Source organism: Bacillus sp. D48C (assembly GCF_053345735.1).
In genome coordinates, this window is record NZ_JBKFAQ010000011.1 from 57,672 (window position 1) to 115,342 (window position 57,671).

At 35.1% G+C, this 57,671-nt stretch carries 47 protein-coding genes (2 of these 47 cut by a window edge); 29 read left to right on the top strand and 18 right to left on the bottom strand.

Annotated features, from left to right (window positions below; all coding sequences use genetic code 11):
• A protein-coding gene (locus tag ACLBXA_RS22645) for a response regulator transcription factor (RefSeq protein ID WP_000238957.1) crosses the window boundary here: on the bottom strand, positions 1 to 414 show its 5' portion. It extends 258 nt beyond the left edge of the window; the window shows 414 of its 672 coding nt (coding positions 1–414); the start codon lies at positions 412 to 414; its stop codon lies off the left edge, out of view.
• A gap of 341 nt (positions 415 to 755) precedes the next feature.
• Complete coding sequence (locus tag ACLBXA_RS22650) at positions 756 to 2,111, bottom strand: RNA-guided endonuclease TnpB family protein (protein WP_000239357.1); 1,356 nt, start codon at positions 2,109 to 2,111, stop codon at positions 756 to 758.
• Positions 2,112 to 2,697: 586 nt separating this feature from the next.
• On the opposite strand from ACLBXA_RS22650, the gene ACLBXA_RS22655 reads away from it, so the two are divergent.
• The gene (locus ACLBXA_RS22655; RefSeq protein ID WP_001068392.1) at positions 2,698 to 2,820 is read left to right on the top strand and encodes a hypothetical protein; all 123 of its coding nucleotides are present in this window, start codon (positions 2,698 to 2,700) and stop codon (positions 2,818 to 2,820) included.
• Positions 2,821 to 3,259: 439 nt separating this feature from the next.
• On the opposite strand, the gene ACLBXA_RS22660 is transcribed toward ACLBXA_RS22655, so the two are convergent.
• Entirely contained in the window at positions 3,260 to 3,766 is a 507-nt protein-coding gene (locus ACLBXA_RS22660) for a GNAT family N-acetyltransferase (protein ID WP_000405874.1), read from the bottom strand.
• 227 nt (positions 3,767 to 3,993) lie between these two features.
• Positions 3,994 to 4,800 (bottom strand): formate dehydrogenase accessory sulfurtransferase FdhD, encoded by an 807-nt coding sequence (gene fdhD, locus ACLBXA_RS22665; RefSeq protein WP_000529230.1) that lies wholly within the window; start codon positions 4,798 to 4,800, stop codon positions 3,994 to 3,996.
• 300 nt (positions 4,801 to 5,100) lie between these two features.
• On the opposite strand from fdhD, the gene fdhF reads away from it, so the two are divergent.
• The 7 genes from fdhF (at position 5,101) to ACLBXA_RS22700 (ending at position 16,664) form a co-directional block, all read left to right on the top strand.
• The gene (gene fdhF, locus ACLBXA_RS22670) at positions 5,101 to 8,037 is read left to right on the top strand and encodes a formate dehydrogenase subunit alpha (RefSeq protein ID WP_447617524.1); all 2,937 of its coding nucleotides are present in this window, start codon (positions 5,101 to 5,103) and stop codon (positions 8,035 to 8,037) included.
• A 12-nt stretch (positions 8,038 to 8,049) separates the two neighbouring features.
• Positions 8,050 to 8,532, top strand: coding sequence for a DUF1641 domain-containing protein (locus tag ACLBXA_RS22675; RefSeq protein ID WP_001040538.1), 483 nt, complete (start codon positions 8,050 to 8,052; stop codon positions 8,530 to 8,532).
• A gap of 155 nt (positions 8,533 to 8,687) precedes the next feature.
• Positions 8,688 to 10,559, top strand: coding sequence for a glycerophosphodiester phosphodiesterase (locus ACLBXA_RS22680; RefSeq protein ID WP_001164710.1), 1,872 nt, complete (start codon positions 8,688 to 8,690; stop codon positions 10,557 to 10,559).
• A 369-nt stretch (positions 10,560 to 10,928) separates the two neighbouring features.
• On the top strand, positions 10,929 to 12,062 hold the full coding sequence (ald, locus tag ACLBXA_RS22685) for an alanine dehydrogenase (RefSeq protein ID WP_001219743.1): 1,134 nt from the start codon (positions 10,929 to 10,931) through the stop codon (positions 12,060 to 12,062).
• A gap of 103 nt (positions 12,063 to 12,165) precedes the next feature.
• On the top strand, positions 12,166 to 13,581 hold the full coding sequence (locus tag ACLBXA_RS22690) for an amino acid permease (RefSeq protein ID WP_001284899.1): 1,416 nt from the start codon (positions 12,166 to 12,168) through the stop codon (positions 13,579 to 13,581).
• Between the two features lie 315 nt (positions 13,582 to 13,896).
• Positions 13,897 to 14,274 (top strand): ArsR/SmtB family transcription factor, encoded by a 378-nt coding sequence (locus ACLBXA_RS22695; RefSeq protein WP_000918378.1) that lies wholly within the window; start codon positions 13,897 to 13,899, stop codon positions 14,272 to 14,274.
• 23 nt (positions 14,275 to 14,297) lie between these two features.
• Positions 14,298 to 16,664 carry a heavy metal translocating P-type ATPase gene (locus ACLBXA_RS22700; protein ID WP_000796565.1) on the top strand — a complete coding sequence of 789 codons (2,367 nt, stop codon included), beginning with the start codon at positions 14,298 to 14,300 and terminating at the stop codon, positions 16,662 to 16,664.
• Positions 16,665 to 16,867: 203 nt separating this feature from the next.
• Here ACLBXA_RS22700 and ACLBXA_RS22705 read toward each other — a convergent pair whose 3' ends face one another.
• Positions 16,868 to 18,331 (bottom strand): nicotinate phosphoribosyltransferase, encoded by a 1,464-nt coding sequence (locus ACLBXA_RS22705; protein ID WP_447617529.1) that lies wholly within the window; start codon positions 18,329 to 18,331, stop codon positions 16,868 to 16,870.
• A gap of 198 nt (positions 18,332 to 18,529) precedes the next feature.
• On the opposite strand from ACLBXA_RS22705, the gene ACLBXA_RS22710 reads away from it, so the two are divergent.
• The 3 genes from ACLBXA_RS22710 (at position 18,530) to ACLBXA_RS22720 (ending at position 21,801) form a co-directional block, all read left to right on the top strand.
• On the top strand, positions 18,530 to 19,789 hold the full coding sequence (locus ACLBXA_RS22710; protein ID WP_081143493.1) for a tetratricopeptide repeat protein: 1,260 nt from the start codon (positions 18,530 to 18,532) through the stop codon (positions 19,787 to 19,789).
• A gap of 14 nt (positions 19,790 to 19,803) precedes the next feature.
• Positions 19,804 to 19,932: an NprX family peptide pheromone gene (locus tag ACLBXA_RS22715; RefSeq protein WP_000713580.1), complete on the top strand. Its 129-nt coding sequence runs from the start codon at positions 19,804 to 19,806 to the stop codon at positions 19,930 to 19,932.
• 168 nt (positions 19,933 to 20,100) lie between these two features.
• Positions 20,101 to 21,801, top strand: a complete 1,701-nt coding sequence (locus ACLBXA_RS22720) for a M4 family metallopeptidase (protein ID WP_000730377.1) — start codon at positions 20,101 to 20,103, stop codon at positions 21,799 to 21,801.
• A 63-nt stretch (positions 21,802 to 21,864) separates the two neighbouring features.
• Here ACLBXA_RS22720 and ACLBXA_RS22725 read toward each other — a convergent pair whose 3' ends face one another.
• Positions 21,865 to 22,413 carry a TVP38/TMEM64 family protein gene (locus ACLBXA_RS22725; RefSeq protein WP_000852229.1) on the bottom strand — a complete coding sequence of 183 codons (549 nt, stop codon included), beginning with the start codon at positions 22,411 to 22,413 and terminating at the stop codon, positions 21,865 to 21,867.
• Positions 22,414 to 22,811: 398 nt separating this feature from the next.
• Between ACLBXA_RS22725 and ACLBXA_RS22730 the strand changes: the two genes are divergently transcribed.
• Complete coding sequence (locus ACLBXA_RS22730; protein WP_000822706.1) at positions 22,812 to 23,330, top strand: RNase A-like domain-containing lipoprotein; 519 nt, start codon at positions 22,812 to 22,814, stop codon at positions 23,328 to 23,330.
• 16 nt (positions 23,331 to 23,346) lie between these two features.
• Positions 23,347 to 23,619, top strand: coding sequence for a hypothetical protein (locus ACLBXA_RS22735; protein ID WP_000288803.1), 273 nt, complete (start codon positions 23,347 to 23,349; stop codon positions 23,617 to 23,619).
• Between the two features lie 42 nt (positions 23,620 to 23,661).
• On the opposite strand, the gene ACLBXA_RS22740 is transcribed toward ACLBXA_RS22735, so the two are convergent.
• From ACLBXA_RS22740 to ACLBXA_RS22750, 3 genes are all read right to left on the bottom strand, one after another.
• Positions 23,662 to 24,924, bottom strand: coding sequence for a VanW family protein (locus ACLBXA_RS22740; RefSeq protein WP_447617533.1), 1,263 nt, complete (start codon positions 24,922 to 24,924; stop codon positions 23,662 to 23,664).
• A gap of 234 nt (positions 24,925 to 25,158) precedes the next feature.
• Entirely contained in the window at positions 25,159 to 26,175 is a 1,017-nt protein-coding gene (locus ACLBXA_RS22745; protein ID WP_002083775.1) for an LCP family protein, read from the bottom strand.
• A 331-nt stretch (positions 26,176 to 26,506) separates the two neighbouring features.
• Positions 26,507 to 27,685 carry a NupC/NupG family nucleoside CNT transporter gene (locus tag ACLBXA_RS22750; protein ID WP_000668872.1) on the bottom strand — a complete coding sequence of 393 codons (1,179 nt, stop codon included), beginning with the start codon at positions 27,683 to 27,685 and terminating at the stop codon, positions 26,507 to 26,509.
• Positions 27,686 to 27,776: 91 nt separating this feature from the next.
• Between ACLBXA_RS22750 and gloA2 the strand changes: the two genes are divergently transcribed.
• From gloA2 to aspA, 3 genes are all read left to right on the top strand, one after another.
• The gene (gene gloA2 / locus ACLBXA_RS22755; protein WP_098505644.1) at positions 27,777 to 28,163 is read left to right on the top strand and encodes an SMU1112c/YaeR family gloxylase I-like metalloprotein; all 387 of its coding nucleotides are present in this window, start codon (positions 27,777 to 27,779) and stop codon (positions 28,161 to 28,163) included.
• 108 nt (positions 28,164 to 28,271) lie between these two features.
• Positions 28,272 to 29,570, top strand: coding sequence for a hemolysin family protein (locus ACLBXA_RS22760; protein ID WP_000353320.1), 1,299 nt, complete (start codon positions 28,272 to 28,274; stop codon positions 29,568 to 29,570).
• A gap of 173 nt (positions 29,571 to 29,743) precedes the next feature.
• Positions 29,744 to 31,177, top strand: a complete 1,434-nt coding sequence (gene aspA, locus ACLBXA_RS22765) for an aspartate ammonia-lyase (protein ID WP_447617537.1) — start codon at positions 29,744 to 29,746, stop codon at positions 31,175 to 31,177.
• Between the two features lie 39 nt (positions 31,178 to 31,216).
• On the opposite strand, the gene ACLBXA_RS22770 is transcribed toward aspA, so the two are convergent.
• Positions 31,217 to 32,836, bottom strand: a complete 1,620-nt coding sequence (locus ACLBXA_RS22770; protein WP_447617539.1) for an L-lactate permease — start codon at positions 32,834 to 32,836, stop codon at positions 31,217 to 31,219.
• 947 nt (positions 32,837 to 33,783) lie between these two features.
• Here ACLBXA_RS22770 and ACLBXA_RS22775 point away from each other — a divergent pair.
• Positions 33,784 to 34,071, top strand: a complete 288-nt coding sequence (locus tag ACLBXA_RS22775) for an ArsR/SmtB family transcription factor (RefSeq protein WP_001075219.1) — start codon at positions 33,784 to 33,786, stop codon at positions 34,069 to 34,071.
• 191 nt (positions 34,072 to 34,262) lie between these two features.
• Positions 34,263 to 34,442 (top strand): acid-soluble spore protein H, encoded by a 180-nt coding sequence (locus ACLBXA_RS22780; RefSeq protein ID WP_000382679.1) that lies wholly within the window; start codon positions 34,263 to 34,265, stop codon positions 34,440 to 34,442.
• 37 nt (positions 34,443 to 34,479) lie between these two features.
• Here the strand turns inward: ACLBXA_RS22780 and ACLBXA_RS22785 are convergent, their stop codons facing one another.
• Together ACLBXA_RS22785 and ACLBXA_RS22790 are read right to left on the bottom strand one after the other, a co-directional pair.
• Positions 34,480 to 35,829 (bottom strand): peptide MFS transporter, encoded by a 1,350-nt coding sequence (locus ACLBXA_RS22785; protein WP_000338303.1) that lies wholly within the window; start codon positions 35,827 to 35,829, stop codon positions 34,480 to 34,482.
• A gap of 380 nt (positions 35,830 to 36,209) precedes the next feature.
• On the bottom strand, positions 36,210 to 37,178 hold the full coding sequence (locus ACLBXA_RS22790) for an ABC transporter substrate-binding protein (protein WP_151524419.1): 969 nt from the start codon (positions 37,176 to 37,178) through the stop codon (positions 36,210 to 36,212).
• 172 nt (positions 37,179 to 37,350) lie between these two features.
• Here ACLBXA_RS22790 and ACLBXA_RS22795 point away from each other — a divergent pair, with 172 nt between their 5' ends.
• From ACLBXA_RS22795 to ACLBXA_RS22805, 3 genes are read left to right on the top strand one after another with little or no spacing between them, the layout of a single operon-like run.
• A complete protein-coding gene (locus tag ACLBXA_RS22795; protein ID WP_000925213.1) occupies positions 37,351 to 38,355 on the top strand; it encodes a FecCD family ABC transporter permease in 1,005 nt (334 codons plus the stop codon).
• Positions 38,352 to 39,410 carry a FecCD family ABC transporter permease gene (locus tag ACLBXA_RS22800; protein WP_000760052.1) on the top strand — a complete coding sequence of 353 codons (1,059 nt, stop codon included), beginning with the start codon at positions 38,352 to 38,354 and terminating at the stop codon, positions 39,408 to 39,410. The genes ACLBXA_RS22795 and ACLBXA_RS22800 overlap by 4 nt, the downstream gene beginning before the upstream one ends.
• Positions 39,411 to 39,422: 12 nt before the next feature.
• Positions 39,423 to 40,244 (top strand): ABC transporter ATP-binding protein, encoded by an 822-nt coding sequence (locus ACLBXA_RS22805; RefSeq protein ID WP_001167972.1) that lies wholly within the window; start codon positions 39,423 to 39,425, stop codon positions 40,242 to 40,244.
• 30 nt (positions 40,245 to 40,274) lie between these two features.
• Here ACLBXA_RS22805 and ACLBXA_RS22810 read toward each other — a convergent pair whose 3' ends face one another.
• Positions 40,275 to 41,006 (bottom strand): class I SAM-dependent DNA methyltransferase, encoded by a 732-nt coding sequence (locus ACLBXA_RS22810; RefSeq protein ID WP_000885973.1) that lies wholly within the window; start codon positions 41,004 to 41,006, stop codon positions 40,275 to 40,277.
• A gap of 213 nt (positions 41,007 to 41,219) precedes the next feature.
• On the opposite strand from ACLBXA_RS22810, the gene ACLBXA_RS22815 reads away from it, so the two are divergent.
• The 3 genes from ACLBXA_RS22815 to ACLBXA_RS22825 are packed head-to-tail and all read left to right on the top strand — an operon-like array spanning position 41,220 to position 43,902.
• Entirely contained in the window at positions 41,220 to 42,410 is a 1,191-nt protein-coding gene (locus ACLBXA_RS22815) for a glycine C-acetyltransferase (protein WP_000095903.1), read from the top strand.
• Between the two features lie 44 nt (positions 42,411 to 42,454).
• Positions 42,455 to 43,420: an L-threonine 3-dehydrogenase gene (locus ACLBXA_RS22820; RefSeq protein ID WP_000723120.1), complete on the top strand. Its 966-nt coding sequence runs from the start codon at positions 42,455 to 42,457 to the stop codon at positions 43,418 to 43,420.
• Positions 43,421 to 43,479: 59 nt separating this feature from the next.
• Positions 43,480 to 43,902, top strand: a complete 423-nt coding sequence (locus tag ACLBXA_RS22825; RefSeq protein ID WP_001189930.1) for an NUDIX hydrolase — start codon at positions 43,480 to 43,482, stop codon at positions 43,900 to 43,902.
• 37 nt (positions 43,903 to 43,939) lie between these two features.
• Here the strand turns inward: ACLBXA_RS22825 and ACLBXA_RS22830 are convergent, their stop codons facing one another.
• The 3 genes from ACLBXA_RS22830 to ACLBXA_RS22840 all read right to left on the bottom strand — a co-directional run bounded on the left by ACLBXA_RS22830 (position 43,940) and on the right by ACLBXA_RS22840 (position 48,377).
• Positions 43,940 to 45,823, bottom strand: a complete 1,884-nt coding sequence (locus tag ACLBXA_RS22830) for a vWA domain-containing protein (RefSeq protein WP_151524417.1) — start codon at positions 45,821 to 45,823, stop codon at positions 43,940 to 43,942.
• A 3-nt stretch (positions 45,824 to 45,826) separates the two neighbouring features.
• Entirely contained in the window at positions 45,827 to 46,720 is an 894-nt protein-coding gene (locus tag ACLBXA_RS22835) for an ATP-binding protein (RefSeq protein ID WP_000892989.1), read from the bottom strand.
• Between the two features lie 127 nt (positions 46,721 to 46,847).
• Entirely contained in the window at positions 46,848 to 48,377 is a 1,530-nt protein-coding gene (locus ACLBXA_RS22840) for a cardiolipin synthase (protein ID WP_000743027.1), read from the bottom strand.
• A 213-nt stretch (positions 48,378 to 48,590) separates the two neighbouring features.
• Here ACLBXA_RS22840 and ACLBXA_RS22845 point away from each other — a divergent pair, with 213 nt between their 5' ends.
• Both ACLBXA_RS22845 and ACLBXA_RS22850 read left to right on the top strand, forming a co-directional pair.
• Entirely contained in the window at positions 48,591 to 48,944 is a 354-nt protein-coding gene (locus tag ACLBXA_RS22845) for a hypothetical protein (RefSeq protein ID WP_001106404.1), read from the top strand.
• A 482-nt stretch (positions 48,945 to 49,426) separates the two neighbouring features.
• Entirely contained in the window at positions 49,427 to 51,130 is a 1,704-nt protein-coding gene (locus tag ACLBXA_RS22850; protein ID WP_000893348.1) for a putative bifunctional diguanylate cyclase/phosphodiesterase, read from the top strand.
• Between the two features lie 31 nt (positions 51,131 to 51,161).
• Here ACLBXA_RS22850 and ACLBXA_RS22855 read toward each other — a convergent pair whose 3' ends face one another.
• Positions 51,162 to 52,559: an amino acid permease gene (locus ACLBXA_RS22855; protein WP_000448446.1), complete on the bottom strand. Its 1,398-nt coding sequence runs from the start codon at positions 52,557 to 52,559 to the stop codon at positions 51,162 to 51,164.
• Between the two features lie 452 nt (positions 52,560 to 53,011).
• On the opposite strand from ACLBXA_RS22855, the gene treR reads away from it, so the two are divergent.
• From treR to treC, 3 genes are all read left to right on the top strand, one after another.
• Positions 53,012 to 53,722, top strand: a complete 711-nt coding sequence (gene treR / locus ACLBXA_RS22860; RefSeq protein WP_000987242.1) for a trehalose operon repressor — start codon at positions 53,012 to 53,014, stop codon at positions 53,720 to 53,722.
• A gap of 141 nt (positions 53,723 to 53,863) precedes the next feature.
• The gene (treP, locus tag ACLBXA_RS22865; RefSeq protein ID WP_000513939.1) at positions 53,864 to 55,291 is read left to right on the top strand and encodes a PTS system trehalose-specific EIIBC component; all 1,428 of its coding nucleotides are present in this window, start codon (positions 53,864 to 53,866) and stop codon (positions 55,289 to 55,291) included.
• Between the two features lie 13 nt (positions 55,292 to 55,304).
• Complete coding sequence (gene treC, locus ACLBXA_RS22870; protein ID WP_000656109.1) at positions 55,305 to 56,966, top strand: alpha,alpha-phosphotrehalase; 1,662 nt, start codon at positions 55,305 to 55,307, stop codon at positions 56,964 to 56,966.
• 32 nt (positions 56,967 to 56,998) lie between these two features.
• Here treC and ACLBXA_RS22875 read toward each other — a convergent pair whose 3' ends face one another.
• Positions 56,999 to 57,671, bottom strand: the 3' portion of a protein-coding gene (locus ACLBXA_RS22875) for a Ger(x)C family spore germination protein (protein ID WP_044783723.1). 452 nt of this gene lie beyond the right edge of the window; the window shows 673 of its 1,125 coding nt (coding positions 453–1,125); its start codon lies beyond the right edge, outside the window; its stop codon occupies positions 56,999 to 57,001.

Here is a 57,671-nt window from a genome sequence, read left to right on the forward strand (position 1 = left end):
AGTATGTTTCGTTTTATCCCACTCAATACCATTGAAACTAACAAAGCCATCTTTCTTTGTACGGCGTAATATAGCCTCGATTCGTGCGACTAATACATGCTCATCAAATGGTTTTGTAATATAATCATCTGCGCCCATCGTGAGGCCTTTCACCATATCGTAGTTTTGGTTGCGAGCTGTTAACATAATGATAGGAACGTTGGAAATTTGACGAATTTGATAGCAAGTATCCCATCCATCCATACTTGGCATCATAACATCTAATAAAATAATATCGAATTCTTTTTGTTCGATTAATTTTAGTGCTTCAAGGCCAGAGGTAGCTTTCATACAAAAATAGCCGCGAGGGCTTAAGAACAGATCTAATAATCGTAACATACGTTCTTCATCGTCTACTAATAAAATTTTTACCATAATCTTGTGCACCCCAAACTGTTCATTCTACTTGTATAGTTTACATGAAAATAGTCAACTACCCCCACTGAAATGAATCGTTTCAGTGGGGGCTTGAGTTTGAACGCTAGGTCTTTTCGTCCATCGCTAGACAGTTTGACGCTCTAGCATTCATGCCACCTTATGGTAACACCCCAAGTATGTTTTTGGTTGGTACTGGCAACGAATGATTGTTTTCCCACTTGCACCACCCTTTCGAAAAAGAGCAATTCTCCCTTGTGGAAGAAGCCACCACTCAGATGAATCTGGCGTGTGCTACAAGCCCCGACAAGTCGAGTACATATGGATGGTTGACGCACCCACTAAGCTATGCGCGAAGCAACAGCCTTACGTTTTTGCACTTCTAATAGAATCGGCGTTTTCACTTTAAGATTCTCTTTCAATTCTACCACTTTTGATTTGTGCAATGTATTCAGCGCACCATTAATATCAGCGTGGATACATGTTCCTGCTTTACTTTGGTACAGACCACGAGTCATTCGTTTGCCACTAAAGTGATAGTGTGTCCTATCATCCTTAGTCCAAACTGGAACCGGATCTTTATCAAGAAAACTAGCTTTTGAAGTATAGCTTTCTTCTTGTTTGAAAAACCGGATGCCTTCTTTTATACATTTATTCTCAATTGCCGCAATCAGTTTATGAAACGGGATTTGAACAAATTGTTGATTATTCTTTTTTCCCATATCTGATTTTTGTTTCCAACCAGCGTTATAACCTACTACAACCGTATCTACACTACATTCTTTCACTTTTTTAAACAACAAGCCTACAGTTTGTGAAATGTAACCATTTATTTGCCTTTCCCGTTTATGCCAAAGTGCAGCCATTTTGTTCGTTACAACTCGTTTTGAAATTCCGTTTTCAACATTTTTCTGTTGCAGACTACGTATCATTTTATTGAAGTATTGGTTAATGGCTTTTAGTTTTTTACCATCAATTAAAAATGTATCACCTGTATTGGTTACGCAACTTACTAATCTGTCTACACCTAAATCGCAACTCAAAGCGTTATTCGTAGTCGTGGATGTTTTCTTCATTTGAGAAACGTGCATCTCATATGTGTAATGCACCTCAAAGAACCGACCTTTTTGCTTCGGTACAAGCTCAATGTAGGAGATTTTTTTATGTCTTAAGTTTTTCGGTATACGTATTTTAATGGAACCGAATTTTTTTCTGAATGCAACACTCATCGGAATCAGCCAATACCCGTTATCATCCACTTTTGGCACTTGATAGATTTCAATGATTCGTTTGTCAGTTGAATGAGAATAATTCGGAAAATTAGGACGCCCTGTGAATGCTTCAGGATTTTTCTTCCACGTTTCCAATGCCTTAAAAAAGCTCTTCACTTCTGCATATAAGGCTCTACGAATAGCCTGCACAGAGTTTGATTGCACGCCCCAGTAGTTCATATCGGCTTGCATGGCGGTATCTACTTCTTTTACAGTAGCCATTTTATTATGGTTCAAATAACTTTGTTTCATCGTGTACAATCCAACATTTCGCAATGCTTTTGAACTATGTGACATGCGTTGCAGTAAGCGGAATTCTTTTGCAGTCAGACTAGCTCGTCCGATATTTTGTTTCTGCGTGAATCGTTGCATGTTTTCTCTTTTCTTTTGTTTGCGTAATACTTTCACTGCTTTCTTTTTAACCATTGTTTTCACCACCTTTCTCAGAGAGTTCATTAAAATTATTTCTTCCCTAAGATAATATTTGAAATGAAACGGAACAAAATGTGAATATAGTCTTCATCGTAATTCCTTTTGGCTCAAGTAACCGAATGATTATCATTATTCAATTTCGTTGTTTTACGATCTATACCCTCCTTATCTAAGAGTAGATTGTATCGTAAGACAAAAAGAAACAAAAAAGTTCAGCCTTATTGACTGACGGCAATTCATCTCCACCTGAATTGTTGGGTTTCACCCGTAACACAAATCAGATGGAGTCTTCTTGCCGAAAAGGATAAAAACTCTTTTTATGTGATTGAATGGAGGGCTGATTTTTTCGCTCAGAGTAATTGACATAAAAAATGCACTAGTTTTGCACAACTATTTTTTATAATAGAAAACGTAGCGACACAAAATACCCTATGTTGCGACATAACGTCATGTCATTTTATTTATAAAATGACAATTCCATTCTATTGTGTATGTGAGATAGAGAGGGTTTTCGTATTCACCTCGCATCGGATAAGAAAAATTTCCTATCTCACACTTTTTTTAAAAGGAGATCATACACATGAATCCAAAAGAAGAAATTTCAAAAAAAGAAAAGCAAGATCGTAATACGGTTGTCATGTGTGTTGCCGTATCTATGGTTATTATTATAAGTTGCGTAAATAAAATTTTAGGGATTTTATAAAATAAAAAAGCTGATTGCTTCTTAAGAAGCAATCAGCTTTTTTCATTATTAGGGGAGTATTCCTATATGATAAACCAAGGTAAAATTGCTAAACCAGAAGTTACAATTGCTGTAGTAAATATTAAAAGAACAGCTCGTTTGTTTTGTTTCATGTCACATTCTCCTCTACATATCAATTGAATGCTATACGTTCATTTTGTGATTGGTGCTTTACTAATTAAAGTTTCACTTTATATTTTTAGTATAATGAATGGTAAGGATTGGTACGATCGATAAAGGTGACATGAAGATTACATTGTTGTAATGCAAAAAAACATCTTTCTTATTAAGAAAGATGTTTTTGGAAAACTACCCCGTAAAAGCCCGATTGGTTCAGCTAATACTCAGTGGGGGATGGAAAAATCCCCCACTGAGTAAAGTTTCACTTTATATTGAAGTATTAATCATTTAAGAACAGAACCATATGTTCCTCGTCCCAATATTGACCGTTATGTTTTAATGAACGTTCTTGTACGCCGTAAGTTTGGAAACCTAATGATTCATATAATTTTTTGGCACCAGCGTTACCAACTACAACATCGAGCATAAGTTGTTCTACATGTAATTTATCGGCGTTTTCAATAATGGCTTTAATGAGAGCTCGTCCTGCTCCGAGACCACGTGCTTTTGGAGAAACAAAAACGGAGCCAATTTTTGCTTTATGTTCTTGTTTAATAAATGGTTTTGTTTCTAAAGTAGCGATACCAATTAAATCATTATCTTTGAAGACACCTAGAGTATACTTATCCGGATTGCTTAATCGTTTAGCCATAGCAGCTACAGGATCCTCATGTTTCAAAACATCTTCATAAGAAGAGCTAAAAGCTTCCGGATTTTTCGTTAAACCTTCCATACAAACTTTTAAATATATTTCTGCGTCCTCTGTTGTTAATAAGCGAATTTCCATAGTTGTAACCTCCCTGGTGGATTTCAAATAAATCCATTACTTTTATAAGATTGAGTATATGTTTTGTTAGTATTCTCTTTTAATTTGTAAAAGAATGAAAAGATATATGCTACAATGTTTTGTTTTAATTATGTAATGAAATTATATATTAACTTTGTTAACTATTCAAGTGTTTAATATGTTACATTTTTATAACTAAAATAAATCCTCGATTGAGGATTTATTTTTTAAACATTGGATTGATAGCCATCAATTCGTTTTGGATGTGTGTAAATATTACAAGATTCATTTCTAATAAACCCTACGACTGTAATGCCTAAATCATGGGCAAGTTGCAATGCCAGTTTTGTTGGAGCGGATTTAGATAGAACAATTTCACATCCGATTTTTGAAACTTTGAGTAAAATTTCGGATGAAATACGTCCGCTAAATGCGATGATTTTTCCTTTAATGGATATATCGTTACGCAAACAATGACCATATATTTTATCTAATGCATTATGTCTTCCAATATCCATTCTTGATAGGAGGATATTGTTTCGATCACATAGCGCGGTATTGTGAACACCGCCAGTTTGGCGAAATGTAGTAGAAGATTGTTGCAAGGTATTCATTAAATGAAAGCATTCTTCAGGAGTAATTTTTACATGTATATCATGTAAGTCTTTTGCTTTTGCTGCGTCGTTTACGAAAATAAAACCTTGTCTACCTTTTCCGCAGCAAGAAGTGATGTATCGTTTATTATATAAAGTTTGATAGAGCGGATTCACTTTTGATGATTTTACATGGACAATTCCGTTATCTTTTTGAACCCATAGTTCTTCAACATCTTTATAGGAAGAAATAATCCCCTCAGAAATTAAAAAACCAATTACCATATCTTCAATATAATTTGGTGTGCATACGACTGTTACATATTCTTCACCATTCAATTTAATAGTAATAGGAGATTCTGTGACAATCTCATCAAGTTGTTTTGAAAATGTACCAGATTGATAACGTACAATTGTATAAGTCTCTTGCGTAGGCCCCATATTTAATTCCCCTTTTATATGTATTTCTCTCCCACATTTATCATAAAACAATGGAAAAAATAAAAACACCTATTAACAAGAAGATCACAGATTATTTTGGTTATTATTGTATATGTACGATATAATAGAACTGTAGAATAGTGATATTTTCAAGCTTTCGTAGTTATACCTTATAACATCTAGAATCGACTTCATAAGAAAGTATTTGGGTAGAGCGTTTCAAAAATATGTACAGTAATGCGATTTTGAAAACGGATTCATAATTGTGTTGTACAGTTGGTTGTAAGGAGAGGGGAAACTATGGCAGAACAGACAGTCCGTGTAACCGTCGATGGTAAAGAATTTTCTGCATCAGGTGAAAAGACGATACTACAATTATTTAACGAGAGTAATTTGGAACATCCTCAAATTTGTCATGTACCAGAAATAGATCCAATTCAAACTTGTGATACGTGTATTGTAGAAGTAAATGGAAAGTTATTGCGTGCTTGTTCAACGAAATTAGAGAACGGTATGCATATCGAAAGACAGTCCCAGCGTGCAAAAGAGGCACAGACTGAGGCAATGGATCGAATATTAGAGAATCATCTATTGTATTGTACCGTTTGTGATAACAATAATGGTAACTGTAAAGTCCATAATACAGTACATATGATGGGAATTGAGGAACAGAAATATCCGTATGAGCCAAAAGTAAGTGCGTGTGAAGTGGATATGTCACATCCATTTTATCGATATGATCCAAATCAATGTATTGCTTGTGGGCAGTGTGTAGAAGTATGTCAAAACTTACAAGTGAATGAAACTATATCAATTGATTGGAGCTTAGACCGTCCACGTGTTATATGGGACAATGGTGTAAGTATAAATGACTCATCTTGTGTAAGTTGTGGGCAGTGTGTAACAGTATGTCCATGTAATGCGTTAATGGAAAAAACAATGCTGGGTGAAGCTGGATTCATGACAGGATTGAAACCGGATGTGTTAGATCCGATGATTGATTTTGTAAAGGATGTAGAGCCGGGATATAGTAGTATTTTAGCAGTTTCAGAAGTAGAGGCTGCGATGCGTAAGACGAAAGTGAATAAAACAAAAACAGTTTGTACATTTTGTGGTGTAGGTTGTTCATTTGAAGTATGGACGAAAGACCGCCACATTTTGAAAGTGCAGCCTGTTTCAGATGCGCCGGTTAACGGTATTTCCACATGTGTAAAAGGCAAATTTGGATGGGATTTTGTAAACAGTGAAGATCGTATTACAAAGCCATTAATTCGCCAAGGAGATATGTTTGTTGAAGCTTCATGGGAAGAGGCTCTGGAAGTTGTTGCATCCAATATGCAGCATATTAAATCAGAATATGGAAGTGATGCATTTGGGTTTATTTCTTCTTCGAAAGTAACGAATGAAGAAAATTATCTTATGCAAAAACTAGCCCGTCAAATATATGGAACGAATAATGTAGACAACTGTTCCCGTTATTGTCAATCTCCAGCAACAGACGGTTTATTTAAAACTGTCGGTATGGGCGGGGACGCTGGAACAGTGAAAGATATTGCGGAAGCAGGCCTTGTCATTATCGTTGGAGCAAATCCAACAGAAGGACATCCTGTACTTGCAACGCGTGTAAAACGTGCTCATAAATTACATGACCAAAAATTAATTGTGGCAGACCTTCGTAAACATGAAATGGCAGAGCGTGCGGATTTATTCATTCATCCGCGCCAAGGAACTGATTACGTATGGCTCGCTGGTATTACGAAATATATTATTGATCAAGATTGGCACGATAAAAAGTTCATAGCTGAAAATGTGAAGAATTTTGATGAATATAGCAAAATGGTAGAAAAGTATACGCTTGATTATACAGAAGAAATTACGGGGATTTCGAAAGAAAATCTGAAAGAAATGGCTCGTATGGTATATGAAGCAGATGGTACTTGTGTACTTTGGGGAATGGGTGTAACTCAAAATACTGGAGGAAGTACAACTTCAGCAGCAATTTCAAATCTATTGCTTGTTACGGGTAACTATCGTCGTCCTGGTGCAGGAGCATATCCATTACGCGGACATAATAACGTACAAGGCGCTTGTGATATGGCAACATTACCAAACTGGCTTCCAGGTTACCAAGCAGTTTCAGATGATGCGCTCCGTGCGAAATTTGAAAAAGCATACGGTACTACAATTCCGAAAGCACCAGGCTTAAATAATATTGCAATGTTACTGGCGGCAGATGAAGGGAAACTGCGTGGTATGTATGTTATGGGTGAAGAAATGGCTTTAGTAGATTCGAATGCCAACCATGTACAACATATTTTAGCGAATTTAGATTTCCTTGTTGTTCAAGATATGTTCTTATCGAAAACAGCTCGTTTTGCTGATGTTATTTTACCGGCAGCACCAAGCTTAGAAAAAGAGGGAACATTTACGAATACAGAGCGCCGTATTCAAAGATTATATGAAGTATTGAAGCCGCTTGGTGATTCAAAGCCAGACTGGTGGATTTTACAAAAAGTAGCTCGTGCACTTGGCGGGGACTGGAATTATGAAAGTCCAAGTGAAATCATGGATGAAATCGCATCGCTTGCACCTTTATATTCTCAGGCAACATACGATCGTTTAGAAGGATGGAATAGTTTATGTTGGGGTAGCCATGATGGCAGTGATACACCGCTATTATATGTGGACGGATTTAACTTCCCGGATAAACTAGCTCGTCTATCATTAGATGAATGGGTACCACCAGTTGTAGCACCAGATGAGTATGATTTACTTTTAAATAATGGTCGTATGTTAGAACATTTCCATGAAGGGAATATGACGAATAAATCGGCTGGTATTTTATCTAAAGTATCTGAAGTGTTCGTTGAAATCTCGCCTGAACTTGCCCTAGAGCGCAATGTGAAAGATGGTGGTCTTGTAGAATTAGCATCACCATTTGGGAAAATTAAAGTACAGGCACTTGTTACAGATCGTGTAACGGGGAAAGAGCTATATTTACCGATGCATGCAACGGTAAATGAAGAGGCAATCAATATTTTAACTGGAACGGCGACAGATCTTTATACATGTACACCAGCGTACAAACAAACGATGGTAAAGATGCGTGTACTACGTGAAAAAGGGAATCGTCCGTTACCATCTTCAAACCCGAGAGATAAAAAGCGTAATCCGCAAAACGGTGTTGAAATCGAGCAAAAATGGCAAAGAAAACAATACGTATCACTTGTGGACTAGGGGGCGGAGATAGTGGCGAAAGAAATTACTGTAATTAAAAAGAAAGTTGTAACAGAGGAAGAACAGAAACAGCAAGTAGCAGATGAACTTCTAAATGAGCTATCTAATAATCGTGAAGCAGTAGAAGAAACGATGCAGCTTTTAGCACAGTTGCAGAAGGCTGGTATATTAGATGCGGCAATTAGTTTACTTGCTGCGAAGGAAGATGTTTCAAAAATCGCTGTGGAGCAATTAAATCGTGAACCCGTTAAAAATGCGTTAAATAATATGATGGGGGCAGGAGAAGCGTTATCTTCAGTTGACCCAGAAATAACGAAGCAAATTACGTCAAGTTTAGTTACAGGATTGCAATTTGCAACAGATGAATTAAATTGTGGTAAAAAAACAAAAGTGATGGATTTCTTTAAAGTATTAAAAGATCCAGATATCAATAGAGCTATTACATTCGGTTTTAGCTTCTTGAAAGCATTTGGACAAGGGCTAGAGAAAAAATAGAATAAATGAAAAAGTGATGGGAAGTAGCCATCACTTTTTTCATTATATGTATAAGAGTGTTCATGTTAAGCGGAATATATTATTATTAAAAAGATGGATTAGAACTGGAAATATGGAATCCATCTCAAATACCGTTTTAGAATTTGGAGGAGTATATGCAACACCGTAAAAAACTATCTATACCAGGAGTAATGAGACATTCCTTTCAAACAGTTAAATTTGCTTTTTGGAATGTATTAACTTTTCAACTTGCTTATAAATTATTAGCAGCGATTGTGTTTGTTCCACTATTTGGAATCATTTTTAATAAATTATTGTATTTTGGTGGTTATGCAAATGCGACAAATGATGAATTATTAGCGTTTTTAAAGACGCCTTATGGCATCTTAGCAATCGTAATTTTGTCATTGTTAGCACTGTTTCTTATCTTTACAGAATTTGCGGTGCTTATTATTATTTCGTATTTCGCTCATAAAAGACAGAAGGTGAAATTACGTCCGATTTTATATAAAACGGTAACGTATTTACCTACTCTTTTCACATATTGCTTACCAGGATTTATTTTATATGCTGTCGTATTGTTGCCTCTTTTAAATATGGGATATGAAACGGCATTAATCCCGCAAATTCAAATTCCTAACTTCATTACAGGAGAACTGTTTAAGACAACGATGGGACAAGTTGGTTATTACACGTTCTTTGCTGTAGTCGCGTATATAAATCTTCGATGGATTTTCGTTCTACCTATTGTTGTTTTAGAGCAAAAATCATTTCGCGTGGCAGCACGTAAAAGTGCAACTTTAGTAAAGGAAAGCTTTTTTAAAGTACTGCTCTTTTTAGTAGGATTTTTTATTTCAATTGGAATTGTATATGTCGTATTTTTGGGAATATATTTATTGTGCCTATGGGGTGTTTATGAATTTACAAATCCGAAAGGAACATTTGCATTATTAGCAGAATCAACGATTTCTGTATTTTTAACGAGTACATTGTATTTATTTAGTTTTATCGTGACGCCATTTTATATTATGGCGATTACGCGATTATACTTACAAAAGGTACCGGTTGAAGATGTTTTATTAGAAGAAGGATTAGATTATTCGAAAACGAAAGCAGATAAATGTTTCTTCCAAAAACATCGTTGGAAATTTATTGGCGTATATATTGTGGGGATTATTACTGCTGGAATGGTTGTTGCCTTCATTGTAACGTTTATTTCAAATTCGTATAAAGAACCAATTATTATGGCGCACCGCGGGTATATATCAAAAGGCGTAGAAAATACGAAAGAAGCTGTGCAAGGTGCTATTGATGCAAAAGCAGACTACGCTGAAATAGATGTATTACAAACGAAAGACGGTGAACTAGCGGTTATACATGATTTGAAGCTGAAGCGTCTTGCCAATGCCAATGTGCATGTGTCAGATTTAACGATGGCTGAGTTAAGGCAGCTTACCCTTAGTCAAGATGGACTTTCAGGACAAATAAGTACACTTGATGAAATCATTAAGCTAGCAAATGGCAAAATCAAACTTAATATAGAAGTGAAGCTTCATGGGGGCGAAAAAGATTTTGTAAACAAAGTCTTAAAAACGATTAAAGATAATGAATTTGAGAAGCAATGTGTAATTCAAACGTTACACTATCCACTTATTAAAGAGTTTAAACGTGCAAATCCAGATATAAAAGTAGGGTATATATTGTATGCAAGTAGAGCTAACTTAAAGAATGTGAAGGCTGACTTTTACGTAGCAGAAGAATATATGTTAAATAAGAAATTAGTAAAAGAAGCAAGGAAGTTAAACAAACCAATTTACGTATGGACAGTAAATGATATGGAAAATTTAAAGGCATATTATAAGTTAAACGTAGATGGTATCATAACCGATTATCCTGAAGATGCACGTGAAACAATTAAGATGTTAAAAGAGCAAGAAGCGGAAGAAAGTGATCTGTTTGATAAAATTACTGAAACGACAGATGATTTATTTTCTAAGTTATTTATAAGTTACCCAGCTGCTAGCTAAATGCTAGCAGCTGTTTTTTTGTGAAAAGAATATATCTCTAAAGTATTGAGTAAAGTAATAACTGTATATGTATACGTTATCGCTTAGGTTTCTTACATTGTTACATTATTGTCAAATAATAAATGATTGCTGTTTATTTTGAAATAGTATAATAAAAATAGAGTGAAAGATAATGGAATGACACAAAACCCCTAATAGAATCAATGTTTTATATATTTACACTATTCTAAATATAAAAACTTTAGGAAAATGGTATGTTAGCGTTTTCATAACTTTTAAGTTATGCTAGAATAAGGACATAAGTTATTAATTATTACAAAAAGAAAAAAGAATCTCTTTTTTCTGTTAATTATAAGGGGGCATTTCATTATGCGTATTGGGGTACCAGCAGAAATTAAAAACAACGAAAACCGTGTGGCAATGACACCAGCAGGTGTTGTACATTTAATTCGTAACAATCACGAAGTATTCATTCAAAAGGGTGCAGGTTTAGGATCTGGTTTCACAGACGCTCAGTATGTTGAAGCGGGAGCAAAAATTGTTGATACAGCTGAAGAAGCTTGGAACATGGAAATGGTTATGAAAGTTAAGGAACCAATTGAAAGCGAATACAAACACTTCAGTGAAGGCTTAATCTTGTTCACATACTTACACTTAGCTCCAGAGCCAGAATTAACAAAAGCTTTAATCGAGAAAAAAGTTGTTTCTATCGCATATGAAACAGTACAATTAGAAAACCGTTCATTACCATTACTTGCACCTATGAGTGAAGTAGCTGGTCGTATGGCTGCACAAATTGGTGCACAATTCCTTGAGAAAAACAAAGGCGGTAAAGGTATCTTACTTGCAGGTGTTCCAGGGGTTAAACGTGGTAAAGTAACAATCATCGGTGGTGGACAAGCTGGTACAAATGCTGCTAAAATTGCAGTTGGACTAGGTGCGGATGTAACAATCATCGACTTAAGCGCAGAACGTCTTCGTCAATTAGATGACATTTTCGGAAACCAAGTAAAAACTTTAATGTCTAATCCTTACAATATTGCAGAAGCTGTTAAAGAGTCTGATCTTGTAATCGGTGCAGTATTAATCCCAGGTGCAAAAGCTCCAAAACTTGTAACAGAAGAAATGATTAAATCAATGGAACCAGGTTCTGTTGTTGTAGATATCGCGATTGACCAAGGTGGTATTTTCGAAACAACTGACCGTATTACAACTCATGATAACCCAACTTACGAAAAACACGGCGTTGTTCATTATGCAGTTGCAAACATGCCAGGTGCGGTTCCACGTACATCAACTCTTGCATTAACAAACGTAACAGTACCATATGCAGTACAAATTGCTAACAAAGGCTACAAAGAAGCTTGCCTAGGTAACTCTGCATTACTAAAAGGTATTAACACATTAGATGGCTATGTAACATTCGAAGCAGTTGCAGAAGCTCACGGTGTAGAGTACAAAGGTGCTAAAGAATTATTAGAAGCAAAGACAGTATCTTGCTAATAGAAGCATTATACAAAACAAAATCGAACAATATATAAAACAACATGATAAGAGCTAAGAGTGAAGATCTCTTAGCTCTTCTTGGCAAAAGGGGGCATACATCGTGGCCAACCTATTTAAAAAGAAATCCGTTACGCAATTGTTAGGGGAAAGTAAAAGTAAAACTTTGACGAAAACGCTAGGGGCATTTGACCTAACAATGCTAGGGATTGGTGCGATAATTGGTACAGGAGTTCTAGTATTAACTGGATTAGTAGCAGCAAGAGATGCTGGTCCAGCAGTTATTTTTTCATTTATGATTGCAGCAATTGTTTGTGGATTTGCAGCATTATGTTATGCAGAAGTTGCATCTACACTTCCTGTTTCAGGTAGTGTGTACACATATTCGTATGCAACAATTGGTGAGTTTGTTGCTCATTTAATGGGATGGACATTGTTATCCGTATATGTCGTAACGACTGCCGCAGTAGCTGGCGGATGGACGGGTTATTTCAATAATTTAGTGAGTGGGCTGGGACTTGAAATTCCGAAAGCGTTGCTAACGATTCCAGCGCAAGGTGGTATGGTAAACTTACCAGCAGTTATTGTTACGTTAGTGATAACTTGGTTATTATCACGCGGTACGAAAGAAAGTAAGCGTGTGAATAACATAATGGTATTAATTAAAATTGGTATTGTTGTTTTATTCATTGCAGTTGGTGTATTCTACGTGAAACCAGAAAACTGGATACCATTTGCACCTTACGGTTTAAGTGGAGTGTTCGCAGGGGGAGCAGCAGTATTCTTTGCTTTCTTAGGATTTGATGCATTAGCAACTTCTGCTGAAGAAGTAAAAAATCCGCAACGTGATCTACCAATTGGTATTATTGCTTCGTTAGTTATTTGTACAATTATTTATGTTGTAGTTTGTCTCGTTATGACAGGTATGGTTTCTTATAAGGAATTAGATGTACCTGAAGCTATGGCGTATGTGTTAGAAGTTGTAGGACAAGATAAAGTGGCTGGTGTAATTGCAATTGGAGCTGTAATTGGTATTATGGCTGTAATTTTCGCTTACATTTATGCGACAACACGTGTATTCTTCGCAATGAGCCGTGATGGTTTATTACCAAAATCTTTTGCGAAAATTAACAAGAAGACTGAAGCGCCAACATTTTCAGTTTGGTTAACAGGAATTGGTAGTGCTTTAATTGCTGGATTTATCGATTTAAAAGAATTGTCGAATTTAGCGAATATTGGAGCGTTATTAACATTCGCCATGGTTGGTGTAACTGTTATCATTCTTCGTAAAACGCATCCGAAATTACAACGTGGATTTATGGTACCACTTGTACCGATCTTACCGATTATTTCAATTGCATGTTGTCTATTCTTAATGGTAAATTTACCGTTAACAACATGGATATACTTTGGTATTTGGTTAGCAATTGGAGTAGTTGTATACTTTGTTTATTCGAAAAAACATAGTCATTTAAAAGACGATAGCAGTTCGCAGGATAATTTAGATCAAGCTAATTAAAGGGATATAACACAGTAAGCCTTGTGCGTCTAGGGAGCGCGCAAGGCTTTTTCTTTTGTTGAAATAAAGGGAACATATATTACTTTGTTGAATTTTTATGTCGGAATATGAAAAAAGGGGTGTGCGAATTGTACATCCTTTTTTGTATGAGAATATAGAGGATGCGGAAAATATGTATATGCCTTACTAAAATGTGAACGAAATGTTCATAAAAAAATTCAGATTTCATTGACACATATGAGCAGGTGCTCATATAATAAGAGTATAAAATATATGAATGATTGTTCATATGTTCAATTAAAGAGGTGAGCTATAATGGCTGGAAATAAAGTAGAAACACCACAAGAGACATGTTCTCAAACGATAATTCATGAAGAAGTTGTTGAGCAAGTAAAACAAACAATTCCAACTGATGAAAGTTTAAGTAAAGTAGCAGAACTATTTAAAGTATTAGGTGACCGTACACGTACGAGAATATTACATGCGCTATTTGAAGCTGAGATGTGCGTTTGTGATTTAGCTTATTTATTAGGAATGACACAATCATCTATTTCGCATCAGCTTCGTGTGTTAAAGCAAGCGAAACTTGTAAAGAATCGTAAAGAAGGAAAGGTTGTTTATTATTCGTTAGCTGATCAGCACGTAATTCATATCTTCGAGCAAGCGTTTGAGCACGTAAACGAAGAAGAATAAAAAGAACGCGAGGAGGGAGAACGATGGCTGAAGCATTAGTGAAAAAGAAATTGATGTTAGAAGGTTTAGATTGTGCGAACTGTGCAATGAAAATTGAAAAAGGTGTTGGGAATATAGAAGGAGTAAATTCTTGCTCTGTAAACTTCGCAACAAAGACAATGATCTTAGAAACAGCACAAAATAAAGAAAACGAAGTTGTTACGGAAGCAAAACAACTCGTTACAAAATTAGAACCGCATATTAAAGTGCAAGAAGAACAAAAAAATAAAATTGCTAAAGAAGTATTTATATTAGAAGGTTTAGATTGCGCGAACTGTGCAATGAAAATTGAAAATAAAGTTAAGGAAATGCCAGCTGTCTCAGAAGCAACTGTTGATTTCGTATCGAAGAAACTACGAGTAGAAGTTGCGAATAAAAGAGAACTAGAAGCGACTGTAGCAAATATAACAAATGTCGTTCAAAAGTTAGAGCCAGATGTGAAAGTTGTTCGTGAAGAGAAGAACGGTCATGACCACGGACATAGTCACGATCATGGTGAAGCAAATGTGAAAAAGATGGTAGGGAGATTAGTGGTTGGCGGAATTTTGACGGCAATTGCTGCATTAGCGGGCTTACCACAAATGGTAACAATTCCGTTATTCGTCCTTGCTTATTTATTAATAGGTGGAGATATCGTTTGGAGAGCGGTAAAAAACATAACTCGTGGCCAAGTATTTGATGAAAACTTCTTAATGGCAATTGCAACTGTAGGAGCTTTTGCAATTCAGCAATATTCAGAAGCTGTAGCAGTAATGCTATTTTATCAAGTAGGAGAACTATTCCAAAGCATTGCGGTAAACCGCTCTCGAAAATCAATTACTTCATTAATGGATATTCGTCCTGATTATGCGAATGTAAAGGTTGGAAATGAAACGAAACAAGTATCACCAGAAGATGTACAAATTGGCGATTATATTATCGTTAAGCCAGGTGAGAAAGTACCATTAGACGGAAAAGTAATTGAAGGAACATCAATGGTAGATACTTCAGCATTAACTGGTGAATCTGTACCACGTGAAGTTGAAGTTGGAAATGATGTATTAAGTGGCTTTGTGAACCAAAACGGTGTATTAACAATTGAAGTTACAAAAGAGTTTGGTGAATCAACTGTATCGAAAATTTTAGATTTAGTTCAAAATGCAAGCAGTAAAAAAGCACCAACAGAAAACTTTATTACGAAGTTTGCGCGTTACTACACTCCAGTTGTAGTTATTACAGCGGCGATCATGGCGTTTATTCCACCGCTTATTTTAGAAGGGGCTACATTCTCTGAGTGGATTTATAGAGCTTTAGTGTTCTTAGTAATCTCTTGTCCATGTGCGTTAGTTGTATCCATTCCTCTTGGATTCTTTGGAGGTATCGGTGGTGCATCTAAAAGTGGTGTGTTAGTAAAAGGTAGTAACTATTTAGAAGCTTTAAATGATGTAAAATATATTGTTTTTGACAAAACAGGAACATTAACAAAAGGTGTTTTCAAAGTTACAAAAATGGAACCGAGCGAAGGTACTACAAGCGAAGAGTTATTAGAGTATGCGGCATTTGCTGAAGTGTATTCTAACCATCCAATTGCCCAATCTATTCGAAAGGCATATGGAAAATCAATTGATGAAAAAATAATCGATGATTATAACGAAATTTCTGGTCACGGTACAGTCGTAAAAGTACAAGGAAAAGAAATTTTTGCAGGTAATGCAAAATTAATGAGAAAAGAAAATATTGAATTTAAACAACCAGAAACAGTAGGTACATTAGTTCACGTTGCTATAGATGGAAAATATGCAGGTTATATTGTTATTTCTGATGAGGTAAAAGAGGATTCGAAACAAGCGATTCAAAAGTTAAAAGAACTAGGTATTAAAAAGACAGTAATGTTAACTGGTGATGCAAAAACAGTTGGTGAAGCTGTCGGTAAAGAATTAGGCTTAGATGAAGTTCATGCGGAATTACTACCGCAACAAAAAGTAGAAGAGATTGAAAAAATTGATGCAGCGAAGCATGGAAAAGAAAAAATTGCCTTCGTTGGTGACGGTATTAACGATACACCAGTATTAGCCCGTGCAGACGTTGGTATTGCGATGGGTGGTTTAGGATCAGATGCAGCAATTGAAGCGGCAGACATCGTTATTATGACTGATGAGCCTTCAAAAATTGCGACAGCTGTAAAAATTGCAAAACGCACAAGAAGTATAGTGTGGCAAAATATCATCTTTGCTTTAGGTGTAAAAGGGATCGTTCTATTACTTGGTGCCTTTGGTATTGCAACAATGTGGGAAGCTGTTTTCTCAGATGTTGGTGTGACACTACTTGCAGTGTTAAATGCAATGCGTGTATTACGAGTGAAAGATTTATAAAAAAGAGGACGCAACCTGCGTCCTCTTTTTTATTGGTTATTTTGTTGAAATTGATTTAATAAAATAATATCAAATATTATTTTACTTTTAAATAATATGATATTAAAATTTACAAATAAAAAACATTCGTCGTATTATTTTAATATATTTTTTACAAATATCCATATAGTATTGAAAAAACAGAGAAGGAGAAACTTCTCTGTTTACTTTTGTATGTTTTTTTCAACTTGTTCTCGAACAGTTTGAATGTAATTCATTTTATGATCCCAACATTCTTGGCTTAAATCGACAGGATACTCTTCGGGATTTAAAGTTCGCATGTATTCTTCCCAAAATAGAGCGAGACTCTGTTCATTATATTGCTGAATATCTAATATACTTGGTAGTTCATATGTTCTTTCACCGTTAACGAAAATGTCTTTATGGAGTTCACGGGCTTCAAAGTTTGTTACGAATTTACTTATATATGTGTGAACTGGATGGAACATTTTTAAGCGCTCTTCTTTTCCAGGTTCTTCAGAATCTAACGCAATATAATCGCCTTCTGCATGATCGTTAACCCGATTGATAATACGATAAATTCGTTTCAGTCCTGGAGTGGTAATTTTTTCAGGATTAGATGAAATTTTAATCGTATCATTTAATTTTCCGTCAGTATCTTCAATCGCAACTAGTTTGTAAACAGCCCCTAATGCAGGTTGCTCAAAGGACGTAATTAATTTTGTCCCAACACCCCATACGTCAATTTTTGCCCCTTGAGATTTAAGGTGCATAATTGTGTATTCATCTAAATCGCTAGAAGCGATAATTTTTGTATTTGTAAACCCTGATTCATCTAGTAGTTTTCGTGCCTTTTTCGATAAATAAGCCATATCACCACTATCAAGACGTATACCATAGAAATCAATACGATCCCCAAATTCTTTTGCAACACGAATTGCATTTGGAACACCAGATTTCAATGTGTCATATGTATCAACGAGAAAGACGCACTTCTTATGAGTTTCAGCGTATTTCTTAAACGCGACGTATTCATCGCGATATGCTTGAACGAAAGAGTGAGCGTGTGTGCCAGCTACAGGGATCCCAAAGCGTTTCCCAGCACGAACATTGCTTGTAGAGGAGAAACCACCAATAAAGGCAGCACGCGTCCCCCAAAGGGCAGCGTCGAACTCGTGGGCACGTCTTGTGCCGAACTCTAAAAGCTCATCATTATTTGCAGCATGTTTCATACGGGCTGCTTTTGTTGCAATTAATGTTTGGTAATTCACAATATTTAAGAGAGCGGTTTCAATAATTTGTGCTTCACCCAGTGGTGCATCAACGCGTAATAAAGGCTCGTTATTAAATACAACTTCACCTTCTTGCATACTACGAATCGTCCCAGTGAATTTCATATTTTTTAAATAATGAAGGAATTCTTCTTCAAATTGTAATTCTGCTAAATAAGCGATATCGCTTTCAGTAAAGCTGAAATTTTCTATGTACTCTACAATTTTCTCAAGGCCAGCAAAAACAGCGTAGCCGTTCTCAAATGGAAGCTTTCGAAAGTATAAATCAAACACGGAACGGCGATTATGAATACCATCTTTCCAATATGTATAAGCCATGTTGATTTGATATAGGTCTGTATGTAAGGCATAACTATCGTCTTTATAATGAGTCATCGCGAGAACACCTCCATAATTTGGTTATAGTATACCAATTTTTCACCATTCGTAGCAAAGAAGAGATATTGAAGTGAAGTCAAGAGAGAAAAAAATGAAATTATGCATATTTTTTAGAAAATTTATATTTATCAATTTATATTTCTCCGAATTTTATGTATTATTAGAGTAATGGGGTAATGAGAATGGAGGAGGACAATGCAACAAACATTAGAAAAAATAGGCAAACAAGTCTTTTACAAACGGCTTCAGCAAAAAATGACACAAGAAGAATTATGTCAGGGCATTTGTTCTGTCTCATACTTAAGTAAGATTGAAAATGGAAAGATCGAAGCATCAGAAGAAATTCTACAATTGCTCTGCACAAGGTTAGAAATTGCCGTGACGGATTTGAGGGATGTAGAAGAAGATGTGAAGGGGAAGTTGGATGAATGGCTGAATGCACTAGTTCATTTGGACAAGCCACAAGTAGAACGTATATATGAAGAGTTACAAGGTGAAATGAAGCATGTGTTGGATTTTGAAATTATAAATTATTATAAACTGCTGTATACGCGGTATTTAATTATGAAAAGGGATTTAGTAGCTCTTGAAGAAGAATTGGATAAGTTGAAAAAGGTGTATAAAAAATATTCACCATTTCAAAAAATGCTTTATACGTATAGTAGGGCGTTATTATATTCTTTACAGTATAAATATACACAGGCTTTGGAGTACTTACTGCAAACGGAAACCATGGCGAAGGAACTGGGCTATTATGAAACGGGGATATATTATAATTTAGCGCTCACATATAGTCAGATGGAAATAGACCACATGACTTTATACTTTGCTAATGTTGCGTTAGAAGGCTTTAAGAGTGAGTATAAGTTTAGAAATATAATTAATTGTAAATTTCTAATTGCATTTAGTTATACTCGAAAAAAACAATATAATGAAGCGATGGAAATCTATAATCATATTCTAAGAGAAGCAAATTCTTTTGCGGATAAAGATAATATTATGTCAATCGCTTTAAATAATATTGGTTATTTGTATTACCGTCAAAAGAATTATGTGAAGGCAAAAGAGTATTATATAGAATGTTTAAAGTATAAAAAAGAAGAGGATATGAATTATATTGATGCTATGTATGAACTATCCTTACAATGTATTCAATTGGGAGAATTTGAAGACGCGAAGAAATGGATTGAAAAAGGTATTTTTGCTGCAAAGAAAGCTGAAAGATACAAAGGAATGTTATATTTACTATTAAGTTTACAATATAAGTATTTTGAAAAAAGAGATACTTATAAAAGGTTTTTGGAAACAGAGGTAGTTCCTTTTTTTAAAGCTGAAAACAATATAAAAGATTTGAAAACTATATATTTAGAGTTGGCGGAGTACTTAGAAGAATGCGCAGATTTTAAAGAAAGTAATTATTATTATAAATTAGCAATAAAATTATTAGAAGAATAAAAAGGAGTGAGATTATGAAAAAGTTTATTGTAGGAACATTTGTAATTATGTCAATTGCGGCGATAGTATTAGATATTCAGTATGCTTGGAAACCAGATGTCCTTGGTCAAGAAGCTAAAACCGTTGAACAAATTAATTCATAATGAAGAAACCCCTTTCCAACCGGAAAGGGGTTTTTCAATATTTGTTCCTCAAAATTCTACAAAACTTGAGAAAATAATTATTTGAATTTTTAGTATATTAATAGTGGAAACATAATGCTAATATGAAACTACTCTTTTTCAAAAAAATTTTTATTAGGGGGAAGGTTCATGAAAAAGAAAAGTTTAGCGTTAGTGTTAGCGACAGGAATGGCAGTTACAACGTTTGGAGGGACAGGCTCTGCATTTGCGGATTCTAAAAATGTACTCTCTACGAAGAAGTACAATGAGACAGTACAGTCACCTGAGTTTATTTCTGGTGATTTAACTGGAGCGACTGGTAAGAAAGCAGAATCTGTTGTGTTTGATTACTTAAACGCAGCAAAAGGTGATTACAAGCTAGGGGAAAAGAGTGCACAAGATTCTTTCAAAGTGAAACAAGTGAAGAAAGATGCTGTAACTGATTCAACAGTAGTACGTATGCAACAAGTTTACGAAGGAGTACCTGTATGGGGTTCTACTCAAGTAGCTCACGTAAGTAAAGACGGTTCTTTAAAAGTATTGTCTGGAACAGTTGCACCTGATTTAGACAAGAAGGAAAAGTTGAAAAATAAAAATAAGATTGAAGGCGCAAAAGCGATTGAAATCGCGCAGCAAGACTTAGGGGTAACACCGAAATATGAGGTAGAACCAAAAGCGGACTTATATGTATATCAAAATGGTGAAGAAACAACATATGCATACGTTGTAAATCTAAACTTCTTAGATCCTAGTCCAGGAAACTACTACTATTTCATTGAAGCAGACAGCGGTAAAGTATTAAATAAATATAATAAATTGGATCATGTAGCAAATGAAGATAAGTCACCAGTTAAGCAAGAGGCTCCTAAACAGGATGCGAAAGCAGTAGTAAAACCTGTAACAGGAACAAATAAAGTAGGAACTGGTAAAGGTGTATTAGGAGATACGAAATCACTTAATACAACATTATCTGGTTCATCTTACTACTTACAAGATAATACGCGCGGAGCAACGATTTTCACATACGATGCGAAAAACCGCTCAACATTACCAGGAACATTATGGGCAGATGCAGATAATGTTTTCAATGCAGCGTATGATGCAGCGGCAGTAGATGCTCATTACTATGCAGGTAGAACATATGATTATTATAAAGCTACATTTAACAGAAACTCTATTAATGATGCAGGAGCACCATTAAAATCAACAGTTCATTACGGAAGTAAGTATAATAATGCATTCTGGAACGGTTCACAAATGGTATACGGGGATGGTGATGGTGTAACATTCACTTCATTATCTGGTGGAATTGACGTAATTGGTCACGAATTAACGCATGCTGTTACGGAAAATAGCTCGGACTTAATTTATCAAAATGAATCAGGGGCGTTAAATGAAGCGATTTCTGATATCTTTGGTACTTTAGTAGAATTCTATGATAACCGTAACCCAGATTGGGAGATTGGTGAAGATATTTACACGCCTGGTAAAGCAGGAGACGCGCTTCGCTCTATGAGTGATCCAGCGAAATATGGTGACCCAGACCACTATTCTAAGCGTTACACAGGTTCAAGTGATAACGGTGGCGTTCATACAAACAGTGGTATTATTAACAAACAAGCTTATTTATTAGCAAATGGTGGTACGCATTCTGGTGTAACTGTAACTGGTATTGGTAAAGATAAATTAGGTGCGATTTACTACCGTGCAAATACACAGTATTTCACGCAATCTACTACATTTAGTCAAGCTCGTGCTGGTGCAGTACAAGCTGCTGCGGATTTATATGGTGCTAGCTCTGCAGAAGTAAATGCAGTGAAGCAATCATTTAGTGCTGTTGGTGTAAATTAAGGATTTAAGGGACAGATATTAATAAAATACTTCAAAAATAAAGAAGGAGCATAGGCTCCTTCTTTATTTTTTTCTCCATTTTTTCCACAAATAAAACAATCCAATAGCGCCTGCGATTGTTACAATCCACTTCGCTTCATTTGTTCCGTTCATAACATGATATGCCGAATATACTTCAATCAATAAGGCCGGTATTTTACCTATTGTACTGGCAATACTGAAGGAGAGTAATGACATTTTCCCTAGAGCTGCAAATAAAGTCACGATACTTGATGGGATGAAAGGTATCAATCGAAACGATAGAACGAGTAGAAAGGCCTCTATACCTTCTACATAAAGAAGACGCTCTACCTTTGGGTACTTATTTACTTTATCGTGAGTGAACTTTTGAAGGCCTATGCGATAAATATAAAACGAGATAATAGCCCCTAAGGCCTCACCTGCGATCGAAATGATTGTGCCATTTGTTACACCGAAGAGCTGTATATTAATGGCGGTTAAAAAGATGCTAGGAATAACACCTAAAAGACTAATGATGATGTTAATTAAGATACTAAGTGGAATTGCGATTGAATAGTATTCTGTTAAGAAATTTTGAATCGTTTCAGCCATTGTTTAAAATCCTTTATCTTTTTTTGCATTACACCATATTTCGTTTGTATAGGCAAGGGTAAATTTACATAATGTAGAAAAACGTTGATAAGAAGGGGTCTTTATACCTTATATGGGTATTAGGTATATAAAAATGGGGGTATTTTAAAAGAATTTAAAAAAACTATAAAAACCTTTGTATAAAAGAGTTTTATAGTTATGTTATCAGTGTTTTCATCTGGGAAATAATCATAAAATATAGGGGGTATATATTATAAAAAGTCGAAAAATAGAGGGTTGATGAAATTGCGCGGGTAAATATGGAAAAATAGATGAAAAAAATGAAAACTGATAGATTTTTTCGTTGTGAAATTGACTTTTAGTGAAGTTGCGATAATAATCATGAAAGAGGTGATATGATGAAACGAATAAGTAGTCTTTTCTTGAGTGGTTTATTGGCACTAATGCTGATCTTAAGTGGATGTGCAGGAAAAGAACAAAAAACAGAGAAACAAACAGGGAATCAATCGACATCAGTAGAAAAAATTAGTGATAATATTTTAGATGAAATGGAAGGGCCACCTAAAAATGGTCATACGATTGAAAGACATGTAGGCAAATCAGAAGAAGATTTGAAGAATCGCTTGAAGACAGATAAAGTATCAGCAGCAAGTACATACTATGACAAGGAAACAGCAACGAAAGCTGTAAAAGATAGTTTGAAGCAGCATGATAAGGAAATTCAAGACTGGTTAAAAAATTCTAAAGAGGCTCGTCTCGTATTAAATACAACACATTCATTCCCGGTTGGAAAAACGGTAATAAAGAAAAATATGAGTGTAAAAGACAAGTTGGTAAAAACTGTTACTGTTTTAGCAAGAGATAAGTCAGGAGAATTAGGGTTTAAGATTATTACTTCTTATCCATCTGATAAATAAGAAGGGGGAGTACATTATGTATACGACATTACAATACTTTCTTAAATCGTACTGTACGTTAAGTATTCATGAGGATGAAATAGTAAGCGTGATGGAAGAGTTTATTGAACAAGAAGACGAAGAAATTGTTTTGAAATTACGTGATGAATTAATAAATATGAAGAAAAAGAACGCGTGGGAAGAGGCGTGTGTATTAGCTGCGAAGCAAGGCAATCGTATGTGGTCTTTAGAAGAAACGAAAGACCATCTTGAAACTTTTTTACTATTACTGCAAAAGAAAAAGGCGTGATATAATCACGCCTTTTTCTTTATGCTATTCGGTGGATATTAGCTATTCTTTTGGAGCGCTTTTATATACGCTTTTTGAAATTTGTCCATTTGATATTACTTCCCCGTTTTGTGTTACTTTTTTATACGTAACCGCTGTGATTTTATCACTAGTCCTACTAATTACTTGAGAAGAAACTTCAACATTTTTACCAGTATTTGTACCGAAAATGCGTGTAGTAATACTACCTCCATTTGAAAATGCTTGAATATAAATATGATTGCCCGTATTATTTTTAAATTTTAAATCTGGACCATAATCTGCTACTGCTGCATCTTGCCCAAGTGGTAAATAATTTACCGGCATAGAATGATTGCTTCGAGAAACAATGCCTAAATCTGCCCTTAAAGCTGCGCTGTATAATGTACTACTGACTTGGCAAACTCCTCCGCCTGCACTTTGTATTACTTTACCTTGTGAATATACTGCTGCAGATTTGTAACCATGTGCAGCATCAGTTACGCCAACGCGGCCGTTAAAACTAAACGTTTCATCAGGTGCGACAATAACCCCACTTAAAGTATTGGCTGACTTATTTACGTTAAATGATTGATTTCCGTTACGGCCGGCCATTGGAGTAGAATATTCAGCGATGACTTCTTTAATCCCCATTTTTTGTATGTCTTCTGTAGAGCGTTCTGGTGTTATGAATGTGACTGGCAATGTAACATCTGATTTACCGGTAGTAATAGCTTCGTTTGTTAAACCGTTTAGTTTCCCTTTATCAATTTTTTCTCCGTTTTGGCTTTGACTAACATTTACTGTTGAGCCTTCAATACTGAATTCTGCATTAATAGGATTTTTTAATGTTTCATTATATTTATCTTTTATAAAGGTTTCATAAGCTGTTGCATTTAATTGTGGTGTTAATTTATAGTCACGTTTTAATTCACCGTTTTCAGCTTGCTTACGCATTTTGTAACGATTCATTACGTTTCCTTCTTGTTCTTTAAAGATTTTGTCAATAATATCTTTCTCTTTATAATTTATCCCTAAATCTTTCCATGTGTAAGTTTGTTTATCGTTTTGGAATATGTAGGTAAGGGATTTTTGATCTAATTCAGTTACCTTTTGATTAATAATTGCTTGAATATCTTTCTTATTTTTTCCATCGAGAGAAATACCTTCAAATGTAGTATTCGGTAATGCAGTAGTATCTAATTGATTATTTAATTTGGAGACATATTGATATCCCCCAACACCGCCTACACAAAGTAATATGCCCCCAGCAATTGCAGAACCGATCAGTATTTTACTTAGCTTCATTTATTTCCCCCCAGAAATTTATGTATAAATATATGTATTACATTTTTTGTATAAAAATGATGAAAATAACATTATGTACGTACTAGTATACTATTATTTTCACTGTGTGTGTAATGTTTTCATAAAAAATGTTACACCGCTGTAATAATTGTCACTTCTTGTCACAATGTGTATGAAAAATATGTTGAAAAATATAATAAAAAGGCTGTCTAGAGAAATCTAGCAGCCTTTTTATTATAATTTTTTATGCTCATTTTTATTCGTAACACCGAGATGTTCTTGTAGTTTTGTCGAAATATTATTGACGCTTTTTTCATTTGGAACGTAATAATAAATACCGCCTATATATTTATCTGTACCTTCTACTTGCATTTTTTCCATCTTTAAATTTGAATCCATTGAATTTTTTGTAATTGTCATCATATCATCAAAAGTTAAATTGGTTTTTAAGTCTTTATCGACAGCGTCTAGTAGGCCTCCGATTTTATTAATGGAATTAAGAGATAGTGCCTTTTCAGCAATGGCCTCTAATACAAGCTGTTGGCGTTGACCACGCATATAATCACTATCGATATGACGAGTTCTAGCCAGTGCCAGTGCCTCTTCTCCATTTAAATGTTGACGTCCTTTTTTTAGATGAATTGCATCTGCTTCATCTTTACTATTTTGCTCTGTGAACTCAACTGGAACGTCTACAGTAATACCACCAAGGGAATCAACAATTTTAATAAATGATTTAAAGTTGAATTTTACATAGTAGTCAACTGGAACATCTAAAAAGTTCTCTACCGTATCAATTGTGCTGTCTACACCACCGAATACGTGCGCATGTGTGATTTTATCGTATTTATCACGTGATTTAATGTAGACGCGTGAGTCACGTGGAATGCTTACAAGTTTAACGGATTTATCGTTTTTATTAATTGTTGCAAGTAATAACGCATCTGTTCGAGTTGCTTTTCCATAACCTTTTTCCCTAATATCACTTTCATCAACACCCATAATTAGTACAGAAATGTTGTCGGTCATAGGTTTAACAGCTTTTTCACGTTTACTGGACTTATCTCCTCGACCTAGTTCAGCATAAGCATTATTTAAGACAGACTTTGCTTTACTGTATATATGGAAGGAGTAGCCTCCTGCTCCAAGTGCTACAATTAGTAATGGAATAAGAAGGAACCAAAGTAGGCGTTTTTTCTTTGAGCGTCCTTTTCTGGCTCGCGTATTGTTGTTCGGGTCGGATTTCATCATTTTTTCTCCTTTAAAACTATCGAAGTATATACATTTAGAAGTGTATTCAAACACATAAAAAATATTTTACGCTAAATAAAAGCGATTGTACATGTATAAAAAATAGATGTCTTGATTATTTATCCCGCATTAACGGGCAGTAAAACTCCCACCTCAAAGTCCAGCGAACGCAAGGAAGTTAGGTGGGAGTTAACTGCCCGTAAAAGCCCGATTGGTGAAGGCTAATACTCAGAGGGGGATAGCCCCTCTGAGTAAAGTTTCACTTTATAAGACATCTATTCGTTATTGTATACAAAAGATAGGGATAAGAAAATGATAAAATTTTACCTAATTACAACATAATGCTTACGATAATTGCGGATAAAATGCTAACGAGAGTAGCTCCATATAGTAATTTAAGGCCAAACCTCGCAACAACGTTTCCTTGTTCTTCGTTTAGTCCTTTTACCGCACCTGAAATAATACCAATGGAAGAAAAATTGGCAAAAGACACAAGGAAAACAGAAATAATCCCAACTGTACGGGGAGAAAGGCTATTAGAAATTTTACTAAGGTCCATCATTGCGACAAATTCATTCGTTACAAGCTTCGTTGCCATAATGCTGCCAGCTGCGACAATTTCAGAACTTGGTACACCGATAAGGAATGCGATAGGTGCAAATACATAGCCGATTAATTGTTGGAACGTAATACCGAATATAATGAGGAACAGGTCATTAATACAACTAATTAATGCGACAAATCCGATGAGCATAGCGCCGACAACAATGGCTACACGAAAACCATCAAGAATGTATTCTCCAAGCATTTCAAAAAAGCTTTGTTTTTCACCTTTGATTTCTAAAATATCTTCGTCATCTTTAACGTCGTAAGGGTTAATGATGAGTACGATAATAAAACCGCTAAATAAATTGAGAACGAGTGCAGTTACTACATATTTAGGTTCAATCATTGTCATATAGGCACCTACGATAGACATAGATACGGTTGACATAGCAGAGGCACAAAGTGTATAAAGACGGTGTTTTGGAATTTGAGCTAATTGCTTTTTCACTGTAATAAAAACTTCTGATTGACCGACAATGGCAGAGGCAATAGCATTGTAAGATTCTAATTTCCCAAGACCATTTATTTTACTAAGAAAGTACCCGATCCAATGAATAAAAAATGGTAGTATTTTGAAATGTTGTAATATACCAATTAAAACAGAAATAAAGACGATTGGTAATAATACAGTAAGGAAAAATGGCATTTCACCTTTATTTGCAATACCACCAAATACGAAATTTATTCCATCAGCAGCATACTCGAGTAGCTTTGTAAACAGACTGGAAATGACACGAATAAGTATGAGACCGATTTCTGTATTTAATAATAGGTAGGTTAAAATTAACTGTATAATAAGCATGATGAAAATTGGTTTAAACTTAATATGTTTCTTATTGTTGCTAGCAATATAAGCGAGTAAGAAAACAACAATTAGTCCGACGAAAAAAGTAATGAATTTCATGATAAGCCCCCTAAAAGAGATATTCTGCTATATATGTTTTTCATTTCAAGGGAGAATATGCATCTTTGGTAAAGAAAGGAATAGAGAGAGTATGAATATATGTAGAGTGCATCACGTTGCAATTATTTGTTCGAATTATGAGAGGTCAAAGAATTTTTATACTAGAATATTAGGGTTTGAAGAGATAAATGAAGTATATAGAAAGGAACGAGATTCTTATAAATTAGATTTATGTGTAGGAGAAGAGTATCAAATCGAATTATTTTCATTTCCAAATCCGCCTGAGCGCAAAAGTTTTCCAGAAGCAGCCGGTCTTAGACATTTAGCATTTGCTGTTACAAATATAGAAGAAGCTGTGAAGCATTTAAACCAATGTGGTGTTAAGACAGAACCAATCCGTATTGATGAAATAACGGGGAAGAAATTCGTCTTTTTCCAAGACCCTGATGGTTTACCTTTAGAATTGTATGAGGTTTGAAAATTGGTGGATTTTATATAGAGTTGCTTTCCAATAATTGAAGAAACTAAAGTGAAACTTCTTTTTAAAAGGAGGTGTAACTTTAGCTAAGAGAGCTAAAGAGCATATGTGGATATTTTAAAATTATTGATGGTAGTCATTCTTATTGGGTTAACAGCATTTTTTGTGGCTGTTGAATTTGCAATTATTAAGGTACGTAGCAGTCGTATTGATCAACTCGTTAGTGAAAAAAGACGAGGTGCACTGGCAGCTAAAAAGGTAACTTCAAATTTAGACGAGTATTTATCGGCCTGTCAGCTAGGTATTACAATTACTGCTTTAGGGCTCGGGTGGTTAGGGGAACCAACTATTAAACATTTACTCGAGCCGTTGTTTTTAAAATTACAATTCTCACCTGCAATTTCCAGTACAGTTTCATTTATTATTGCCTTTGCAGTAATTACATTTTTACATGTTGTCATTGGGGAACTTGCTCCAAAGACATTTGCTATACAAAAAGCAGAACAAGTTAGCTTATTGTTATCGAAACCACTTATTTATTTTTACCGAGTTATGTACCCGTTTATTTGGGCTTTAAATGGTTCAGCGAGGGTTGTAACTGGTTTATTCGGATTACATCCAGCTTCTGAACATGAAGTAGCTCATTCAGAAGAAGAATTAAGGTTAATCTTATCTGAGAGCTATGAGAGCGGAGAGATTAACCAAAGGGAATTTAAATATGTAAATAATATTTTTGAATTTGATAATAGAGTAGCAAAAGAAATTATGGTACCTCGTACGGAAGTTGTAGGCTTATATGAGGACGAACCATTTGAAACACATATTAAAGTCATCGCACAAGAAAAGTACACGAGATATCCTGTATTTGGTGAAGATAAAGATGAAATTATTGGGATGGTAAATGTAAAAGATTTATTTATTCGTTATATGGATGGTAATCGGGACGAGGAGTGCTCAATTATGCCATATACAAGGCCAGTTATTGAAGTGCTAGAAAATATTCCAATTCATGATTTACTGTTACAAATGCAAAGAAAACACATTCCATTAGCTGTATTATATGATGAATATGGTGGTACAGCAGGGATTGTTACACTAGAAGATATTTTAGAAGAAATTGTTGGAGAAATTCGAGATGAATACGATGAAGATGAGAATCCACCTATAGAGCATGTAAGTGAAGGATATAAAATCGTAGAGGGAAAAGTGCTTATTAGTGAAGTAAATGATTTGCTTGGCATACATTTAATTGCTGATGATGTAGATACAATTGGTGGCTGGATTATGGTACAAAAACAAATCGTTGCTGAAGGAGATGTTATTGAGAAACACGGTTTTTATTTTAAAGTCCTTGAAAAGGATATGCATCAAATTAAACGAGTGGAAATAAGGAAAGTAGAAGAATGATTTTCTATAAACTTTAATAAAAAGGATATACAGAAAAATAAATGTTTGCGCTTTCAAAAAAGGTGCTATATAGTGAAGGTGGATACTGAAAAATTCTTCTGAATGATACTCGTGTTTTTAGAGGGCGGATTTTTTGGATAAGGATTTAGAATGAAAAAGTATAGGTGATAAAAATGATAGCAACGAAGGATATACGTATAGAAAAAGATTTTTTAGGTGAAAAAGAAGTACCAAGTGCAGCTTATTATGGTGTACAAACATTACGTGCCGTAGAAAACTTCCCAATTACAGGATACCGCATTCATCCATCACTCATTACAGCAATGGCAATTGTGAAAAAAGCAGCGGCACTTGCGAATATAGATACTGGTTACTTAGCTAAAGACATTGGACATGAAATTGCAGAAGCAGCGCAAGAAATTGTTGATGGAAAGTTTCATGATCAATTTATCGTGGATCCTATTCAAGGCGGAGCCGGAACTTCTATTAATATGAATACAAATGAAGTAATTGCGAATAGAGCGTTAGAGCGTATGGGATATGAAAAAGGGGAATATGCGAAAATTAGCCCAAACACTCATGTGAACATGGCCCAATCAACGAACGATGCGTTTCCAACAGGGATTCATATTGCAACTCTTATGATGTTAGAAGAGCTTCTTATTACAATGGAAGAACTTCATTCTGCTTTTCGTAAAAAAGCAAAAGAGTTTGATCACGTTATTAAAATGGGACGCACACATTTACAAGATGCAGTTCCAATTCGCCTTGGACAAGAATTTGAAGCGTATAGCCGAGTGCTTGAGCGTGATATAAAAAGAATTAAACAGTCTCGTCAACATTTATATGAAGTGAATATGGGGGCGACAGCTGTTGGTACAGGATTAAATGCAAATCCTACGTATATTGAACAAGTGGTAAAACATTTAAGAACGTTTAGTGGATTCCCACTTGTTGGTGCAGAGCATTTAGTTGATGCAACGCAAAATACAGATGCATACACAGAAGTATCTGCAGCGCTTAAAGTATGTATGATGAACATGTCTAAAATTGCAAACGATCTTCGTATTATGGCGTCTGGTCCACGTGTTGGGTTAGCTGAAATTCAATTGCCAGCACGTCAGCCAGGTTCATCCATTATGCCAGGAAAAGTAAATCCAGTTATGGCAGAAGTAATTAACCAAGTCGCATTCCAAGTAATCGGAAACGATCATACAATTTGCTTAGCATCAGAAGCAGGACAATTAGAGTTAAACGTAATGGAGCCTGTGCTTGTATTTAATTTAATTCAATCTATAAGCATTATGAATAATGGATTCCGTGTATTCCGTGAATATTGTATTGAAGGAATTACAGCAAATGAAGAATTGCTGAAGCAATATGTTGAGAAAAGTGTTGGAATTATTACAGCAGTTAATCCTCATATTGGTTATGAAGCAGCATCTCGTATTGCACGTGAAGCAATTGAAATAGGAAAATCTGTTAGGGAGTTATGTTTAGAACATGGTGTACTGACAGAAGAGGAATTGGATATTATTTTAGATCCATTCGAAATGACTCATCCTGAAATTGCTGGAGCTTCTTTATTAAAAAATAAAAAAATATAATGTGAAAAACACCGATCCATTTGGATCGGTGTTTTATTTTTAAAAGATATTAAACACAGCGTTTAATTGAAGTAAGCTAATAACAGCTAAGAAGATTAAACTGTATTTCATTGCTGTTTTAAATAGAGCAGATTCTTTACCAACTAGTCCAACTGCGGCACAAGCAACTGCTACAGATTGTGGTGAAACCATTTTTGCCATTGTACCACCTACCACGTTTAAGGCAACGAGTGTAGAAGGAACGATGTTTAATTGGTCTGCTGTTACTGCTTGCAGTGGTGCGAATAAAGAACCACTTGAAACTACTGAACCTGTAATGAATACGCCAATCCATCCTAAGATTGGAGAAAGAATTGGGAATGCATTACCAGTAGATGAGAATGCAAGTCCAAGTGTAGATGACATACCAGAGTAGTTCTCTACGTAAGCTAAAGCGATAACGCTACAAATTGTATATACTGGAGCTTTTAATTCTTTCATTGTTTCAATCATTAATTCTTTAACCATTTTACCTTTTACGCGGTAAACGATAAGTGAAACGATAATTGCTAGTACAATCGCAGTAGTTGTAGAAGAAAATACATCAAATTTGAAAACAGCTGCGAAAGGTGTATCAGCTTTTGTAATTGGTGTAGTTTTCATAACAGCATTATGAAGACCAGGGAACTGAATGTTAAATACTAAGTTTGCTAACGCACCATCTGGAGCAAATAAAGCTTTAATTGGTTTTAAATTAAAGATTGTTACAAATGCAGTTAAGAATACGAATGGAGACCAAGCATATAAAATTTGATTGAATGTATGTGATACTTTAGTTTCTTGTTTTTCTTCTTTAGTAGAAGATTTTGGTTGCCAAACACGTAAGAATAATGCAAGAGCAATCATACTTACAACGGCTGCGAAAATATTAGTAAGTTCTGCACCTAAGAAGTAAGTTACAGCGAATTGAGTAATAGCGAAAGAAACACCACTTACAAGAATACCTTGCCAAGTTTCTTTAATACCTTTAACTCCATCGACCATTGAAACAAGTAAGAAAGGTAAGATAATACTAATGAAAGGTAAAATAAGAACAGTTTGACGACCAATAGTTAATGCGTCAAGTTCAGTTAATTGTGCCGGTACTGTAACTGGAATACCCATAGCACCCATAGCACCACCAGCAATATTAGCTACTAAACAAATACCTGCTGCTTTTAATGGATTAAAGCCCATACCCACAAGTAGTGCAGCTGTAATAGCAACTGGAACCCCTAGACCAGCTGCGCCTTCTAAGAAAGCACCGAAAGAATAAGCAATTAATAATACTTGTAAACGTTGATCATTTGTAATGCTTGAAATACTATCGCGAATAATATTGAACTGCTCTGTTTTAACAGTTAATTTGTAAAGGAAAATTGCGGCGATAACGATAGTACAAATTGGATAAAATCCAGATAAAACACCGAATCCAGCAGATGCTACAGTTACTGTTGCTGGCATTTTATAAACAAATATTGCAAGAATAATAGCGACAATCACACTGTAAAGACCAGCGATATAACTTTTCATTTTCAGTCCCATTAAACAAATGATGAAGCAGAAAATTGGAAGTGCTGCGATTAGTGCAGATAACCAAATATTGTTTAATGGATCATAAATTTGTGTCCAAGTACTCATAATAATGACAACTCCTATCTATTATATGTGAAGAAATTCACATTATTTGTGAAACTATTCACAATCAACTTACATGCTTAGTATATTCTCCTTCAACACTATTGTCAACGTAAAAAAGTATAATTATTCCATAATAGTGTTAAAAGAAAAGCTTTGTTCATAAAGTAGACAAAAAACACACTCAAATGAATTTAAGTGTGCTGTATAAATTATTTGCATATTATTTTGCTTATTCAGATGGCATGTTCCCTATAGGTGTATATTAGATGCCGTCTCTTATCCCGCATTAACGGGCAGTAAGACCCACACCTCAAAATTCAGCGGAAGCAAAGAAGTTAGGTGGGGATCGGGCTGCCAGTAAACGCCCGGTTGGTGAGGGCTGATAATCAGTGGGGATGAACAAAAACCCTACTGATTAAAGTTTGATATATGCACTTATCTGTCCTGTTTGATTTAGTGAGAGAGGAACGGTGAGTGGATTTAATAGGAAGTTTTTCACAACAATTCAACCGCTTGCAATACGAATAAAAAATAAGAAACAAATTTTTAATACCATATCATCTCTTTTTACTAAAAATTCCTTTTAGCGTAACAAAGAGGTTAAGTATAGTTCAACTACATTACGATAGGTTATCAATTATAGACGATATTTTACAATACCGTTACTGTGCATTTCAATGAGGTGAAAATATAACAAAAAGCCTGATAAAACAACGTTTGTAAGCAAAGTATTCGTAGGCCATTATTTTGCTTTTTCGTTATATCATATAGTATAATATTCAAAATCAGCAAGGATTTTTTCCTGAATTTTTGCTGATGAAGATGGAAAAAATTTTCGGCTTTATAGGTTGATAAAGTTATGTCGTAACAGGAAATATAAGAACAGATATATAAATAAATAAAAAGAACATAAAAACGCAAATAAAAACGAAAATGAGGGGAACTTTATGAACCAAAATCAATTTGAATGTCGTATTTCAGAAGAAGATGTACAAATGTTAAGAGCGTTAGCTCACCCACTTCGTCTACGTCTAGTAATGGAACTTATGCAAAGAGGAACATGTAATGTAACACAACTACAGGAAGTATTAGAAATTCCGCAATCAACGGTTTCACAACATTTAACGAAGTTAAAGCAAAATAAAGTAGTGCGCTTTGAAAGACGAGGATTAGAAGTGTATTATCAAATCCATAATGATAAAGTAAGTGCGGTAGTAAAAACATTATTTTCTTAAAATTTGAATATTATGGAAAAAGACGTGTAGAATATACGTCTTTTTTTATTTGTCAGAAAGGTAGCGAGAGAGTAAATATTAGCATGTGAGGTAGAAATGACTATTAATCAATATGCTGCCTTACCGAATATATTCTAAAAGGAAAAGAAAAAATAGAAAGGAGTGTAGTAAGCAAAAGGAGGGATAGTAGTATGGATGTGAAACGTGTGAAACAAATCTTATCTTCTTCAAGTAGAATTGACGTTACATATGAGGGCGTACCAGTATGGATTGAGAGCTGTGATGAGCAGAAGGGGAGTGCTCAAGTGTATGATGTATCTAATCCTGGTGAGAGCGTTCATGTGGACGTGACAGCTTTAGAGGAGAAATAATAAAAAAGACGCTTCTAATTTTAGAAGCGTCTTTTTGTTATTCCATCATATGTGCAATTTTCTTAGAGAACATAAGAAGTACTAATCCCAGTACAATTACGATAATACCGATGCTTGCGAATACTTCTAAATATCCTAAAGATTGAGTGAAAGCGGCTAATTGTCCTGCTAATAAGTTTGCGAAGCCAGTACCAGCTAACCATACACCCATTAATAATGATGCTAGTTTAACAGGAGCGATTGCACTTACCATAGATAATCCGATTGGTGATAAGAATAACTCACCGATTGTGTGGAACATGTAAGTGAATACAATGAATAGTAAGTTTGCTTTCATTGTAATGTTACCTTCATCGCTACCAGTTTTTAAAACAGCTAAAGTTAGAACTAAATATCCAATCCCTAGTAAAATCATACCTAATGCCATTTTTGTTGGGATTTTCAAATCACCATTTTTTGTTTTTGAAAGCTTAATCCATAACGCAGAAACAGGTAATGCTAGTAAGATAATGAATAGTGGGTTTACAGATTGGAACCAAGGTGTTGGAATTGTAAATCCACCAATTGTACGATCTACGAACTTATCTGTGTAAAGTGTTAAAGAGCTACCAGCTTGTTCAAATCCTGCCCAGAAGAATACAACGAAACAAGTTAAAATTAAAATTGCAACAGTACGTTTTTTCTCTTGTGGTGTTAAAGGTTTTTTCTCAACAGCTTTTGCATTTTGTTCTTTAGATTTTTTACCCACAACTGTTGTTCCAGCTGATCCTAAGTAACGAGGTGCTAATAAGTTAAATGCAATTTGTCCAATAATCATACCGATACAAGCTGTTAAGAAACCGTATCTATAATCTGCGAAGTAACCGCAAATGAATGGAGCGATAAGAGCTCCTAAGTTAATCCCCATGTAGAAGATAGTGAAGGCACTATCACGACGAGAATCGTTGTCACTATATAATTGACCTAATAAAGTCGAAATATTCGGTTTGAAGAATCCGTTACCGATAACTAATAATCCTAATCCTAAAAATAGTCCAGTTTTCGTATTCATTGAAAATAGTACGAAGTTACCAATTGCCATGATGATACCACCAATAGTAATGGCATGTCGCTTCGTAATGAAATGGTCAGTTAACCAACCACCAATAATAGGTGTGAAATATACAAGCATTGTGAAAATACCGTAAATTTGAACTGCAACTGCTTTATCAAATCCTAAACCGCCGCTTACTAAGCTCGTTGTTAAATAAAGAACTAATAAGCCACGCATTCCGTAATAACTAAATCTTTCCCATGCCTCTGTAAAGAACAACAAGTATAACCCTGGTGGATGTTTTTTTGGTGATTGTTGCTCTCCAGCTTTGTCTAATTTTAAAGCTGCATCCATGTTTGTTTCCCCCTAATCCTGTATAACGGATATTTATGTAATCATTTTAATTTACAAAATATTTAGAAGTCAATAGAATTATATGGAAATAGAAAGAAAATTTCTGAAAAAGTTCTATTTTTCTTCGACCGTTACTGTATTTTGCCCTGAAAACAAGATGATAAGCGTTTTCAAATGTAATAATTGAATTCTAAAAGAAAATAAAATAGTGATTAATCAGAAAATTTAGATTAAAATATTTATTCTGATATAAAGAAAATATATTCTATTTACTTTCTCAATATAACATATTGGGAATAAAAATACAAAACGAAATAATGTGACATTTAAGTGAATTGAAAAATAACCAGCTCCATAGAAGGGAGCTGGTTAAGGAAATATTATTTAACAAAGCGTTTTTCGATGTCATCTAATAGTAGGTTAGCGGCCATTACGCCACCAGCTGTATTCCAAATAACGTCATCAACTTTGTATGCTTTACCATTTTTTACTGCATTTAAATTTTTAAATAGCGGATCATTAATATATTCTTTTTCTAATTCAGATCCTTTTTTCTCATTTGCTTTATCGAATGTGAAGTAGAATAATACGTCACCATCCATTGCAGAAATACGCTCTTTAGATACGTTACGCTCTGCAAAATCATCTTTGTTTTGATCTCCAGGACGTTTAAATCCAAGTTCTTTTAAAATAACACCAGAGAATGTATCACCATGATAAATACGAACATCACCAGGCATGAAACGAACCATAGAGATTTCTTGATTTACTTTATCGCCAAGTTTGCCTTTTAAATCTTTCATACGTGATTCGTAATCAGCTACAACTTTTTGACCTTCTTTTTCTTTATTTAATGCTTTTGCATAAAATTTGAAGTTATCTTTCCATTCACCACGTAATGTTTCTGAGAACACAGTAGGTGCAATTGCTTTTAGTTGTTCGTACACTTTTTCGTGACGCATTTTGTTACCGATAATTAAGTCTGGTTTTAAAGAAGCAATTGTTTCAACGTTAACTTGTCCTTCATCACCAACAACTTTTACATCTTTCATTTTATCCTTAATATGTGGATACCATGGGTCACCAGTCCAAGACTTTACAGCACCAACTGGTTTCACACCTAATTCAAGTAAAGCTTCAGTTCCTTCATTTGTTAAGATAACTACACGTTTTGGATTAGCAGGAACTTCTGTTTTACCCATTGCATGTTCTACAGTAACCACTTCTTTTTTATTATCTTCTTTTGTAGATTCTTCTTTGTTACTTGATTTTCCACAAGCGCTTAAAAGCATTGAAAATGCTAGTAAAAATACAAATACTGTAAACGATTTCTTCCGCATGAAATTCATTATGTACCCCCTACATGTTGAGAATATTTTTCAATAGCAAGCATGATATTAAGCCTTTATCTTTTAATTGTCAATATATATGGGTGAAAATAATTCTCATTTCCGTTGACAATAAGAATTAAGTTGAAATACACTAACAACGTATCATTATACATTGAAGGGGAAACGCTGCATGTTATTAAAAACAAATCGAGCAAAAGGGATTGGATTATTTGTTGGAATCATTGCAGTCGTTATTTGTATTTGGGGAAGTATTATTTTCGGATATACAAATACGAGTTGGAAACTAGCATTGGATGCTTTTTTCCATTTTAACGGTTCCAATGAACATATTATTATTCAAAATGTACGTCTGCCTAGGGCGTTAATTGCAGCTAGTGTTGGTGCTAGTTTAGCCATTGCTGGTTGTCTTATGCAAACTTTAACTAAGAATCCACTTGCTTCTCCAGATTTTATTGGATTAAATTCAGGTGCTGCGTTCTTCATAGTTGTAGCAATTGTAATCTTTTCAGTAACATCATTATCAGCTTTCACATGGATCGCCTTTTTAGGAGCGGCGGTTGCAGCTGTGCTTGTATTTGCTTCTAGTTCTTTAGGAAAAGAAGGGACTACTCCTCTTAAGTTAACGTTAGCAGGGGTCGCAATTAGTGCGTTATTTTCATCATTAACACAAGGATTACTTGTGTTAAATGAAAAAGCACTTGAAGAGGTATTATTTTGGCTTGCTGGATCTGTGCAAGGGCGAAAGTTAGAAATTTTACAATCTGTATTCCCATATTTATTAATAGGATGGATTGCATCTCTTATTATGGCAGGAAAAGTAAATACATTGATGATGGGAGAAGACGTCGCGAAAGGACTTGGACAACGAACAATTTTAATGAAATCATTCGTGTTACTTATTATTGTACTGTTGTCTGGTGGTTCAGTTGCGGTTGCTGGCCCAATTGGATTTATTGGGATTATTACTCCGCATTTTGCTAGATTTCTTGTTGGAGTTGACCACAGATGGAGAGTGCCTTATAGCGGATTGTTAGGTGCAATACTACTAATATTGGCTGATATAGCAGCAAGATATGTCATTATGCCACAAGAAGTACCAGTAGGAGTTATGACAGCATTTATTGGAGCACCGTTCTTTATTTATATTGCACGTAAGAGAGGGCTTAGCAAATGAAGAAATATATTCCGTTTCGTATAGGAAAAGGCGAGCTCTCGTTTTTAATGTATAAACGAGCTTGTCTCGTCTTGTTAAGTTTACTACTTGTTTTAATAGGATTATTCTTTGCGAGCGCAGGTATGGGAGACATGAAAATTGCTCCTTATGACGTATGGCAAGCAATTACCGGAAATGGCGATGCGATGTCAAACATGGTTGTAAATAAGTTTCGTATGCCGCGTATTTTAATTGCTATCCTCGTAGGAATTGCGCTCGCGGTAGCGGGCTGTATTTTACAAGGGCTTGTTCGAAATCCACTTGCTTCTCCTGATATCATCGGGATTACGGGCGGGGCAAGTGTTGCAGTTGTATTATTTTTAGCGCTATTTAGTGATAAAAATAATGCACTAACGGTAAGTATTCATTATATGCCGCTCGCAGCTTTTGCAGGAGCAACGATTGTAGCGGTTTTTGTATACTTATTTGCATGGCAAAATGATGGATTATCACCAATTAGCCTCGTTTTAATTGGTGTTGGATTCTGGGCATTAACGAAGGCTGCGACAACATTATTTATGTTGCTAGCACCAATTTATCAAGCGAGCCAAGCAAATGTATGGATTACGGGTACCGTTTATGGCTCTTCTTGGCAAAATGTTATGGTACTTGCGCCTTGGGTTCTCATTTTAACAGTAATATCATTTATCGCAGCTAGGCATTTAAATGCACAAGAGCTAGGGGATGATATAGCGGTAGGACTTGGGGTTCCTTTAACGAAGTCGCGTGTATTTATGCTATTACTTAGTACAGCTTTAATTGGTGGTGCGGTAGCTTTTGCCGGAGGGATTGGATTTGTCGGTTTAATGGCACCTCATATTTCACGAAGATTGGTTGGTTCTTTATACGGTGCATTACTCCCAGTTGCAGCTATTGTCGGTGCAATTCTAGTACTTGCTGCAGATTTAATAGGGCGTACAATTTTCACGCCACTTGAAATTCCAGCAGGGGTATTTACATCAGCAATTGGTGCACCTTATTTTATTTATTTACTTTATAAAAGTCGGAATTCATAAAGGGAGATGAATATGCAAAAAGCATTGGAGACGAAACGCTTGACGTTGTCTTATGGTGAAACAAGTATTATTGATGAGTTGAATTTAGAAATTCCAAAAGGCGAAATTACAATCTTTATCGGCTCTAACGGTTGCGGGAAATCAACTTTATTACGTTCACTAGCTAGATTATTAAAACCAACAACTGGTGATATTTTGTTAGATAATCAAGCCATTCAAAGTATGCAAACGAAGCAAATCGCTCGTCAAATGGCAATTTTACCGCAAGGACCACAAGCACCAGAAGGACTTACAGTATTACAACTTGTAAAGCAAGGGCGTTATCCATACCAAACATGGCTGAAGCAATGGTCAGAAAAAGACGAGGAAATGGTACAGAAAGCACTTGCAGCGACAGGTATGACAGAATTTGCTGAGCGTGATGTGCATGCTCTTTCAGGTGGGCAACGTCAACGTGCTTGGATCGCAATGACACTTGCACAAGATACAGATATCATTTTACTGGATGAGCCCACTACATACTTAGATATGACTCACCAAATTGAAGTGCTGGATTTATTATTCGAATTAAATGAAACAGAACAAAGAACAATTGTTATGGTATTACATGATCTAAATTTAGCATGCCGCTATGCAGATAACATTGTAGCAATTCAAGATAAACAAATATATGCACAAGGTAAACCTGAAGAAGTGGTAGATGAGAAACTAGTACGTGATGTATTCCGAATGGAGTGTCAAATTAGTACGGATCCGTTGTTTGGAACACCGCTTTGTATCCCGCATGGAAGAGGAAGACGTGTAGTTAAAGAAGTTGCTCAGGCGATAAGATAAAAAAACGATGAGTGATTCATCGTTTTTTTTTTATTTGGTACAAGAAAATAAGAGGAAGAGAGGAATTCGTAAGCGACGTTTATACTCTTCTTCATTTTGAAAATAGATTGGATTTGGTGTAGCTTCTTTTAATGATGTAATGGTAAATCCAGCTTGCTGTAATAATGTGAAATACTCTTCCGTTGTACGATGATATTTAATAACTTCTTGGTCAATCCATGGTTCAACCCGTTTGCCTAGTTTAAAATAATCATCGACGAGCCAACTCGTTCTTTTACCACTTGTTTGTAAGCTTTCAAATGAAGAAGTAATAACGGGATGTTGAACGCTAAAGGTAAAGGTGCCATTTGTTTTTAAAGTTTGAAACACATTTTGAAAAATGGTATCAAGATGTTCAATATAATGTAAGGCGAGTCTAGATGTTACTAAATCAAAAGTGGAAGAGGGATAGGTATAATCTTTGAGGTTTAAAAAATGAACAGATCCATTTTTATTTTCTAGTTGATTTTTAGCTTTTTCATACATAAGTTCGGAGCCTTCAATGCCAGTGTAAGAGTAGCATCCCTTTTCTAATAATTCCGCACCAAACTTAGCGTCACCACAGCCTAAATCGAGAATTTGTTTTCCTTGCACATGACCAATGAGCTGAAAGAATACTGGTTTTTCAATGGATTCATTTGGGCTATTTTCTCGGTATCTTCGTTTCATATATTGTTCGAAAAATGCTGTGTTATTGTATACATCAGATTCTGTAAATGCCATGTTTGAAACCTCCCAAAATATTTTTTTAATTCTATCAAATATGAAAAGTAAATGATAGATTTATTATAATGAATCATATATAATCTAAAATTGTAAGCGGTTACTTTAAACTATTTTTCTATAATAAATTCTGAAAACGTGTTAAGCTAGTAGAGGGATTATTAGAACTATTAAGACAATAATCCGCTTACATGAACGATGGGAGGCTTCACGATGTCTAGTAAAACACTTGCAAAATTTTTAGAAGAAAATTTAGAGGATTTAAAATCAAAGGGGCTTTATAACGTAATTGATCCGCTTGAGAGTTCAAATGGACCAATCATTACAATTGGCGGAAAAGAATATATTAACTTATCTTCAAACAACTATCTTGGATTAGCAACAGATAGCCGTTTGCAAGAAGCAGCAATTGGTGCAATTCATAAGTACGGTGTTGGGGCGGGAGCTGTTCGTACAATTAACGGTACTTTAGATTTGCATATTAAATTAGAAGAGACAATTGCAAAGTTTAAACATACAGAAGCGGCAATTGCTTACCAATCAGGATTTAACTGTAATATGGCAGCGATTTCAGCTGTTATGGATAAAAATGATGCAATTCTTTCAGACGAATTAAACCATGCTTCTATTATTGATGGTAGTCGTCTATCAAAGGCAAAAATTATTGTTTATAAACATTCTGATATGGAAGATTTACGCCAAAAAGCAATCGCGGCGAAAGAATCGGGTCTTTACAATAAATTAATGGTAATTACAGACGGTGTCTTCTCAATGGATGGAGATGTTGCAAAACTACCAGAAATTGTTGAGATTGCAGAAGAATTAGATTTAATGACATATGTAGACGATGCACACGGTTCAGGTGTACTTGGAAAAGGTGCAGGAACTGTAAAGCACTTCGGTCTATCTGATAAAGTTGATTTCCAAATTGGTACATTATCAAAAGCAATTGGGGTAATTGGTGGATATGTAGCAGGGAAACAAAACTTAATTGACTGGTTAAAAGTTCGTTCACGTCCATTCTTATTCTCTACAGCATTAACACCAGCTGATGCAGCAGCTTGCATGAGATCAATTGAAATCTTAATGGAAAGCACAGAGTTACATGATCGTTTATGGGAAAATGGCCGCTACTTAAAACAAGGATTAAAAGAACTTGGCTTTAACATTGGGGAAAGTGAAACGCCAATTACACCTTGTATTATTGGGGACGAAGTGTTAACACAAGAATTTAGTAAGCGTCTAAATGAAGAAGGTGTATACGCAAAATCTATTGTGTTCCCAACTGTAGCAAAAGGAAAAGGTCGTGTTCGTAATATGCCTACAGCAGCTCATACGAAAGAAATGTTAGATGAAGCAATTCGTAAGTATGAAAAAGTAGGAAAAGAAATGGGCATCATTTAAGTAAGGGCATCTTTTGAATAGCTTGCAAATGAGGAGTGGGGAAAATGAAAAAAATTCTAGTAACCGGTTCTTTAGGGCAAATTGGTTCTGAACTAGTAATGAAACTTCGTGATGTATACGGCGCATCAAATGTTATTGCAACAGATATTCGTGAAACAGATAGTGAAGTAGTAAAGTCTGGTCCGTTTGAAACGTTAGATGTAACAGATGGACAAAAATTACATGATATTGCAAAGCATAATGAAGTAGATACAATTATTCATTTAGCAGCTTTACTTTCAGCAACAGCAGAAAAAAATCCGTTATTCGCATGGAACTTAAATATGGGCGGACTTGTAAATGCATTAGAAGCAGCTCGTGAATTAAACTGTAAGTTCTTCACGCCAAGTTCGATCGGTGCATTCGGTCCATCGACGCCAAAAGATAATACACCGCAAGATACAATTCAGCGTCCTACTACGATGTATGGGGTAAACAAAGTAGCAGGAGAATTACTATGTGATTATTATCATCAAAAGTTTGGCGTAGATACGCGCGGTGTCCGTTTCCCAGGTTTAATTTCTTACGTAGCTCCTCCAGGAGGCGGAACGACTGATTATGCAGTTGAAATTTATTATGAGGCGATTAAAAAAGGTGCATACACCTCATACATTGCTGAAGGAACGTACATGGACATGATGTATATGCCTGATGCTTTACAAGCGATCATTTCATTAATGGAAGCTGATCCAAGTAAGCTAGTGCATAGAAATGCATTTAACATTACGGCAATGAGTTTTGAGCCAGAGCAAATTGCAGCATCAATTCGTAAACACATTCCGACGTTTACAATGGATTATGCAGTAGATTCAGCTCGTCAAACAATCGCTGATAGTTGGCCAAACTCTATTGACGCAACTGCAGCAATGAAAGAGTGGGGCTTTAAAGCAGAATACGATTTAGACAAAATGACAACGGACATGTTGGCTAAGTTAAAAAAAAAGCTCACAGCTGAGTTAGTGATGAATTAATAGGAAGAGTCGATTCTTAGGAATCGGCTCTTCATTATTTTTGGGAGGAGAGAAGTCTTATGCAAAGAGTAGATGTCGTATACGCACTAATACATGACGAGGAAACAGATAAAATATTAATGGTACATAATGCAGAACAAAACGTTTGGTCATTGCCAGGTGGGGCTGTGGAAAAAGGTGAAATATTAGAGGAAGCACTAATAAGAGAAGTGAAAGAAGAGACAGGTTTAATTGCTACGTTAGGTGGACTTGTTGCGATCAATGAAAAATTCTTTGAGGAATCAGGGAATCATGCACTATTTTTTACATTCCGAGCGAATGTAGTAAAAGGTGAACTTATTGCGGAAGATGAAGGTGAAATTTCTGCAATAGAGTGGGTGGATCGAACAATTGCGAATGAGCGCTTCCCATACTATGACGGAGGATTTGAATCCTTATTAGAAGTAGCCATTCCATATAAGTTTCAACCAGAAACAAAGTAATTGAATGAAAAAACAGGAGCCACAAGGCTCCTATCTTCTATTCAATCGTCTTCAGTAATAATTTTTTCAGTAATGGTTTAATCTTCAATCGTAAATCTTCAGCATGATTTGCAACTAAGAAGTGATGGTTATAAATGTTCTTCATCAATTGATAAGTTGCTTCTTTTGCCTCGCCTTCTTCGATGAAGATACCGATTACTTCCATGCCACTTTTACGCGCGAGTTTAACAGCTTCATGCGTATCTAAAATTCCATCTTGTTGATAGTCTAGCGCAGAAGGCTCACCATCTGTGAAGACTAGTAAGAATTTATGTTTCTCAGGTCTTTTTGCAAGCTTTTCAGAAACGATACGAATAATATATCCGTCGCGGTTATCTTCTTCTTCACGAAGTTGCATAATTTCCGGACCAACGTTTGGTAACGTTGAGTTTTTATAATTTACAACTTTATGGATAACGTTCGGCTTATCTTCAGGTTTAGCGCTAGAGGCATCTTCCCAAAATCCGCTAATAGCGTGCGGGATTTTTAAAGATTTTAAAGCTTCATGGAATAGTACAACACTCTTCTTCGTCTCTTCCATTTTGTTATACATAGAACCAGAACAGTCAACTAACAGTTGGAATGCAACATCGAGTTCTTGTGACTCTTGTCCTTTTTTATAAAACATACGCGGTTGTTTTTCGGTATAAATACGAAGGAATTTTTTGCGAAGCCTTCCGTAATATTTATCACTATTCGCATTCGTTTTATTTTCAATCGTTTTTTCGATAATTTTCTTTAATTCTTTTACATCTTTATTGACGACTGATTTGATAGCTTGGTAATCTTTTTTCTCATCGATATTTGCTTTGCGAGCTTCTTTAAATGTATGAGAAGCACCTACATTATACTTACCGTATGCACCGTCGTGCTGGCTAGAAGCGTGTGAAGCTCTTGCTTCTTCTGTATCAGCGCCATCAAAGTTGGATTGTGTACTTTTTTGAGAAGTACCTTGTACAGAACCAAGTGCTTGGTCGCCATCTTCTGATTCACGAGCAGTATCGCCCATCATGTTTGTTTTTGTTCCGCTTTCTAATTCAAAGCGTAAAAAGTTCTCGTTTTCGTTATTTTTATTTTCACGATGCCATGTGGAGAAACTTTCATCCATTTTGTTTTTATTTTCATCGTCATCTATAAGCTGTGTATCATCATTTGCTAAATCTTCGACGCGACAGTTCTTTTCGTCTGCAAGAACAGATAAGTAAAGTGGAGCATGTCCGAAATAGTTGTTAAGCATATCACTTTCAAGAAGCGCCTCTAAGCGATAGCGAATTTTCTCAACGACATACATAATATCTTCTGTATTACGTGCTTGGAATGTTTCATGTAAAATCGCTTCAATTTGCTCAAAATATTCATTATTAAACATTTCATATTTATCGCTCGTTAATGAAAGATAGCATAGGCAAAACAAACGATCACCGTGATAATTACGAACGCGGTTTATTTCATTTTGAGAGCCGAAATAATTGCGGTACATTTCTTTTCGGCGTTTAAAAATATGCTTCGTGCCAGGACGTAAGTTCTTTACGATTTCCTCAACGCGTAAATCTTCTAATAGAACAAATAATTGTGTTAAAAACTTTTTTAGGGGCGATTCTTGCAATTCAATCGCATAAGAACGAATTAAAGTCATGTCCGAGTAATGTTTATTACCAAGTGCTTTTAAGAACACTTCGCTTTTTAATCCGATTACTGTATCTTCTTCTTTTCGATCATCCCAAAAGTGACTAATGACAACTTTCTTTTCAATTTCGTCGTAGTATGCTTTATAGCCATATTCAAGATAGGCATCGTCTTCTTTTAGAAGGGCATACATTAAGTTTTCCATTTGTAGAAACAGCGACGCATCAATTTTTTTGTCACTAAAAATTTGTCTCATAAATTATCCCTCAAAGAAATAACTTTCTGCTAATTCACGGACAGTCATTTGTTCTGTTTCATCATTAAGTTTTGCAATTATGCTTCGTTCAATAGCGCGCATAACAGGAATATATACACCTAAATCACATGCGTCGATAATACCACGAATACTTGCTGCTTCTTCACTTACACGTCCATCGCGAGCTAAAGGCATAAGGTCGCTTGCAAATGCAACAAACTTTTCAATTGTTGCAACATCATTTAATTTTGATTCTGCTAATAATAGTTCTTTTAATGTGTCACCTTGAATGTAAGGAACTTCAATAATAACGAAACGGTTTTTTAATGCTTCATTTAGTTCACTTGTTCCAACGTAACCTTCGTTAATCGCAGCAATTACACGGTATTCTTCATCACCGTATACAACCTCTTGTGTAAATGGGTTTGTGATCATTTTACGGTAATCTAATGCGCCGTGAAGTAGCGGTAAAGTTTCAGGTTTTGCCATATTGATTTCGTCAATATATAGGAAGTGACCGTTCTTCATTGCTTTCATAAGAGGACCGTTAACGAATGAAACTTCAGATGCACCATCTTTCGTTTGTAGTGTGTTGTATCCTAAAATACCTTCTACATCTAAGTCGACAGAGCAGTTAATGCTATGCATTGGTTTTTGAAATAAAGAAGAAAGAGTTTCCGCTAGTACTGTTTTACCACTACCAGTCGGTCCTTTTAATAGAATGTTCTTGCCAAGAAGAAGTGCTGTAATCGCATCTTCGATAATGCTGTTATCAGATGCTTTATATATTTTAGTACCGATTAAATGAGCATTTTCACCAGCTTCTTGTTTATTCTTTTCATGAATCGTAGAAAGCTGCTGTTTTAAATCAGAATGTATATGAAATTGTTCTAACATGTATTTCCCACCTAACATTATTTTCATAAAGTAATACATCTTATGATAACTTGTTTTAATATGGTATGCAAAGAAAAGGAAGGAGGATAAAGGGAAAAGAAAAAGCAATCAAGATGAAGTTGATTGCTTACAGTAAAGGAGAAATGAGCCTCATGAAAGACTCCAATATGCGTTTTTTTATACTTCTTTTTTGGAAAGAGTTCCATTTAATTTCAGTTGAATGTTTAAAATCTTTTTCAAAATCACGTTTAATATCGTGAACTGTTTTTGATTCATAAAGTACGCTAATAATTTCGTAATTCAATTCAAAGCTACGTACATCCATGTTCGCTGTTCCGATAGTTGCAATTGTATCATCAACGAGTACAATTTTTGCATGCATAAAACCATCTTTATAACTGTAAATAGAAGCACCAGCTTTTAAAAGTGGAGTGAAATAGGATTGAGATGCTTGATCACTAATGATGCTATCACTTTTACCTGGATATAAAATCCGTACATCTATTCCGGCAATTGCACTTAAGCGTAATAATGTTAAAGTTTCTTGATCTGGAATAAAGTAGGGTGTAGCGATCCAAATGGATTTTTTTGCAGAGCCCATAACAGCTAATAATGTATTACGAATACTTTTATCATCGGAGCTTGGTCCGCTTGCTACGATTTGAACAGCACCTTCTGCATGTGAAATCTCTTTACCTGGGAAGTATTGTCTATTCATGAATTGATCCCAGGAATAAGTATTTAGACCACTAGAGGCATAGAGCCAGTCTTCTAGAAAGATTGCTTGTAATTTATATAATGCTTTTCCTTCTATTTTTAGATGACTATCACGCCAAACAGGAAATTTCTTTGAACGGCCAAGATATTCATCACCGACATTGAGTCCTCCGGTAAAACCAATTTCTCCATCTACAATAACAATTTTTCGATGGTTACGATAATTGACAGTTTCAAGTAACCAAGCTGAAAAAATAGGGTCAAATTCTACAATTTCAATCCCAGCTTCTTTCATAGGTTGCAAAAATCGTCTTCTTAACGTGTTACTTCCAAGACCATCATAAAGGAAGCGTACAATAACACCATCTTTTGCTTTTTGTATTAAAGCATCTCGAACTTTTGTACCAATTTCATCAGATTTATAAATGTAGTATTGAATATGTATATGATGTTTTGCCTGCTCTATAGCTCGCAAAATTTCTGAAAATGTTTGATCTCCGTTTGTTAAAAGTTTTGTAGTTGTTTTATCTGCGGCAGGACCGCCTCCAAATTTTTGTATGACTTCTGTTAAATGTATGGAACGTTCATTTAGTGGGACTGTGAGTAATAACTCTAGTCTTCTTCCTTCTAATATTTCACGGAATAATTTTCTTTGTTCTTCTGAACGATGGAGATGTTTTTTTCTTCTCCAGCGGCTGCGCCCGAAAATAGCGTATAAAAGCACACCTATAATAGGAAGAAGTGCTAATACTAAAAACCATGCCAATGTGCTTTGTGGAGATCTATTTTCTATAAAGATAACGAATGAAATTCCTACGATTGTGATGGACCATAGAGCACCGACAAATGTATATAACGAAATATACGATGTATTTAATAGGAACAGAACGATAGATACAATTGTAAATATTAATAGTAACTGAACGATAGGCTTCTTCATTTCTATATAATTCCCCTAATCTTTTTTCAATATAGATTTCTTAAATAGAAGATGTAATATGACATCTTTATTATAAGGTGTTTTGCTTTTTTTACAAAATATAGACATTTCACCTATACTTTCCGCATTTGTCCTACATACAGTGTACTATCACATTTTTATCCCACTCTTAATGCATATGAAAATGAAAAAATCGAAAAGGAGCGGAGAAACATGAATTATATAGAAAATAATGGATTGTATTATCGGAATCATCATCATGGAGGACACAATCATGGTGGGCACAATCATAACGGCGGACATCATCACCATGGAGGACACAATCACCATGATCACCATCATCATCACGGAGGCGGATGGGGCTGGGGGGGTAGTTCATGGGGAGGCGGATTTTTCCCTGGAAGCTTTGCAGGAGGAGTGTTAGGTGGACTGACAGCTGGCGCATTAACGGGTGCAGCAAGTGGAGGGTATTATCCAGCGCCATATCCAGTAACTTATCCATCACCATACCCTGTAACGTATCCAATGCCATACCCAGGTTATCAGCAAATACCATATTCGTATTAAACTAAAAAAGAGGCTACCCTCTTTTTTAGTTTAATACGGTATTTATTTATAAAATACTTCCAAAATTAAGGTGAAAATATGTTAATATTTTGTTATTGTAATTCAAAAACATATACATTAATGTAGATTTTCATATTATTATTCGTGAATAGTTATGTAGTATGGTCTAATTTCTATTTTGTTATTAAAGAGTAAAGAGATCAGATGTGAATGGTATTAGTTAGAAACAGGGCTTGGATAGAGCCACTTAAAAGGATTGCAGTATAATAAGGTGCGAAATAATTAGGGAGATGAGAAGCTACTAGTTATAATTGAAACGGTATAATATTGCTTTTTATTACAAATAATATTATGTTATTTTAATCGGTCTATTTAAAAAGATAATTTATGTAATGGGCTAGTATTAGAAAATGAAATATCTCTATTTCTATGAAGAGAAACAGGTTGTGTTTTAGTCAGATAGGAAGCAAGGAGAGATGCGCATGCTAGAACAGAGAGGTCATGCATTATATGACTCTTCATTGCGAGATTTAAAGTTAGCATTAGATGAGTCTTCAATTGTTGCAATTACAGATCGAAAAGGTCTTATTACATATGTAAATGATAAATTTTGTGAAATCTCTAAATACAAAAGAGAAGAATTAATTGGAAAAGATCACCGTATTTTAAATTCAGGACATCATCCGAAAACCTTTTTTCAAAACTTATGGAAACGTATTTTGAATGGGAAAGTATGGACAGGTGAGATTCGGAATCGAGCAAAAGATGGTACATATTATTGGGTCAAAACAACAATTGTTCCATTTTTAAATGAAAAAGGAGAGCCATACCAGTTTATCGCAATTCGAAATGATATTAGTAGTAGAAAAGAAGCAGAACATAGATTGCGGCTAAGTGAAAGTCGTTATAGGGAACTTGCCTATCATGATGCTTTAACCAGTTTGCCGAACCGTTTGCAATTAATAACAACCGTTAATAAATTGATTGCAGATAAAAAAGAATTTGGTATGATTTACTTTGATTTGGACCGTTTTAAATTAGTAAATGATACGTTAGGTCATATGATAGGGGACTTACTTTTAAGCGAAGTCGCTTCACGGTTGCATTATGTACTAGGAGAGAAAGATGTTCTGGCTAGGCTAGGTGGCGACGAATTTGTGCTGTTAACAAAAAATCATAGGCAAGATGATATGAGTCAGTTAGCGACATCTGTGTTGTCATGTTTTCAGGCACCATTTATGTTGGAAGGCCATGAAGTATACATTTCAGCTAGTCTAGGACTTTGTTCTTATCCACAAGACGGACTAGACGTGGAAACGTTATTGAAAAACTCTGACTTAGCTATGTATAGTGCAAAAGAACAAGGTAGAAACGCTGCATGTTTCTTTACAGATGAGCTACGGGCGAAAATAAATCGTAGAATGAAAGTTGAGTTTGCTTTGCAAAAGGCAATTCGTGATGAAGAGTTAGATGTAGCATTGCAGCCTATTATTGATTTGAAAACGAAGAGATATTCTGGTATAGAAGCTTTAGTACGCTGTATGACAGAAGACGGCCCCATTGCACCAAGCGAATTTATCCCGGTAGCTGAAGAGTCTGGACTTATTATAAAGCTAGGAGACTGGGTATTAGAAAAATCGTGCCGATTGTTTAAAACATTGCCAAATTATCAAGAAGGACTAAAGTTATCTGTGAATTTATCTATACAACAATTAATGCAGAAACGTTTTATTTTGTCTGTACGTAGCATTTTAAAGAGAACTGGTTTTCCTCCGAACCGTTTAATATTAGAAATAACGGAAAGCATTGCAGTCCGCCATTTTGATTATATTATTGCTACATTACAAGAATTAAGAAATATGGGTGTTTTAATTGCTTTGGATGATTTCGGAACTGGCTATTCTTCCTTATATTATTTAAAACAACTACCACTGGATATTGTGAAAATTGATCGTAATTTTATTCGTGAATTTCATTATGATCACGCGCAACCAGAACGAACAATTGTAAAATCTGTTATTGAAATTGCTCATAGTTTAAATTTAGCAGTAGTTGCTGAAGGGGTAGAAACAGTAGAGCAAGAGAGTTTGTTACAATCAATGAGCTGTGATTATGTACAGGGATTTTATTATGCGAAACCTTTATCTGTAGGAGAGTTAAAAGAAAAGTTAATTACAGATTTTTAATAAAAAAGAGAAGCCAGCAGCTTCTCTTTATTTAATCCGTTTTTTGTGAGTCTTTCATTAGTACTGGATAAAGAATAAGACCTAATACGAACAATCCAATTCCTAAGAAGAACGTTTTTAAATCAGCAGTTCCCGTTTTGATAACCCAAATTGAGTATACAAATGCTAATGTAGTGATGATCCCGTCCTTTATTCGAGAACCAGGCATTATATCATACGTTTCTCCTGTAATAACCAGTTTGAATTGGTACAGAGTAGAAACTAGGTATGGAATTAAATAGGCTAATGTTGCTACGACAATAGCGAAACTATACGCTTCTGAAACAGTACCAGAAATCGTTGAAAATAAGAAAATTTGCGTCATTACATTTGTAATCAATAATGATTTTGAAGGACTACCTTTTTTATTTGTTTTCCCGAAAAACTTAGGGAAAAGTCCATTCTTTGCTGCCTGGTAAGGTACTTCTGAACTAACAACAATCCAACCAACTGTAGATCCAAATAAAGATATAAGAGCGAGTAAAGCCATGATATATGCGCCTTTATTTCCAATTGCTAAATTTAATGCGTCTACTAATGGTTTTTGAGACTCTTTTAAAGCATCTTGCGGAAGAGCTCCCATTGTAAGTAAAGTAATTGACATGTAAATAAGAAGAGCGATAATTAATCCGAAAATCGTAGCTTTTTTTACATCGCGCTGTGATTTTGCACGATTAGAAAGCATAACTGCTGATTCAATACCGATAAATGCCCAGAGTGTTGCAATAGCAGCTGAATTGATTTGTCCACCTAACGAGATGGATTGTCCTGCTTCATTCATAAAGGTTTGACCGTCTCCGAAATTAGAGGCATTGAAAATGAATAATGTAATTACAATAAACATTGTAAATCCGATAATTTTTGCAATGGTAGCAAGTAGATTCATATTTCCAGCTCGATCAATATTTTGAGAAAGAATATATTGAATTCCCCACAGCATAAGGCTACATACGAGGAAAGTTAATCCTTTTCCGAGTTCTAGTGAAAATCCGTTTATTGAAAAAAGAATTTGCTTACTTTGTAAAACTGGAAAGAATGTTGATAAATATCCAGCAAAGGAAATAATAACAGATGCTGTTGCAGCCCAGTTAGCAGCCCAATATCCCCATGCCATACTATATCCCGCAACTTTACCAGCTTTTTTTGAAGGAAACATCGCTTGAGCGTAGCTTTGTGGTCCAGCTTTTAATTCTGGTTTCCGAATCGCTAAATTTCCAAATACAAGTGCAATCATAAATACGCCAAGGCCTGTAATACTCCATGCGAGTGTAGAACCCATTGGCCCTGATACTTGTGCTAAATTTGCTGGAAGCATAAATACGCCACCGCCAACCATATTCCCGATAACAAATGCTGTTAAAACCCATAATCCCCATTTTTTCGTTTCCATTTTTGTTAACTCCTTTGTAGTAAGTTTTGCTTAAACATCATTTTTTACTAGCTTTTTGACAATAAAAAAAGAGCCATGTAGATAAAAAAATACCTACATGGCTCTTTCGCCAAAGCGTAGGTACAACGGGAATAACCCTTGTACCTACGCGTAATTTTTCCGCTAGGTTTCAAGGGTTACGTATGATGATGATGTTTTTGTGCAAATGAAACTACAGTTGTTGTATAAGTAAGCATAGTTCTTTGCTCCCTTTCTCCTCTGATTTTGAAGTTAGTATACTACATGTTTTTTTGAATGAAAAGAAAAATATAAAAATTTTTATAAAAATACGTTTTAAAGATTAAATATTTACCTATATTTTTCTTGTACTGGAAAATAAGTGAGAGATTGGCAGAAGAGTGAAGCATGTTATAATACATATAGAATTAGAAGGTGACAAGGGGCTATTGTAGATGATGAGTAAGTATGAACAAATTTATACAGAAATCAGTAAATCTATTGATAATAAACAATTAAAAGAGGGATGCAAAATCCCATCAGAAACAGAATTAATGAAGCAGTATGAGGCAAGCCGAGGCACGGTAAGAAAAGCTGTAGATTTACTGCAAGAGCGTGGATATGTGCAAAAAATTCATGGAAAAGGTGTTTTTGTTTTAAAGCGAAAAAATATTGAATTTAATTTTGGCGGTATTGTAAGTTTCCAAGAAGAAAATGAACGTTTAGGACGTCATTGTATTACGGAAGTTGTGGAAATGGACAAAGAAAAAGCCACAAAAGAAATTGCGAAATTATTAAATGTAAAAGAAAAAACAGAGATTGATCATATTAAACGTGTACGAAATATTGATGGAGAAAAAGTAATTTTAGATATAAATCATTTTGTATCTGAGTTTATTCCAGGATTAACGAAAGAAATTGCAACTGCATCGATTTATAAATACATTGAGAAAGAGCTTGGGCTACATATTAGTTATTCGCAGAGGGTAATTGAAGTACAGCCGTGTACAGAGGATGACAGAAAGTATTTAGATTTAAATGGAACAGACTATGTTGTCGTTGTGAAAAACTTTACACATTTGTATGATGGAAGTCAGTTTGAATACACAGAATCACGCCACCGTTTAGATATTTTTCACTTTTCGGATGTGGCACGCAGGAAGTAAAGAGGTGGAACAAAATATTGTTTCATCTCTTTTTTTATAAAAAAAAACACAAACTCGTATATACGAGTGTTGACTAACTTATATATACGAGTTAATATGTAATTGTAAACGGTATCAAAAAAAGAAAAGAGGGACGGGAATATGGGGAAAGACTATCGTAAAACAGCAGAGGAAGTGTTGCAGTATATTGGTGGGAAAGACAATATTGAACAAGCTGCACATTGTGTGACGAGGCTCCGTATCGCTTTAAAAGATGAAAGTAAAATAGATAATGATAAATTACAGTCTGTTTCATTAGTGAAAGGAGCGTTTCATAACGCTGGTATATTTCAAGTTGTAATTGGTCCAGGGGATGTAGATCGTGTTTACGCTGAATTGATAACGCTTGCAGGTATGGAAGAATCGACTGTAGCTGACGTAAAAGATTCTGGAAATCAGAAGTTAAATCCAGCTCAAAAGTTTGTGAAAATATTTTCGGATGTATTTATGCCGATATTACCAGCGATCGTAACAGCTGGTTTACTAATGGGTATTAACAATCTATTAGGGGCAAAGGACTTATTTTTTGATGGGAAAAATTTATTAGATGTTTATCCGAACTTAGGCGGGCTTTGGGATTTAATTAATATGATGGCCAATACAGCATTCGTATTCTTACCAGCACTTGTCGGGTGGTCAGCAACGAAGCGTTTTGGTGGTAGTCCAATACTAGGGATTGTTATGGGATTAATGCTTGTGCACCCGGCCTTATTAAACGCTTGGGACTATGGAAAAGCAGCGACTGGTTTAGAGGGTCAAAAGATTGAGTACTTCAATATTTTAGGACTGTTCCAAATTGAGAAGGTAGGATATCAAGGACAAATTTTACCTGTTTTAGTAGCAGCTTTTGTATTAAGTAAAGTGGAAATTTTCTTAAAGAAACATGTACCAAATGCAATTCAATTATTAGTTGTACCAATTACAACAATCGTTGTGACAGGTGTGTTAGCATTAGGAATTATCGGTCCGGTTACACGTCATATTGGAGATTTATTAACAGTAGGATTAGTAGGTGTATATGAAACAGTACCAGTAGTTGGAGCAGTATTGTTTGGAGCATTATATGCACCGCTTGTAATTACAGGTATGCATCATATGTTTATTGCAATTGATTTACAATTGATTGCACAGCACGGTGGCACATTCATTTGGCCAATGATTGCTCTTTCTAACATTGCGCAAGGTAGTGCGGCACTTGCAATGTTCTGGATTTCTAAAAATCAAAATGATAAAAGTATGGCATCAACATCAGCCATTTCAGCATACTTCGGTATTACAGAACCAGCGATGTTTGGTGTGAATTTACGAAATAAGTTCCCGTTCTATGCAGCGATTATAGGGTCTGCTGTGGCAGCGATATTCATTACATTAAATGGTGTATTAGCACCTGCTATCGGAATTGGCGGATTGCCAGCATTTATTTCTATCATTCCGAAATCGATTCCAATGTTTATTGTAGGAATGATTATTGCAGTTGTAATCCCATTTACTTTAACATGGTTATTTGCAAAAAGAGTCAAACAGAAGTAGGAGGAAGTTAAACATGAAGGATTGGCATAAAAGTGTAGTCTATCAAATTTATCCGAAGAGCTTTAATAGCTATTACAATAAAGAAACCGGTGATATAAAAGGGGTTACAGAGAAACTAGATTATTTAAAAGAACTCGGAGTGGATTATATTTGGTTAACACCGATATACCAATCACCACAAAATGATAATGGATATGATGTAAGTGATTACTACAGCATTGATCCATCTTACGGAACGATGGAAGAGTTTGAGGAACTTTTAGCAGAAGCGAAAGTACGTAACATTGAAATTATGCTTGATATTGTTGTAAATCATAGTTCGACTGAACATAAGTGGTTTAAAGAAGCGAAGGAAGATAAAAATAGTCCATATCGTAATTACTATATTTGGCGTGATGAAAAAAATAATTGGCAGTCTAAGTTTGGTGGATCTGCTTGGAAATATGATGAGAAGACGGAGCAATATTATTTACATTTATTTGATGAAACACAAGCTGATTTAAATTGGGAAAATGAACAACTTCGCGAAGAAGTATATGATATGATGCGTTTTTGGCTGGATAAAGGGGTAACAGGATTCCGATTAGATGTCATTAACTTAATTTCAAAAGACCAATGTTTCTTAAACGATGAAGGTAATACTGCGACAAGTGATGGACGCAAGTATTATACAGATGGTCCGCGTGTTCATGAATATTTACAAGAGATGAACCGAAAAGTTTTTGCAGGAAAAGATGTAATTACAGTTGGAGAAATGTCATCTACGACAATTGATAATTGTATTAAATATTCTAATCCTGAGCGTAATGAACTGAGCATGACGTTTAGTTTCCATCATTTAAAAGTAGATTATCCGAATGGTGATAAGTGGACGAAAGCAGAGTTTGATTTTATTAAATTAAAAGAGATTATGTCTAACTGGCAAATTGAAATGCAAAAGGGCGGAGGATGGAATGCGTTATTTTGGTGTAATCATGACCAACCTCGCATAGTGTCACGCTTCGGTGATGATAGAAAGTACCGAAATGAATCTGCGAAAATGTTAGCGACAGCTATGCATATGTTGCAAGGAACACCTTACATTTATCAAGGCGAAGAAATCGGTATGACGAATCCTAAATTCGAGTCCATCGAGCAATATCGCGATGTGGAATCGTTAAATATATACGATATCAAGCGAGAAGAAGGATTATCAAAAGAAGAGATTATCGGGATTTTAAAACAAAAATCTCGTGACAACTCTCGTACTCCGATGCAGTGGAATGAAGAGATGAACAGTGGTTTTACAACAAGTACACCTTGGATTTCAGTGGCTGAAAACTTTACAGAAATAAACGTAGAGAAGGCATTAGAAGATAAAGAGTCTGTATTTTATCATTATAAAAAGTTAATAGAACTTAGAAAAACGTATGATGTAATTACAGAAGGAGAATATGCTATTTTGGATAAAAATGATCCTAAAATTTGGGCATATACTCGTACTACAGAAAGTGAAGTACTACTTGTTATAAATAACTTCTATGGAGAAGAAATAACGTACTCTGTACCAGCGCACGTTCAATTAGATGGAATGAAACAAGAAGTACTACTGTCGAATTATAAAGATGCCAGCAAGGATATTGCAAAACTTAACTTAAGACCATATGAATCAATTGTGTATCGATATACGAAATAAAAAGGTTGTATGCCGCATGGGCATACAACCTTTTATTTTAAGACACCACTATACAAAATGCTTACTTCTACTTCAGGTTTAAACTTTACTTTTGCATAATCTTTATCCCAATTTTTTTTCCTCCATAACTCAGGGTGATAAGCGATAAGGTGTCTGCCGATACCGAAAGCATCACAGTTTGCTTTTTGTAGCTTTTTTGTTATTTGTTTCGCTTCTTTCGTAAGTTGCTTTGATAATTCTTTATTTAGTTTTTTTCGTTCCCACATTTTATAAAGATTATCTCTTGGAGCCTCAAGCGCTATAACTTTTAGTTGAAGCTTAATGTGAGCATAAACATTTCCTTTTTTATCTGTTGTTATTTTTAAGTCTCGTTTTAATTTCCGATTGCTAATTTCCATCGTTAAATAATCAGATGTCGTCTCTGATTCATCGCTAGTAAGTTTTTGGGTGATACGGGCACTTGTTCCCATTTTTCCAGTTAATAACACGAATAAAACAGATTGTTTCAAAGGTAAATGCCCAGTTAATTTGTCTTTATTAAATAAAGATAATCCGTCTGTAATAACTTCTTTTTCTTTTATTTTTATAGAGGGGAGGGTAAAATCTTTACCTGGATCTAACATTTTTGTAGCAGCTGTTTCTAAAGTTTCTTTCGGAAACACACTCATATCTTCTAAGCTTTTTACTTTTTTCTTTAAAAAATCT

Excerpts from the sequence above, each read along its gene's own strand:
- ACLBXA_RS22650 (WP_000239357.1), bottom strand. The coding sequence starts at position 2,111 with ATGGTTAAAAAGAAAGCAGTGAAAGTATTACGCAAACAAAAGAAAAGA.
- ACLBXA_RS22655 (WP_001068392.1), top strand. The coding sequence starts at position 2,698 with ATGAATCCAAAAGAAGAAATTTCAAAAAAAGAAAAGCAAGATCGTAAT.
- ACLBXA_RS22660 (WP_000405874.1), bottom strand. The coding sequence starts at position 3,766 with ATGGAAATTCGCTTATTAACAACAGAGGACGCAGAAATATATTTAAAA.
- fdhD (WP_000529230.1), bottom strand. The coding sequence starts at position 4,800 with ATGGGGCCTACGCAAGAGACTTATACAATTGTACGTTATCAATCTGGT.
- fdhF (WP_447617524.1), top strand. The coding sequence starts at position 5,101 with ATGGCAGAACAGACAGTCCGTGTAACCGTCGATGGTAAAGAATTTTCT.
- ACLBXA_RS22680 (WP_001164710.1), top strand. The coding sequence starts at position 8,688 with ATGCAACACCGTAAAAAACTATCTATACCAGGAGTAATGAGACATTCC.
- ald (WP_001219743.1), top strand. The coding sequence starts at position 10,929 with ATGCGTATTGGGGTACCAGCAGAAATTAAAAACAACGAAAACCGTGTG.
- ACLBXA_RS22695 (WP_000918378.1), top strand. The coding sequence starts at position 13,897 with ATGGCTGGAAATAAAGTAGAAACACCACAAGAGACATGTTCTCAAACG.
- ACLBXA_RS22700 (WP_000796565.1), top strand. The coding sequence starts at position 14,298 with ATGGCTGAAGCATTAGTGAAAAAGAAATTGATGTTAGAAGGTTTAGAT.
- ACLBXA_RS22705 (WP_447617529.1), bottom strand. The coding sequence starts at position 18,331 with ATGACTCATTATAAAGACGATAGTTATGCCTTACATACAGACCTATAT.
- ACLBXA_RS22710 (WP_081143493.1), top strand. The coding sequence starts at position 18,530 with ATGCAACAAACATTAGAAAAAATAGGCAAACAAGTCTTTTACAAACGG.
- ACLBXA_RS22715 (WP_000713580.1), top strand. The coding sequence starts at position 19,804 with ATGAAAAAGTTTATTGTAGGAACATTTGTAATTATGTCAATTGCGGCG.
- ACLBXA_RS22720 (WP_000730377.1), top strand. The coding sequence starts at position 20,101 with ATGAAAAAGAAAAGTTTAGCGTTAGTGTTAGCGACAGGAATGGCAGTT.
- ACLBXA_RS22725 (WP_000852229.1), bottom strand. The coding sequence starts at position 22,413 with ATGGCTGAAACGATTCAAAATTTCTTAACAGAATACTATTCAATCGCA.
- ACLBXA_RS22730 (WP_000822706.1), top strand. The coding sequence starts at position 22,812 with ATGAAACGAATAAGTAGTCTTTTCTTGAGTGGTTTATTGGCACTAATG.
- ACLBXA_RS22735 (WP_000288803.1), top strand. The coding sequence starts at position 23,347 with ATGTATACGACATTACAATACTTTCTTAAATCGTACTGTACGTTAAGT.
- ACLBXA_RS22740 (WP_447617533.1), bottom strand. The coding sequence starts at position 24,924 with ATGAAGCTAAGTAAAATACTGATCGGTTCTGCAATTGCTGGGGGCATA.
- ACLBXA_RS22745 (WP_002083775.1), bottom strand. The coding sequence starts at position 26,175 with ATGATGAAATCCGACCCGAACAACAATACGCGAGCCAGAAAAGGACGC.
- ACLBXA_RS22750 (WP_000668872.1), bottom strand. The coding sequence starts at position 27,685 with ATGAAATTCATTACTTTTTTCGTCGGACTAATTGTTGTTTTCTTACTC.
- gloA2 (WP_098505644.1), top strand. The coding sequence starts at position 27,777 with ATGAATATATGTAGAGTGCATCACGTTGCAATTATTTGTTCGAATTAT.
- aspA (WP_447617537.1), top strand. The coding sequence starts at position 29,744 with ATGATAGCAACGAAGGATATACGTATAGAAAAAGATTTTTTAGGTGAA.
- ACLBXA_RS22770 (WP_447617539.1), bottom strand. The coding sequence starts at position 32,836 with ATGAGTACTTGGACACAAATTTATGATCCATTAAACAATATTTGGTTA.
- ACLBXA_RS22775 (WP_001075219.1), top strand. The coding sequence starts at position 33,784 with ATGAACCAAAATCAATTTGAATGTCGTATTTCAGAAGAAGATGTACAA.
- ACLBXA_RS22780 (WP_000382679.1), top strand. The coding sequence starts at position 34,263 with ATGGATGTGAAACGTGTGAAACAAATCTTATCTTCTTCAAGTAGAATT.
- ACLBXA_RS22785 (WP_000338303.1), bottom strand. The coding sequence starts at position 35,829 with ATGGATGCAGCTTTAAAATTAGACAAAGCTGGAGAGCAACAATCACCA.
- ACLBXA_RS22790 (WP_151524419.1), bottom strand. The coding sequence starts at position 37,178 with ATGAATTTCATGCGGAAGAAATCGTTTACAGTATTTGTATTTTTACTA.
- ACLBXA_RS22795 (WP_000925213.1), top strand. The coding sequence starts at position 37,351 with ATGTTATTAAAAACAAATCGAGCAAAAGGGATTGGATTATTTGTTGGA.
- ACLBXA_RS22800 (WP_000760052.1), top strand. The coding sequence starts at position 38,352 with ATGAAGAAATATATTCCGTTTCGTATAGGAAAAGGCGAGCTCTCGTTT.
- ACLBXA_RS22805 (WP_001167972.1), top strand. The coding sequence starts at position 39,423 with ATGCAAAAAGCATTGGAGACGAAACGCTTGACGTTGTCTTATGGTGAA.
- ACLBXA_RS22810 (WP_000885973.1), bottom strand. The coding sequence starts at position 41,006 with ATGGCATTTACAGAATCTGATGTATACAATAACACAGCATTTTTCGAA.
- ACLBXA_RS22815 (WP_000095903.1), top strand. The coding sequence starts at position 41,220 with ATGTCTAGTAAAACACTTGCAAAATTTTTAGAAGAAAATTTAGAGGAT.
- ACLBXA_RS22820 (WP_000723120.1), top strand. The coding sequence starts at position 42,455 with ATGAAAAAAATTCTAGTAACCGGTTCTTTAGGGCAAATTGGTTCTGAA.
- ACLBXA_RS22825 (WP_001189930.1), top strand. The coding sequence starts at position 43,480 with ATGCAAAGAGTAGATGTCGTATACGCACTAATACATGACGAGGAAACA.
- ACLBXA_RS22830 (WP_151524417.1), bottom strand. The coding sequence starts at position 45,823 with ATGAGACAAATTTTTAGTGACAAAAAAATTGATGCGTCGCTGTTTCTA.
- ACLBXA_RS22835 (WP_000892989.1), bottom strand. The coding sequence starts at position 46,720 with ATGTTAGAACAATTTCATATACATTCTGATTTAAAACAGCAGCTTTCT.
- ACLBXA_RS22840 (WP_000743027.1), bottom strand. The coding sequence starts at position 48,377 with ATGAAGAAGCCTATCGTTCAGTTACTATTAATATTTACAATTGTATCT.
- ACLBXA_RS22845 (WP_001106404.1), top strand. The coding sequence starts at position 48,591 with ATGAATTATATAGAAAATAATGGATTGTATTATCGGAATCATCATCAT.
- ACLBXA_RS22850 (WP_000893348.1), top strand. The coding sequence starts at position 49,427 with ATGCTAGAACAGAGAGGTCATGCATTATATGACTCTTCATTGCGAGAT.
- ACLBXA_RS22855 (WP_000448446.1), bottom strand. The coding sequence starts at position 52,559 with ATGGAAACGAAAAAATGGGGATTATGGGTTTTAACAGCATTTGTTATC.
- treR (WP_000987242.1), top strand. The coding sequence starts at position 53,012 with ATGATGAGTAAGTATGAACAAATTTATACAGAAATCAGTAAATCTATT.
- treP (WP_000513939.1), top strand. The coding sequence starts at position 53,864 with ATGGGGAAAGACTATCGTAAAACAGCAGAGGAAGTGTTGCAGTATATT.
- treC (WP_000656109.1), top strand. The coding sequence starts at position 55,305 with ATGAAGGATTGGCATAAAAGTGTAGTCTATCAAATTTATCCGAAGAGC.